Origin of the sequence: Marinomonas lutimaris, from assembly GCF_019426345.1 — a bacterium.
Classification (GTDB): Bacteria; Pseudomonadota; Gammaproteobacteria; order Pseudomonadales; family Marinomonadaceae; genus Marinomonas; species Marinomonas lutimaris.
Map to the genome: position 1 here is coordinate 519,043 of NZ_JAHLLW010000001.1, position 56,808 is coordinate 575,850.

Sequence of the window (56,808 nt, forward strand, 5' to 3'; positions counted from 1 at the left end):
ATCCGATTGTTGAAGTGTTAAGTGGGGATACCTCTGGTGAAGTTGAACCATTAATTATCAAGGCAGAAGGCAAATTGTGGCTGGGTGTGGGTTCTGATCATACTGATAGAAAGCTAGAAGCGCATTCTGTTGCTCATTCAAAGCAAGTATCGGTAAAACCAGTTTCTTCCACGCTATGGGATTTTGATGAAGTAGCGGATCATTTAGATGAGTTGCTAATCGAATCTTGGGTAGACGAAGGTGAAGGTTGGACTCAGTATCAAAAAGGTTCATTGGCGAACATTCGTCCTTTGACGGAATTGATTGAGAAGGGTAACTTGCCTGAAGGAAGTGCGATGTTATGTGGAACTTGCCCTGCGATTGGTGGTGTACGTCGTACAGAAAAATTTCGTATGAGTATTCATGACCCTGTATTAAATCGCACTATTTCATGTGAATACATCACCAAAGAATTGCCAATAGTGAGCTAATGTATGACGCAACCAAAATCATCGAATTTTGCTTGGCAGGATAGAGATCTTATTGCCAAGTGGAAGAGTGCTTTAGATATTATCGATTCAAAAGGTCAGTCAGTTTTTACTGAGTTATTTGATTATGTTGAGCCTCAGCCAGGGTCATTAAATGGGGCGATTATTTCTATTAAAGACCTGTTTCAAGTACAAGGATATAAGACACAAGCAGGTTCTGTATTTATTAACCAACAGCTTGCAAAGCAAGATGCCGCTGCCGTTGCTTTGTTAAGAGCCGCTGGTGCGAGTTTCTTGGGTCACACCAATATGACGGAGCTGGCGTATTCTGGGTTGGGCTTGAATCCCCATTATGGCACGCCGGACAATCCGATTAATGCTGGTCGCATTACCGGAGGATCGACCAGTGGTGGTGCCGCGTCTGTCGCTTTGGGTGTGGCGGATGCAACGCTTGGTACCGATACTGGCGGTTCATTGCGTATTCCAGCGGCGTTTTGTGGCTTGACTGGTTTTAAACCATCACAGCAAACTGTCTCAAGGGAAGGTTGTTTGCCATTGTCTGATGAGCTTGATTCAGTCGGTCCAATTGCTAAAACAGTAGAAGAATGTGAATTGCTTTGGCATGTATTGTCTGGGGCACCGTCAGTGGATTCAGCAAAAAGCACGGATTCTTCTCAGTTGAAGCTAGTCGTACCAAGTAACTTTGGTATGAATGATTTGGATGCGCTGGTTGAGGATGGTTTTGAGGAGAAGCTAGCTTGTCTTGAGGCCGCTGGTGTTGTAGTTGAACGACGTTTCATTGAAGCTCTAGAAGCCTATAAAACCTTGCCAGTTTGGCAATTCTCGTCGTTCGAAAGTCAGGCGTTTTATAGTCAGAACTATGACTTAGAGACTGCGGATATTGATCCACGAGTTGCTTCTCGTATCGCCCGTGCGAAAACCATTAATGCTGAGGACTTTCAGAGAACTCAAGCGGCTCGACAGGCTTTTATTAAGCGAATGGCAGAGGAAGAACCTAATACCGTTTTCTTGTTGCCGACCGTTGCTGTTGTCGCGCCTAAATTGACGGATTTAGCACAAGACTCCGAATACGATCGTTTAAACCTGTTGTGTCTGCGCAATACCTCGTTAGCCAATGTTTTAAATGGTTGTAGTATTTCTGTTCCTTTCCGTTTTCAACAAGAGCCTATGGGGCTGATGTTGACGGCTGGCAATGGTAAGGACCAAGTGTTGTTAAGCTTAGCGAAACAAATAGAAGCTATTTTACAAGGCTAGTTATTTTGTTTGCTCTAAAAAGCTTGGCGTATCGGTTAAAGAGCGGCAAGTTTTTTGTTTGTCTATTTAAGTGCTTTCTTAAGCTCTGTTATCTTCTCCGGTTTGCTTTTTGCTGTACTCTTGGGCAGCAAGTACGGCAGTATTTGTCGCCACTTCAGCAATCGGGTTAAATGGCTCATCTGAATAGGATGCGGTGAACGTAAGGTCGCTGGGTGTCCAAACGGCACGAATTTTTTGCAGGCTGCCCGCTTCCAGCTCCTTGGCGATCATAATGTTCGGCAAAGTAGAAATGCCGACCGCATCAATGGCTAAACTTCGGCAGGCGGCCAATGATGTAGAGGCGAAGAAGTGCGCGGGTGCGCCATCCAGCTCACGGAATTTTTGGTTAATTTCGACATAAGGTTTAGTGGCGCGAGCATAGGTAATGATTGGCCATTTGGCTAACTCTTCTAGATACAAAAGCCTATCGGGCAGATCTAGGTTCGGGCTGGCGACCCAAGAGAGAGAAAAAGTACAGAGCTCTCGGTTAACAATGTTCGGCTCAGAAATCGGTCCCATTAGCAGCCCTAAATCCAGTGTTCTGTCCTTGATACTTGTCGTTAGGTTTGCCGTGATATCGACCGTCATTTCCACATCTAGGTTTGGCATATCTTTGTGCAGACGAGAAAGAAAATCCGGCAGCCAAGTGTTTACTATTGTTTCAGATACACCTAAACGCAGTACGCCAGAATAAGCGGTGGAAAGACCGGCACGTTTTCGTAGTTGCTCGGTCTGGTAAAGAATTTTTTCTATATAAGGGAGTAATTCTTTGCCTTTGGAGGTCAACATAATCGGGCTGGAACCGCCTTCTCGTTCGAAAAGTTTAACGCCTAACTCAGCTTCTAATCCCGCAATCCGAGCTGAAATAGCTGGTTGCGTGGTATGAAGTCGCTCTGCGGCTTTACGGAAATTGCCTAACGAGGCAACCCATACGAAGGTTTCTAGGCGTTTGTAGTTCATATTGTTACTCCGTAAGAGGCCTTAACTTAGTAGTTATTGCGCAAAAGGGTATAAGGCTGACGATGTTTCGGCAATCTTTTCGTTAACTCTTGCCAGAGTCATAGGAGTGGCACAAAGCTTGCGGTATGCTGTGAACAATTTTATAGGATCATTATAAACATGAATAAATTGATTACGTTATTGCTTAAAGGGTTAGTGGCGGTTTTACCGATTGGCTTGACCGTGTATTTGATCTATTGGTTGCTGGCGACAGGTGAAGCTATTGCTCAGCCGCTTTTATTATTCCTTATTCCCGATGCGCTGTATTTTCCAGGATTAGGCTTAATTGCTACGTTGGGCGCTTTGGTATTGATTGGGTTCTTAGTCAACCTTTATGGTGTTCGTTATTTGGTGAAGTTGAGCCAAAACATTTTTGAGCGTATTCCGTTAGTGAAGTCCATTTATGGCGCCATTAAAGACATGATGATGGTGTTTAACTTGGCGGAAAAGAAGGAAATGAAGAGCGTAGTGTCAATTGAATGGAATGGCGCTCAAGTTATTGGTTTTATTACTGGTGAACAAACTGGGCAGCAGTTATTTGGAGAACAAAATTTAGTGGGTATTTATGTGCCACTTAGCTATCAAATTGGTGGTATGACGCTTTATATCTCCCGTGATCGCTTAACCGAGTTGGACATAGGTGTAGAAGAAGCTATGCGTCTTGCCTTGACGGCTGGGGTGCAGGGAAAACCTAAGCCTTAATACTTTAACGTGCGTTTTTTACTAGAAATCATTGGGGCTTGAGTCAAAACTCTTTATCATACACTTCTTTTTTAGTAACTCTTTAAAGTGATGTTGGCGAGTATGCAAGAAGTGGTACAAATGCAAAAAACAGTCATTGTTGTCGGTGCTGGCCCTGCGGGTCTGATGGCAGCAGAAGGTATTTGTGCCGCAGGTCATCAGGTTCATGTTTACGATGCTAAACCGAGCGCTTGCCGTAAGTTTTTATTGGCGGGTGTTGGCGGTATGAATATTACCCATTCCGAAGCCTATCCAGAGTTTATTCAACGCTATTACGACAAAGCTGAGTGGTTGGATACATCGATTAGTCAGTTTAATGCCGATGCCTTGTGTGATTGGATTCATAATTTAGGCATCGAGACATTCGTCGGCACATCCGGCCGAGTTTTTCCCAAAGACATGAAAGCTGCCCCCTTATTACGCAACTGGTTAAAACGTTTGCGTGATGCTGGTGTGCAGTTTCATATGCGTCACAAAATGATTGGCTTGTCAGCCAATGAAGTGGTGTTTGATCATACTGGAGAAAGTGTCACAGCACGGGCGGATGCGATTGTATTGGCAATGGGTGGTGCTAGCTGGCCGAAGTTGGGCTCAGATGGTACTTGGCTTCCAGTATTGACTGAAAAAGGCATTGATGTGGCACCATTGCAAAGTGCCAACTGTGGTTTTTACAGTGAATGGAGTGAGCATTTAAAAACTAAGTTCGCTGGTAGTCCACTCAAAGATGTGGCGTTTTCTTTTACCTTAGAGGACGGCCAAGTGGTGACGAAAAAGGGCGAATGCATTGTTACGCAAGATGGAATGGAAGGCAGTCTGATTTATGCTTTTTCTAAATACTTGCGCGATGGCATTAACGACTCAGGTCAGTCGTCTTTGTTGATGGATTTTCTGCCGCTGCAAAGTGAAGAGCAAGTCATCAAAAAACTGCGCAATACCAAGCCAAAAGAATCCTTTAGTAAATACTTAAAACGTACGCTGAGTATCACTGGCGTGAAAGCTGTGTTGTTGCACGAATCCTTTCCTAAAGAAGCCTTTCAGACGCCAGAAACCTTAGCTAGATGTTTAAAATCGGTGCCTGTTAGCTTTTACAAAACCAAGCCGATAGAAGAAGTCATTTCGAGTGCGGGTGGGGTATGTGAGAGCAGTGTTGATGACAAGCTGATGCTGAAAGCCATGCCAGGTGTTTTTTGTGCTGGTGAAATGCTGGATTGGGAAGCGCCAACAGGTGGGTATTTATTAACGGCTTGTTTTGCGACTGGGCATTTGGCTGCCAAAGGCGTGGATGAGTTCCTATCCTGAGTAGGTGATATAAAACTCTTAGATTTAGCATATAAAAAGCGCCCAATGTTGCCATTGGGCGCTTTTCTATTCATTTTCTATTTCAGCAACATATCCATGTTAGAGAATGATTTGATTGTCTTTTAAAGCTTAGTTATTAGAAGCTTGTTGGTTTGGCATACCGAAATTGTACTGTACACCAACAGACGTTACGTTATCTAAATGATCGTCTTCAATATCTTTCACTAGACGGAAGTCTGCGCGAAGATCCACATCACTGTTAATTGCATATTTTACACCACCACCAGCGTTTACCAGTAGGTTGTTAGAGTCGCCATCAACGTCTGTCATACCAACACCTGCTGCGACGTATGGCGTTAGATTTACAGTAGTGAACTCAGGCAGGCTGTATAGGCCATCTACTCGATATTGATTCAAGTCGTTATCACGTCCACCTTTGCTGGCATCAGAATGAAGATAAACTGCTTCTAGTGCTAATGGGCTGTTTGTTTGATAGCCGACGCCAATGGAGTAAGACATGTCATTGCCAGCTTGTCTATCGCTATCCGCATCGTAGTAACCTATGCTTGGTGTTACTGTGAAACCTTCTTTTGGTGTTGCAGCATATGCCATTGTAGCGAGTGATGAAGCTATTAGGACACCGCTAAAAAGAGTGTATTTTTTAAATGATGTAGACATATTAATTTCTCCTAATGAACATAATGTTTTGTTGTTCGCTATCTAGATTACGCGGATTTTTTGCCGTGAAAAGCCCCCTCAAAATGCGTAAAAAATGGGACATGAACCTCTGCTACCCAATCATGACGGAAGCTTTACTAAAGTGGTGGTATTCAAGCAGTTTAGTGGTCAAAAAGCGCCCAGAAGGGTGTAGGAAATGCGTCGCTTATTACAGTAAGTTTTCACTTAAAAATAGCCAAAAAGTAATTGTGGCGTGACTAAGCACCAGAAGGTCACAAAGTGCTAATTATGCACAAAGGTAAATAGAAGGCGCTTTGTCAAAAAGCGTGATTCGCACAGGAATCTTCAAATACTACAAATAAAAAAACGCCCGATATAAAAAATATCGGGCGTTGCCTTAGCCTTAGGCTACTTGGGAGAATGTAATATGTGGTGCTTATGCTTCGCTGGTTGAGATAATTGCGACAACGCGGCGGTTAGCTTCACGGTGTGCTTCTGTATCGTTCTCAACGAAAGGTCTTTCTTCGCCGTAACCAATTGCCTCAACGCGTGTTGCTGAGATCTCAAAGGTGTTAGTTAACACATCAGAAATGGCTTGAGCACGCTTTTCAGAGAGCTTCTGGTTATAGCTTGCGGCACCAGAGTCATCTGTATGGCCTTCGATTACGACAGTGCTTTCTGGGTTGTCTTTAAGGAAAATAGCGATTTTCTCTATTTCTGGGTAAAACTTCTGTTCAACATTGGTTTTGTTAAGGCCAAATTGAATATTGATTTTTCCCGGTGGCTCAGCCACTACTTCTGGTTGTGCCGGTGCTTCTTCCGCAATAGGTGAGGCTGCAACAGGTTCTTCTGTAACTGCTTCTGGCTGTTGTGTTTCTTGTGGTTGAGCTGCTGGCTCTGGTTCAACCTGTGTATAAGTCTGCTCTACAGGTGTGTAATCATCGTCATTAGATGTTGAGTTTGCTGACGATCCACCGAACGTCATTTGTACACCAAGAGAGGTGACATTATCGAGGTGATGATCTTCCACATCATCGACTAGACGGAAGTCAGCACGTAATGACACTGTGTCATTAATAGCATATTTCAAACCACCACCCGCGTTGACTTGTGTATTGTTATTACCACCGTTACTAAAGTCGGCAGTACCCACACCGGCGGCTAAATAAGGCGTAAGATTAAGTGGGCTGACATCTGGTAAATGATATAGACCATCAATTCGGTATTGATCTACATCGACGTCACCGCCGCCACCAGATTGTTTAGAATCTGCATTTAGGTAAACAAATTCGACCGCCCATGGGTTGTTGAATTGATAACCTAGGCCTAAAGAGTAAGCTTGATCATCCTTGGTATCTCTATCGCTATCCATATTGTAGTAGCCAATACTTGGCGTAACGGTGAATCCTTCCTGTTGTTGTGCAAGCGCCAATGTTGATACTGAAGACGCTGCAATAATACTGCTGAGAAGCGTGCGTTTTGCGATTTTAAAAGACATTTTTTATCTCCTGATAAATATCTATATTTTTCTGTGTTGGTTGTTCTTTTTCTCAGCATAGCGCGTTTGTTGATGTTAAAAAAACACCCCCGAAATTACCTATAACCCTTATGTAATCTGATATTGCGCAATCATGACGCGGTGTTTACTTAATAAGCGTTATTAACACGGATAGAGTAGAGGATAGGTATTTAAAAGCGCAGAAAAGGAGATATTCATTACACGAGATTTTCACTTTAGTGTCTAAATAAGAGAAGATAAAAATAGATTGGTGGAGCTGAGGTGGATATTTATAATCCACCCTTAAGATAAACCAAAGGTTTAATCGTGCATTAATGATTGATGAGCTCCGACACCAGCCATCACTCCAGAAGCCGATGCTAAGGTGGCATTTTGCATGGGGTTGGACACATCACCAGCAGCAAAAACACCCTCCACAGACGTTTGTTTTAAGGCATCGGTTTTAATAACAAGGCCAAGAGGCCCTTCTTCAAATTCACATCCAAGCCGCTCGGCAAACGGGCTTGCCATATGAGTCTTTGGTCCAACAAATATCGCTGCGATACGAATTGTACGGCCATCAGCAAGGTAAACAGAAGCAATTTCCGGCGCACGTCCCAGTACTTCTAATACTGGAGTGCTTTCAATGGTAACACCGCGTTTCAGTAAAAACGCGCGTTGCTCTTCATCTGGTTCGTATAGACCTTGGGTAAAGTAAGTGGTTGGGCCCCAATCAGGGATCATTCCAGCCTGATGGGTAGATAGCGGACTGGTTGCTATAACGCCGAGTGGCTGGTTACGTACTTCATAACCATGGCAATAGGGGCAATGAATCACCGTCGCCCCCCAGCGTTCTTTTAGACCAGGAATATTGGGCAACTCATCTCTTAAACCCGTTGCTAATACGAGTTTCTTACTATTAAGGCTAGTGTCGTCTTCAAGTGTGACGCTGAACCCAGAAGCATTTTTTTCGACTGCTACTGCTCTGTCTTTGACAATGTTCACTGTCGGGTATTTAAGTAGCTGACGATAGGCTTCTTGCTGAATAGCAAAGGGTGACACACCGTCCAATCCGAAAAATCCATGAGATTCATCAGAGAAGCGATTTCTTGGCTCTCCAGCGTCTATTACTGTGACTTGTCTTTGTCCTCTTGCTAGCTGCATGGCGGCAGACAGTCCGGCAAAACTTCCACCAATTACGATAACGTCAAGTTGCATTGAGTTGTTCCTTATTCCTGTTAAACATAGAGATATTAAATAACATCATAAGTTACATGAAATATTAAAGTCAACTCATGATACTTTCAATGTTTCATGATAATCTGAGTTAGAATATACACATTGTTATTCGCCATGAGATCCCTGATGAGAAAAGACAGCCGTTTATCCCGCATGTTGCACGTACTGATTCACATGAATCAGCTGGATGCGCCTGCTACCTCCGAAAAAATTGCCAGTATGCTTAATACCAACCCTGTTGTAGTGCGTCGCACCATGGCTGGCTTGCGAGACAAAGGTTACGTCACTTCGGTTAAAGGTCACGGTGGAGGTTGGTCATTGGTCATGGCTTTGTCTGATATCACCTTGTTAGATATCCATAATGCTCTGGGTGAAAGCTCAGTGTTTACCATTGGATTGTCTGATGAACATACGTCATGCCCAATTGAAATTGCCGTTAACCAAGCTATTAGTGATGTATTGATTGAAGCCGAAGCATTATTGCTAGAACGCTTTCGAGAAGTAACATTAGATGTGTTAGCAGCTGGCTTTGCGGATTATCCACTTAATCAACAAGCCTCTAGCGGAGAGTAACAAGGTGGTTCGTTCCCAGCGTTTGCTTGCTTTAATTGATTTACTACGTGGTTACCGATATCCAGTATCTGGGAAGGCGTTGGCGGAAAAACTCAATGTGAGTTTGCGGACTTTGTATCGAGACATTGTCACCCTGCAAGAGCAAGGTGCGAATATTGAAGGTGAAGCTGGCGTTGGCTACGTTCTCAAGCCGGGCTTTCTTATGCCTCCCTTAATGTTCACAGAAGAAGAAATAGAAGCCTTGGTGCTAGGCGCACGTTGGGTTGCACAACGTACCGATAGCCAATTAAGTAATGGGGCACAAAACGCTTTGAATAAAATTGCGTCGGTATTGCCTGCGGAATTAAAAGACATCCTCGATGATACGACCTTGCTGATCGGCCCGAGCAAAGAGTCGACCTCAGATACGGTTGATATGGCCGAAGTTCGTCAAGCCATTCGTGACGAGAAAATCCTCTCTATTGATTATCGAGATTTAAAAGGCAAACACTCCCAGCGACGAATTTGGCCATTTGCTTTAGGCTATTTCGATGAAGTGCGAGTGTTGGTTGCTTGGTGTGAGTTGAGACAGGAGATTCGAAACTTTCGTACGGATAGAATCCTATCTAGTGAGCTAATCAATACTCGCTATGCAACGCCTCGTCATGTATTGCTCAAACGATGGCGAGCTACGCTACATGAGTTAAAGCCTTCTCAATAAAACACTCTCTACTTTGCATCACTGCTGACAAGATCTGACACTCTGTCTGTTTATTCTCATTTTATCGGGCGAAAGCCCGATTTGAAGTACTAAACTTTTAACGTGAAATATAAACAGCAAATAGGAATATCAGTATGGATCTCTCAAATTTCACCATCTTATATGTAGATAATGTTCAGCGCAGTGTAGATTTTTATCGTCCTTTGTTTGGCCGGGAGCCTGTCGAGTCGACCGAAGGTTTTGCTTTGTTTGTCTCGGAAACGGGAACAAAATTTGGCTTATGGGCGCGAGAAAGCGTATTGCCAAAAGCCAACGATGTACCAGCAGGTAGCATGGAAGTAGCACTAGCTCTTGATAATCTGATTACTCTACAAATCCATTACACCAAATGGAGAGAGCTGGGCGTCGACATTATTCAAGAACCAACCGAAATGGACTTTGGCACGACGTTCACCGCGCTCGATCCTGATGGCCATCGTCTGCGTGTCTATACCTATGAAAAAGGCAAGCATGAGAAAGCCTAATGGCTAAGAAGATACCTTCATCGATCAAATGATGAAGATTTTCTTTTTTTAATCGAAAAGAAACTCAAGCAGTCTTTTTTATTAGATTGTTGATTAAAATGAAATGATGGGTTAACTGGATGCATATTGATCAAGTTGAGTCGCAAGCCTAGACTGATCACATCAAATAAAGCCAATTCAGCTTTTAGCGAGTTGGCTAATTATTCCAGTTTTAGAGGTGAATGATTATGTTACCCACTTATTTTATTTCTCATGGCGGCGGCCCTTGGCCTTACATGACAGACATGCGCGCCATGTTTTCTAATCTTGAAGCGTCTTTGGTTCGAATGACGGAAGAATTGCCTGAAAAACCAAAAGCCATTTTGATGATTTCTGGCCATTGGGAGCGCAAAACTTTTGGTGTTCAGTCTAGTCCAGCTCCGGGAATGGAATACGATTATTACGGTTTCCCAGCTCATACCTATGAAGTGAAATACCAGGCTCCGGGCGCGCCAGACGTCGCAGCTCGTGTCGCTGAACTCATAAAAGGTGCAGGGTTTCCAGTGGATTTGGATGATAAAAAAGGTTTCGACCACGGCGCATTTGCTCCCATGGCAGTGATGTATCCAGAGGCTGATATGCCACTGGTTCAATTGTCACTTAAATCGAACCTAAACCCAGAAGAACACATGGCATTAGGCCGAGCGTTGGCACCATTACGTGCAGAAGGCATATTGATCGTCGGCAGTGGCTTGAGTTTTCACAACCTTGGATTGAGAGGCCCACAAGCCATCAAGCCTTCGAATGGCTTTGATGCTTGGTTACAAGAAACATTACTGGAATCAGCACCAGCAGAGCGAAACAGTCGATTGGTTGAGTGGGACAAAGCGCCTTATGCTCGTATTGCTCACCCAAGAGAAGATCATTTGATTCCGCTAATGGTGGCTCTTGGAGCGGCACAAAATGGTAAAGCAACTTGTGTGTATCACGATGAAGGGCTTTTCGGTGGCTGGACAGCCTCTAGCTTTCGCTTTGATTAGCTTGATTTGATAGTTGGTTGCGATTGTTTAAATGATAAAAAATCTACCTCCCTTGTTTTTCTGTTTTATCATTTGATGAGAAAATAAAAAAGCTTAAACGCCAAAAAAAGCCAGTGTGAAAACTGGTTTTTTTGTTTTCTAATCAAACAGTTAAGTCTTTAAAAATCAGTAATCTAACGGCTGTTATTAAAGATGGCATATGCCTTGCTAACCTTGTCCATATAAATATAAAAACAATGAGAGGGCACTATTTTGGAAGATTTATACACATCCGTTCAAGGCAATACGATTCGCTATCGAGACACTGGCGGTGAAAAGCCAGTACTGTTACTGACTCATGGTATTGGCTCATCGCTAGAAACATGGGAAGCGCAAGCGGACTCACTAGCTGGGCATTTCAGAATTATTAGCTGGGATTTACCCGGTCATGGCCTGTCAGATATTCCCCATGATGCCTTTGGCATAGAAACATATGCAGGTTTTGCATGGCATTTTTTAGATGCGCTGAAGATTGATCAGGCTGCTGTAGGTGGAAACTCTATGGGGGCTGGGATCAGTGTTCATATGATGGGACTTCATCCAGAGCGAGTCACAAAAGCCGTTTTATTGAATTCGGCTGCACTTGGTAAAGATATCCCTCTTCCCTTTCGCTTGATGCTATTGCCGATTTTGGGGAAATTAATATCAAAGCCTGGACAGATGTCGATCGATAACCAGATTAAAGGCATTTTTTATGATCAGGATAAAGTCACTGAAAAAGTAAAAGCGACCATAGCTCGCAATGTTATGCGAGAAGGAGCTCAAGCAGCCTTTGTTGCCACTTTGAAAGAAATATCGACGGTATCGGGACAAAGAGAAAGTCTCTACAGCAAAACGCTCGCGATCCTATCTTCGACAAAGAAGCCAGTTTTATTTATTCATGGCCGCCACGATGTGGTGATACCACTAGCGCATTCGCAACATGCTCAAGCCATGACACCTAATTCTAAATTGATTATTTTAGAAGATTGCGGCCATACGCCACAAATTGAAGAGCCAGTGGAAGTGAATAAACTGCTAACGGAATTTCTCCTCGAACACGAGGCGTAATTTTTAACACGTAAGCCTCTATGATTGACTAACTGTTCTTGGGCTTACGTGTTGTAAATTTCTTGGTGGCTCTAGATCGAAAGCCAGATTTGGCGCCAACCTGTTTGATACGACCTTTCATCTCGAGCATGGCGATTTTGATCTTTTTGTTCGAAGCCGCCAGTGCCTTTAACTGCTCGATTTCTTTTAACGCCTCGGCAAACTGTTTTTTGACCAGCAATATTTCAACAATTTCCTGCATGTGACTGATGACATCGGTGTGATCTGTCGTGAAGTTAGAAGCACTGATTTCAAATGCCTTTCTAGCATGCTCTAACGCCTCATTGGACTGATCTAATGAATTGGGCTGCGTAAATGTTGCCATGAAAACCTTATAAATAGTGAAATGAGTAGGTGCTGTATTTTACTGGGAAATCATAGTGTTTGCCTTTTTTATTGACTGTTTAAGTAAGAAGGCAAATAAGGGTATTGGCCGATAGGTTATATTTTTCGCCTAAAATCGAGTCGTAATACTTGTCGAGGAAGATTTGAAACATTGGCCGAAAAAGTGTGAAGACAGCGCGGATCGAATACAATGATGTCGCCAGCGGTGCCGGTCAATGTGACAACTCTCTGTTCGATGCCATGCAGGGAACTGCCTTCTTCTATGAATCGTTGGATTCGTTGATCAGGAGAGCCTTCTTTAACCAGTTCTTGGAACCACGGATCTTCTTGAATAAGGGGATCTAACACCTGATCCATGGGCAGTAGCGTGACGTCTTCAGGGTTTTCAAACAGTCCGCTGTTCACCGATTCAAAGGCGTTTATTAACGCCGCGTTATTGGATGTTCCTAGTGCTGTTGCGAGACGTTCCGCTCGTCGATGAGAGCCAGATACGACCGTTGTTGACCCCATATCGGCAGTGACATTATCGAGAAATACAAAAACAAATAGGCTCCACGGCTCGGCGTCTTCCACCACAGTGGGTTCATCATTATGCCAAGATTTATGAGGCACATTCCAAACTGACTCTGAGCCAGGAAAACTCAACAAAGAATACCAAAGATCTAGCGGTTGCCATGAATGAGCACCAAATACCTTATCAATAGCCGATTGGATTGCACTCTCTACCTTATCCAATTTACCTGACGCTTTGAGCTCTCGCATAATCGATCCCATACCGTTTAGCCGTTTTGCACGAGCGTCTCCGACAGGGTTACTGGCATTGGTAAACCATGTACTAGGTTCGTCGATATTGATGCTAAAGTTGCGCTCCACTTCTTGCCAAAGATGAGTTTGCACATCGGCAAGCATTTCAACATCGATAACATTGGAGAGTTGAAGGACACCCTTTTTTCGGAAGTTTTCACGGTTAGAAAATGTCATCGAGTTGGTTTCCCGTTCAGCGTTAGAGTCTTAGTGATTTCAGGTGTTCGCCCTTGTAGCTATAAATAATGCTTTAAAATCAAAGTTTTTTGTTCTTATCTAACAAATACTTCAATTTTTTACATAACTTTTCTCATTTATGACAGAGTAATTTCTAAAAGTTGTCTATGGTTATGTAGTCACCATGCTATCTACGGAGAGAACCCGCATGAACAGAAAAGATGACCGCATACAACATTTGGTTAGCTTGCTCGAAAACTTAGAAAAAGTATCGCTTCAGGATATTGCTCAAATACCGCCTTCTCAGCAGCATATACTGGCTGAAAAGATTGAAAGCTTGCAGGACGAGCTAAAAGCTTTGATGGTGGACGATGAAACAATGACACATTGATACTTTTATTTATTTAGCCACGTAATATCAACTATTGCCAATGCAATTTAATCCTCGCCATTTTCCACTCGAAAAAAGACCGGCCTAAGCCGGTCAAATGTTCAGAGAGTGTAGAGTGATCTTATTCCCAAGAACGAAGCAAATCGTCATAGGAAACTGTAACACCCTGTGGTTTTTCATTCGCCAATTTTGGTTTTGGAGAGCCTGGTTGAGCCAACCAGTAAGCTTCGTCACGTGGTTTGTTCATTTTTGGTCCACATAGAGGCTGTACGTTAGCACGTTCTAAACGCTCCATTACTTTGTCTTGCGCTTCTGCTAGGCCGTTAAGCGCTTCCTGTGGTGTGGCTTCTCCACTTGCCGCTTGAGAAATGTACTGCCACCAAAGCTGAGCTAGCTTAGGATAATCAGGTACGTTAATCCCTGTTGGCGACCATTGTTTACGCGCCGGTCCTTTGTAGAATTCAACTAAGCCGCCTAATTTAGGCGCTGCAGCAGCCATTTCAGGAGAGTTGATATCTGATTCACGAATAGGTGTTAGACCTACTAGTGTTTTCTTCAATGAAACGGTTTTTGCTGTGGTGAACTGAGCGTACAACCACGCGGCTAGACGACGGTCTTCTGGTGTTGAGTTCATGAAAGTCCAAGCACCCACGTCTTGATAACCTTTTTTCATGCCTTCTTCCCAGTATGGCCCAACAGGAGACGGCGCCATGCGCCATTTTGGCGTACCATCTTCATTTACAACAGGAAGACCTTTGGTCGTCATGTCAGCCGTAAAGGCGGTGTACCAGAAAATTTGCTGAGCCACGCCACCTTGAGCTGGCACAGGGCCAGATTCAGAGAAGGTCATGCCTTGCGCTTCTGGTGGCGCGTATTTGCGCAGCCATTCTACGTATTTTGTTGTTGCATAAACCGCAGCAGGGCCGTTTGTTGCACCACCACGAGAGACGCTTGAACCAACAGGCGAACACGCATCTTTGATACGAATACCCCATTCGTCTACAGGCAAGCCGTTTGGAAGACCTTTATCGCCCGCACCTGCCATAGAGAACCAAGCATCGGTGAAACGCCAGCCTAGAGATGGGTCTTTTTTACCGTAATCCATGTGACCGTATATACGTTCACCATCGATGGTTTTCACTTTATCGGTGAAAAACTCAGCGATATCTTCATAAGCAGACCAGTTAACTGGCACGCCTAGCTCATAACCATAGATAGATTTGAATTTGGCTTTTAGATCAGGACGAGCAAACCAGTCAGCACGGAACCAATAAAGGTTAGCAAACTGCTGCGTTGGCAACTGGTAAAGTTTGCCATCTGGGCCTGTGGTGAAATCTAAGCCGATGAAATCGGCAAGATCCAAGGTTGGCGAGGTGAAATCTTTGCCATCGCCAGTCATCATGTCTGAGATTGGTACCACTTTGCCGTAGCGGAAATGGGTACCGATCAAGTCGGAATCGTTGACGTAAGCATCATAAATGTTACGACCAGATTGCATTTGTGTTTGCAGTTTTTCGACCACATCACCTTCTTGGATCAGGTCATGATTGACCTTGATGCCAGTAATTTCGGTGAAGGCTTTAGCCAACACTTGAGACTCGTATTTGTGAGTCGTTAAGGTTTCAGACGCTACATTTATCTCCATACCGCGGAATTTTTTAGCGGCTTCGGTGAACCAGTGCATTTCGTCAAGCTGTTGTTGCTTGGTTAGTGTAGAAACGGTGAATTCGGTATCTACCCATTTTTCTGCGGCGTCTGAGTATGCGTCAGCCCATAAGGTGGCTGAATGCATCATGACAGCAAAGGGTAAGGCGGCGAGTGCAATTTTTTTCTTATTGTAGTGCATAGTTTACCTCAACAAAGTTTGGTTTTTCTTTTTGGTTTTTTATGTTTGGCTTCCGTGCCTGTCGTACTAGAGAGTCCATCAGTTCATTACTGATAATGACGTTGACTAGCCCCAACGCATCAGGATGATCATCCAAAATGCGCATAGGACGGTTGCCACCGCAATGTTCACATCCGTTAACGCAACGAATGCAAGGTGGATAAAAGCACTGCTAAGCAGGCCAATGAATAAGCGATCACCACGCGTGGTTGCCAGTGGCAAAAAGCCACGACGTTCCACGCAAGGCGAGACCAGTTGCCATGTGGTCATGCCGACCAAGATCACAGCAATGCCGATAAAAAATAGGGCGGTAGGTAATGTCCAAGACATCCAAGCCATAATAATTCTCCTTACACTCGACCAAGGGCAAAGCCCTTCGCCACATGGTTACGAACGAAGTAAATGACCAACATACCCGGTAGGATAGTCAGCACACCTGCGGCTGCGAGTAGTCCCCAGTCCATCCCTGACGCCGAGACGGTTCGAGTCATAATGGCCGCGATAGGTTTTGCATCAACTGACGTTAACGTCCGTGCTAATAGCAACTCTACCCAAGAGAACATGAAGCAAAAGAAGGCTGTCACGCCGATACCTGAGCGAATCAAGGGGATGAAGATACGCACGAAGAATTTAGGGAACGAATAGCCGTCGATATACGCTGTTTCATCAATTTCACGAGGTACGCCACTCATAAAACCTTCCAGTATCCACACGGCTAAAGGCACTGTGAAAATACAATGAGCTAGCGCCACGGCAATATGGGTATCAAACAAACCAACAGAAGAATACAGCTGAAAGAATGGCAGTAAGAACACAGCTGGTGGCGCCATACGGTTAGAGAGTAACCAGAAGAACATGTGCTTATCACCAATGAACTTATAGCGGCTAAAGGCATAAGCAGCAGGTAAGGCAACCAGTAGACTGATAACCATATTCATGGACACGTAAAAAATTGAGTTTACGTAACCCATGTACCAGGTTGGGTCGCCAAATATCTTAGCGTAGTTTGCCAAAGTGAAATCTTCAGGGAAGAAAGATAAGCCGCTGAGAATTTCGGTATTGGTTTTAAATGACATGTTGATTAGCCAATAGATTGGCAGTAGTAACAGCACCAAATACAGCACCAAACCGAAGCGTCCACGAAGGTGGGCATTACGCGTCTTACGTTCAGCTTTGCTGTAAACCGGGGCTTGTTCTTTTTTACCTGTATTGCGTGTGCGTGTCATAGAGGTATTTGATTGCGTCATGATCCGCTCCTACTTGTCTTTTTGCATGTTCATGATGGTGGTGTAGAACACCCAACACACGAGCAAGATGATTAAGAAGTACACCAGCGAGAACGCTGCGGCAGGACCAAGGTCAAACTGACCGATGGCTTGCTGTACTAAGGCTTGGCTCAAGAAGGTTGTGGAACTACCTGGGCCGCCACCGGTAAGAACAAAAGGTTCGGTGTAAATCATGAAAGAATCCATAAAGCGCAATAACACACCAATAATCAGCACGTTAGTGAGTTTCGGTAGCTGGATGTAACGGAATACCGCCCAGCGTGATGCTTGGTCGATGCGTGCTGCTTGATAATACACTTCAGGAATCGCCCGCAGTCCGGAATAGCACAATAAGGCAACCAATGGAGTCCAATGCCACACGTCCATCAAGACAACTGTTAACCAAGCGTCGGTAGGATCAGAGGCATAGTTATAATCGACACCGATACTGCTCATAAAAGCACCAAATAAACCGATGTCTGCACGGCCAAAGATTTGCCAAATAGTGCCCACCACATTCCATGGAATCAGCAAAGGAATGGCAACCAGAATTAAGGCCAAAGACGCGCCTCGGCCTTTGGTTGGCATCATCAAGGCAACACAAATCCCCAGTGGCACTTCAATGATAATAATCGTGAAAGAATAGATAAACTGACGCAGCAAGGCTTCTTGTAAGCGGCTGTCTAGCATCACTTGCTTGAACCATTCTGTGCCGACAAAGTAGCGTGTATAAGGATCAAAAATATCCTGTACCGAATAGTTCACCACCGTCATAAGAGGAATGATGGCAGAGAAAGCCACGATGAGAAAAACAGGCAGAACAAGGAACCACGCCTTATTGTTTTCGACTTTAGTTTGCATGGCCAGTCTCCTTTTTTGGATCTTCTGAGTGGGCTTGATCACTTACATCAACCAGATACTCATCTACATAGACCTTAGTCCATTGCTCAGGGAAGCTTACGTAGATTTGCCCTGAAGGCACTTTCTGGTCTTCACTTAGGCGCGCTTTCATCACTTGCCCTTGGAATAAGAAAGATAGGATTTTGTATGTACCAAGGTCTTCCACGTAGTCCACTTCTACAGGGAAAGCATCGTTATTTTTGCCGTCCCAAACATGCACAAACTCCGGGCGAATTCCCAAAGTAACCTTATTGGCGCCCATGGCTTTTAAACGTGTCAGCATGGCATCGCTGATTGAGATTTCATAATCGCCGAACATTAGTACTTCTTTTTTATCGTCTTGGCTTTTTAGTTCGGCTTCAAAAAAGTTCATGCCCGGACTACCAATGAAGTAGCCAACAAAAGTGTGGGCTGGTTTTTCGAATAACTCTCGTGGGGTACCGAACTGGACGATTTTACCGTTGTACATCACGGCGATTTTATCGGCGAAAGTAGAGGCTTCTAACTGGTCGTGGGTGACATACACCATGGTGATGTTGAACTGCTCATGGATTTGCTTGAGCTTACGGCGCAGTTTCCATTTCAACTGAGGATCGATAACGGTGAGTGGTTCATCAAACAAAATCGCCGACACATCGTCGCGTACTAAACCGCGGCCCATGGAGACTTTTTGCTTTTGGTCTGCCGATAAACCTTTGGCTTTGCGTTTTAGCTGGTCAGACAGTTCAAGAATCTCAGCGACTTCGTATACTTTCGACTTCACCTTGTATTCCGGCACGCCAATATTGCGCAGTGGAAAGGCCAAGTTATCAAACACCGTCATAGTGTCGTACACCACTGGGAACTGGAAAACCTGAGCGATATTGCGTTCTTCTGGCTTTAATTCGTTCACGCGTTTGCCGTCGAATAAAACTTCCCCATGGGAAGGCTCCAGCAAACCTGAAATGATGTTCAGTAGGGTGGATTTTCCACAACCAGATGGGCCAAGTAGAGCGAAAGCACCGCCTTGCTCCCACACATGGGACATTTCGCGGATGGCGTAATCTTCTGGCTTGGTTGGGTTGTCTGTATAAGTATGCGCTAAGGCATTTAATGTAATAGAGGCCATGATTATTGATCCCTCATTCGTGCTGGGGAATGCACCATCTTGCCTTGAGCGTCAAAGGCGTAAAGTTTGTGCGTTGGGAAGTAGACCTTAATTTCTTGGTCTACTTGGTAGGCATGAACCCCAGATAAATGCAGCACCAAATCAAAATGCGGATTGTGAACATGCAAGAAGGTTTCGGAGCCACTGATTTCAGCCAAATCCACTCGCACTGGTAGTTCTAAGTCGTCGTCAGAATGTGGCACTAAACCAATGTGCGAGGCGCGCACACCGAACTGATATTCACCGGGAGTTAGGCGACGTAAATCGCTGTTTAAACGAAAATGTACTGTGTCGTCAAAAGTCACTTCTTCTTCGCTGACGCGACCGGGAACCACGTTGATTGGTGGTTCTGAGAACATCTCGGCGGTGATAATGTCTTTGGGTTGATGGTAAACCTCAGCGGTTGGTCCCATTTGCAACAAACGACCTTCGTTCAATACTGCAGTGTTACCACCCAAGGCTAAGGCTTCGTTGGGTTCGGTTGTCGCGTAAATGGCGATGCAGTTGCGAGCTTTGAACAAGGCGCGCAATTCTTGGCGCAGCTCTTCGCGTAATTTGTAATCGAGGTTAACCAAGGGTTCATCAAACAGGATGATTTGCGAGTCTTTCACCAAGGCTCTCGCCATGGCGGTACGTTGTTGTTGACCACCGGAAAGTTGCAGTGGCAGACGATCAAGATAAGGATCTATACGCAACATTTCAGCGGTTTCACGTACACGGCGGTCGACTTCTTTTTCATCCATCTTTGCTAAGCGAAGCGGCGATGCAATGTTTTCGTAAACCGTGAGATTGGGGTAATTGATGAACTGTTGGTACACCATGGAAATGTTGCGTTCGCGAACGGGCACACCCGTTACGTCCACCCCATTCATGAGGATTTTCCCTTTGGTTGGTCGATCAAGACCGGCCATGAGGCGCATTAGCGTGGTTTTACCAGACAGCGTGCGTCCAAGTAAAACGTTGAAAGAGCCGGGTTCGAGAGACAAATTTACATCGTCGATCCACGTCTCGCCTTCAACAACGCGCGATACATTCTGCAGCGTCAGAGACATTGTAAGTACCTTTTTTGTTGTTATTGTTTTCTAGTGCAAACGCTTTTTGGTCTTGTGCAAGGCTCAAAAATGAATGCACTGTAATCTTGTCTGTATTCGTTAAGTACTTACAAAAGCCATGCCAAAATTATTTTTATGTTTTTTATAAATGTTAAGATTTTGAAAAGTAAAGGTTTTATCGGTTTTTATTAGTGTTTTTTATGATTTTCACTTTCGAAAAAGGACTGTTCACGAGTGTTCAAAGTGTTTACAGTCTCCTGATTACAGTGAACATTTCATGCACACTTTAGGTGTTTTACCCAATGTGTTGGAGTTGGAAATGCAAGACGAAGAAGAACAAAAACAACAAAAAATCGCGACCTCAACAGCAGAAATAGATCCAGCTTCGGAAGCGAATCTGGCGCAGACTCACAAAGAGCGAATTCAAGCGTCTTGGTATCGTTGCGAGCAATTTGGCTTGGATCACAGCAGTAGCCCAGATTTCGCGACTTTGCCAAAAGGTACCTTGAGTGACTTGATAGATCAGCATCGTAGCTTGCTGGAAACCACTGAAAACGAAGTGCTGCCTTACTACGAAAATATTCTCAGCAATTCGGCTTGCATGATTGTTTTGGCGGACCGCCAAGGCCATGTGTTGAATACTTGGGGGCAACCGCGTTTTGGTAGTGCTGCACAGCATGGTTTAGTGGGTGGAAACCAATGGACAGAAATGGGCGTCGGTACCAATGCCATTGGTACTGCGCTGATTACCGGTGAAGCTATTCAAGTGGGCCGAGATGAGCATTTCTTGCGTGCCAATCGTTTTATGGTGGGTTCTGCTTCGCCTATCTATAACACCAAAAACGATTTGGTCGGTGTATTAGACATTTCTTCAGACGCGTATCTTCCACAGGATCATACTTTTGGTATGGTCAAATTGATGTCTTTGAGTGTGGAGAATCGACTGATATTTTCCGCTTTTCAACAAGAGCATTTCATTCTCAGTTTTAATACCAATGTGGTCAGTTTGGACAGTCATTGGTCAGGTATCTTGGTACTCGATGAAAACGGCACTATTGTGTCGGCGAATCGTCGTGCAGAAGTGGTATTGGCACAGGATTTAGCCTTACTCAATATCAATCAAATCTTTGATATTGAAATGCGTGAAATTAAGCATCATCCCTATAGTTTGCCGATGAAATTGATCGCTATGGGACGTTATCAGTTCTATGTCAAAGTGATTCCTCCCGTACAGCAGATTATGCGCATACCTGACTTTCGTCAGCGTGCTGATTACGTTGCTCCTCCACAGCCAGAAGCCTTTGTTATGAATGAACAAAATCCGCCTGTTGAAAAGGTGAAGAAACCGGAAATATCACCATCTAAAACGATTCCAGATAACGTCATTCCATTGGCTGAATTGCAACATGGCGACGACCGAGTAGAGCGTTTAGTACGTCAAGCTCATAAGATCATGGAAAAAGACATTCCTATTTTGATCCATGGCGAAACAGGAGCAGGCAAGGAGATTTTTGTGCGCAGTTTGCACTATCACAGCTCCCGAGCTAAAGAGATGTTAGTCGCAGTAAACTGTGCCGCAATTCCTGCAGAACTAGTTGAGTCTGAACTTTTTGGTTATGAAAAAGGTGCTTTTACTGGCGCACAAAATCGCGGCTCTATTGGCCTGATTCGTCGTGCCCATCGTGGTACATTATTTCTCGATGAGATCGGTGAAATGCCGATGGCTGTGCAGTCGCGTTTATTGCGTGTTTTACAAGAAAGAGTAGTCACACCGTTGGGTTCTACTGAGGCGTTTCCGGTGGATATTAAACTGATATCCGCCACCAATCGCATCCTAAAAGACGAAGTAAAAGAAGGACGTTTTCGCCAAGATTTGTACTACCGGATTTCTGGTTTGAACATAGAGTTACCCGCTTTGCGTGAACGAACTGACAAAGCGAAATTGATTCAATACCTCCATGAGCGTTTACGAAAAGAAGAGCCTGGTCCTGCTTTGTCGCAACCTATGCTGGACTTACTAGTGACTCATCCTTGGCCGGGAAATATGCGCCAACTGGTTCATGTACTTAAAGTTGGTATGGCCATGGCGGATGAAGAAGTATTGGAGGAATGGCATTTGCCTGATGATTTCTTTGATGATCTCGATGCCATGACACAAGCCGATGAAAGCTCACAGAGAGAGCAGGAAGAGCCACTAGAACAGTTGATTCCGCGATTACTGAATGAATTCAAAGGTAATGTTTCGCAAACCGCGAAAACCGCTGGTGTTAGTCGAAATACAGTTTATAAATACTCGAAGCCTAAAGAAAATGATGTCTAAGCTGATAATGTCGTTCCTGTTTTAACCTCTGTGGTTAAAACAGGAATCGGTATATTATCGAGCGATTTTTGCGACCGCTTCAATTTCAATTAACGTCTCTGGAGAGGCTAAAGAGGCGACACCAATTCCCGTTAATGCTGGGCGTGAAGTGCCTAATGTGCTGGCGATAATAGGGACGATGTCTTCCATATGGTCAGCAACCTCACCGCGAACGTAGACACGTAACTGCAAAATAGACTCGACTGAAGAATTTGCTGCTTCTAAAACCGTGATTAAGTGTTTTGCCGCATTGGCAGTTTGCGTTTTCATATCGTGATTGTTGGTTTGAAAATCGGTGTCCCAATCGACTTGGCCTGAAATAAAAACCAACCCTGTATCAGTATCGACAGTGGCTTGTGACATGCCAGTAGCTGTACCGTCATACAAAGATGGTGGGTTAATGCGTTTAATGGACATAATGACCTCTACATAGTGTTTAAAGTGACGCTAGAGTAGAGTTGAGTGGGTCGTTTGACTATAAAGCCTAGCTTGTTACCGATACAAGTTAAGGTCTCTTTAATTAGTAAACTTTTTCTGAATGTTGTCCAGTAACCAGCTAATTAATAGGTCATTTTTGGTATTTGGGTGATGGGCTGCTACGACTTGATAACCCGGTGGGTATTTTTCTAATGGAAGCTCAAATAGTCCTTCGTACGGTAGAAGTCTAGAAGGAATGAATCCCACCATATCTGAATGTTTTAAGATTTCTTTAGCCATATGAAAGGATGGGGCGGATACGGTAACTTGACGTGGAAAGCCTTGTTGTTCGAACCAAGTATCAGCAGAACCTATAAAACTGCCAATGCCTGGCGAAACGATGACGAAGTCGTGTTTTGTTAATTGTTCTAGTGATAGATCATGAGTACGTTTAATGGCTTTATTCGCTGTCACACATAAGTACTTCTCTGTAAATAATGGAGTGGAAATCAATCCTTCAGGAACATAGGCGCTGGTGGTAAAAACAAGATCTATTGTGCCTAGATGGATTTTTTTGGTTAGATTGGCGTGTTCTATATTGGTAATGATCACTTTGATTTTAGGTGCGTATTGTCTAAGTTCTCTAATTAGGTCAGTTACTATCACTTCTTGTGTGTAGTCTGTTGCACAGATAACCAAAGTCCTTTCTATTTCCTGTGGAGAAAGTATCTTTGCCGGAGGGATGCTATTTATCTGAATCAATATCTGTTGAATGTGCGACTCGATCTCTTTGGCATAGGGCGTTGGAATCATTCCGTGGCCAGTTCTAACAAAGAGCTGATCACCAAGAATTATTCTTAATTTTTTAAGTTGAAGACTGATAGCCTGTTGAGAAACGCTTAGATGTTCAGCAGCGACTGAAATATTGCTGAACTGATAGAGCGCATCTAATGTTCTAAGATGATTTATTTCAAGTTTATCTATCATGCGCGTCTCTCGTTGGCTATTAGCGGCCTAAATAAGTTAGTAGATAGTATTAATAGCCGTTAATTGGTGGTTTTCAATGATCTTTCTGTTTAAAACACTCAGGAGTGAATGGTATGTTGCGTCAATGTCTTTTAGGAATTGTCTGTGTTTTGTTATTGGCATCTTGTAGTAGTTATTCTGTTAAAAATAAACAGGTGCCACAGAGCACAATCAGTTTACCTTTGTTGCACGGTTGGCATGAAGGCAAAGAAGTACTTTATATAACGACAGATGTGTCTGATCAGGCTGTAGCAAAAGCAAAAAATGCCAATTATGCGCCTCGGCTGCGTGACGCTGTTCCTCATTATCCGAAACCACCGCAAGTCAAAACAGTGCTAGAGCGTGTGTATGCTTTTCCGAATCAAGAGCAAGCGTGGAGCGTATTTGCTTCCGTTCCAGAGCCATTAGGCTATAAAAGCCAAGATACTCATTACTCACCGCTTTGGTTGATGTACGTCGTAGCATGGAAAGACCCAAGCAAGGCAACAGAGCTGAGGTCTGAAGAAGCGATTCTAACAGCGGAAGATCAGGGTTTGGTTACCATCGAACGAACCGATATCGTGCTCAATTGTCCGGTTATTCCATTCTCTCTTGTTGATTAGTGTCCGATAAAATAGCGCTCTACCTGGGGCGCTCTTACCTCCTATTACCCATCCTATTTTTGAGTGAAACTATTCAATCAAGAGTCGTATCTATTCTTCATTATGAATAAAATTCAACAAATTAAAATTCAATTCATTTTTGTTCATGATTGTGATTGCGTATAACTGTACTCACTTAGTAACTAGGCTGATCGCCGCCAATCGAAAACTGGCAAGTGAAAACAAGGAATAGATCCTTATTTCACTTCAGAAAATAGGATACCAGATCACCATGAACAACAGCTTTACTTTTACCATTAAGAGCATTTGCTTCGATGAAAGCTACCGCCCTTCAGATAATACTCGCATTACAACCAATTTCGCGAATTTGGCCAGAGGAGAGCGACGACAAGAAAATTTACGTGATGCGCTAAGGATGATTAACAATCGTTTTAATGCTTTGGCGCATTGGGATAATTCAAAGGGCGATCGTTATTCTGTTGAGCTTGAAATCGTTTCGGTTGATGTGGATATCGAAGGGAAGGGCCAGACCTTCCCAACCATTGAAATTCTGAAAACGAATATTCTTGATCACCACACTGAGCAGCGTATCGAAGGTATTGTAGGAAACAATTTCTCGTCTTATGTCCGCGATTACGACTTCAGCGTCGTGCTGCCAAACCATAACAAAGGCCAAAAAGAATTTAGCATTCCTGATAACTTTGGCGATCTGCATGGAAAGCTCTTTAAAAGCTTTGTGAAGTCAGGCAGCTTTAAAGAAAAATTTACCAAGCCGCCAGTGATCTGTCTGAGTGTGTCAGAAAATAAAACCTATCAGCGAACAGGAAATCAGCACCCAGTATTGGGAATTGAATATCAACCAAATGGCACCTCTTTGACCGAGCAATATTTTCAGAAAATGGGCTTACAGGTTCGATACTTTATGCCTGCCAACAGTGCTGCACCATTAGCGTTTTATTTTGTAGGCGACTTGCTTAACGATTACAGCAATCTTGAGCTGATTGGCACCATCAGTACGATGGAAACCTTCCAGAAAATCTACCGTCCAGAAATTTACAACGCCAACGCGGTTGCTGGAAAGAGTTATCAGCCGAACTTGAAAAACTCGGATCATTCTCTAACACAAATTGTTTATGACCGTGAAGAACGCAGTCAATTGGCGAGTGAACAAGGCAAATTTGCTGAGCAGCATTTTATAAAGCCATACCAAAGGGTGCTTGAGCAGTGGTCTGCTAATTTCGCATAGGAGCAAGTATCCATGGTTATTTTCCAACATTACATTTAATAGACGACATTCTTTATTATGAAAACAGTTATTGAAAAAGCAGTTATTGAAAAAACAGGTACTAATAACACGCTACTACCAACATCAACGGCAGGCAGCTTGCCTAAACCCACATGGCTTGCCGAGCCAGAAACCCTTTGGTCACCATGGAAATTACAAGGCGATCAATTAGTTGACGGAAAACAGGATGCGCTGCGTGTTTCTCTACAAGAGCAACAGCAAGCGGGTATCGATATTGTTAGTGATGGGGAACAAACGCGCCAGCATTTCGTTACCACTTTTATTGAGCACCTCAGCGGCGTGGATTTTGAGAATCGTCAGACGGTGAGAATTCGTGACCGCTATGATGCCAGTGTGCCTACGGTTGTTGGTCCTGTTAGCCGCATCAAGCCAGTGTTTGTTGAGGATGCTAAGTTTTTACGTCAGCAAACCAAGCAACCGATTAAATGGGCGTTGCCAGGTCCAATGACCATGATTGATACGCTTTATGATGATCATTATAAAAGTCGCGAAAAGCTCGCGTGGGAATTTGCCAAGATTCTCAACCAAGAAGCCAAAGAGTTAGAAGCGGCTGGTGTGGATATCATTCAATTTGATGAGCCTGCATTTAACGTCTTTTTTGATGAGGTCAATGAATGGGGTATTGCTTGTCTAGAAAGAGCCATTGAAGGCCTGAAATGCGAAACCGCAGTACATATTTGTTATGGCTACGGCATTAAAGCCAACACGGATTGGAAAAAGACGCTTGGCTCTGAATGGCGACAATATGAAGAAGCCTTTCCTAAGCTGCAAAAATCCAATATCGATATCATTTCGCTAGAATGCCATAACTCGCATGTGCCAATGGAATTGCTCGAACTTATTCGCGGCAAAAAAGTCATGGTCGGCGCAATCGACGTGGCAAATCATGCCATAGAGACACCAGAAGAAGTGGCTAATACTTTGCGCAAAGCATTGCAGTTTGTCGATGCAGACAAGCTCTACCCTTGTACTAACTGCGGTATGGCTCCGCTGCCTCGCGCGGTGGCGAGAGGCAAGCTACATGCATTGAACGCTGGCGCAGACATCATTCGAAAAGAGCTGGCTTTGTCGTCGAATTAATGGGCCTCAAGCGTAAAACAATCCCGTTTCGAATTTATATATCGAAACGGGATTTTTGTGTGTTGCAAATAGTACCAATCAGTAAATGGTACGAAGTGAATTAAATGTTCGACACCACTTTTAGCATATCTAGAAACGCATCCACGGATTCCACTGCTGCCGATTCGTGCATGGTGTGATAGCCGATGGTGGGGATTTGAATAGTGGTGCCATCTACCAAGCCATTTGATGCGGCGATAATGCGACCAAGTTCAGTACTACCTAGCGAGCTTGGCGGCAACCCTTGCTCAGCACGTTTCGCGTTTTCGTTTTCCACGTAACGGTTTTTATACAAATAACTGATGTTGTTTTTTACGCACAGTTCTTCAAGAAGTTGTGTACTGTCTTTATTGAACGTGGCGTTGGCGTCTTTTTCCCTAAGTACCAGAAGCTGTTCATTGGCGGCATCGACATTTGGAAAAGGGCTGGTATCAACCACAAACAAGCGGTTAGTTGAGCCACCAAAGCGACGGAACCATTCAAGCAGATAGCGCCAGCTTTTTCCGGCCTCTTCTTGGGCAGTAAAAAAGGCCGTACCTTTAAAACCATGATCAAAAAGATGTACCAAAGCCGCCGCAGAAATGACGTTATCGAGTTGGCCTTCTAAGCGGTTGTCAACGATGTGTAATTGGTCTTTAAACGCAATGGGTGTACCGGCAACCACACCTTCTAAGCCTTCGGTTTCGAAAATTAAGTTGTTACGGAATTCACAAACGTAAGAGCTTTTTATTGTGCCTTTGCCCCGATACACCCCAGACCAAGGCTCGTAGGCGTAGATCTCTTCATGGTTGAAACGCTCTGTGACCTTGGTCATCAACTCTTCAGAAACCGAGTTGTTTAATAAATCGGTGCGGTTTGCTGATACAAACGCTGCGTATTGGAATTCATTCGGGCCCGTACACACCAAGCCGTGACGATCTATATGCGCCGAAAACATGGTGCTAAACGGATCACTGCCTTGGGCAACCAACAAACCTTCGTACCAAGTGACTTTTGCCCCTCGCTCTTCCAGTTCGCGTTGTAACACGCGGAAAAATGAATGCTCTGCGCCAACCACACTGGGCGCGCGAATAAGCAGTTTGAGCAGATCGATAAAGTCATCACTAGGCATGCAAATAGGTTCCAAAAAAGGGGTAAGTCGAAGCTTGTTTATAAACTGAATCTGCTGATTTACATAATGTTTTTGTGTAAATAGTGCTAAGTCGTTTTCTTAAAACAAAAATAATGTCGTGTTCGTGTAAAACATCCGCTACTCTTTAATAAAAATTGAATTGAGATACTTAAGGAAGAAGTAAATGCTATTTGGTAACAATAAATTATTGACCCGAATTACTGAATTGGAAAAAGAACTTGTTTCCTTTCAAGAGACTCAAGCCGATCTTAGACAGGAAATGCTGTATTTCGCTATGACATCAGACGGAAAAATAGTCGATGCAAACTCGCTTTTCATAAAGTCCTGTGGTTTCGAAAAAGCTGAATTAACAGGTAAAAATATTCAAGATTTCATTCTTGGCAAGTCTTTAGACAAAGATCATTGTCAAAAAATGTTGGCTGCTATTAGTGGGAAGAAGCACTGGCATGGCGCTTTACAGCTAGAGACCAAGAAAGGTCAAGAAGCATGGTATAGGTCGATTATTCAACCGAAAAAACAAGTTGAAGATGGGCGCGTGCTGTTGGAAGTTTACTCGGCTGAGCTTACGCGAACGATTTCTCAGTCTAAAGAAGTTGAAGACATGTTAGCGGCATTGAACCGCTCGTCTGCAGTGATCGAATTTAGTTTAGATGGCATCATCTTAAATGCTAACGACAACTTCCTTAAAAGCATGGGTTATTCAAAAAGCCAAATTATTGGTAAACACCACAAAATGTTTTGTGATTCGAAAGAAGTTGAGTCTTCAAAATATCAAGATTTTTGGCGTCAACTTAGATCGGGCAAATTTGTTTCTGAACGTTTCAAGCGTTTTGATAGCCATGGAAATGCGGTGTGGTTGGAAGCTTCTTATAACCCAATACACGATGAAAGTGGCGAGTTATATAAAGTTGTTAAATTCGCGACGGTCATTACCGAGCAAATGAATCGAGAGTTCGCTATTTCTGAAACCTCTGAGATCGCCTATGACATATCCAAAAAAAGTGATGCGGACGCTATTACAGGTAAAAAAGTCATCGAGTCGACGATTCAGACAATGGATGAACTTTCAGTGCAAATGGGCAATGCGAGTCAAGGAATAATCGAGCTCAATACTCAGTCATTGAAAGTAGCCGCTTTGGTAGAAAGTATCCGCGGTATTGCCGATCAAACAAACTTGCTTGCACTTAATGCCGCAATCGAAGCCGCGCGAGCTGGCGAACAAGGTCGAGGTTTCGCAGTGGTGGCTGATGAAGTTAGACAACTCGCGTCTAGGACGAGTACAGCCACCGAAGAAATTATCAAGGTTGTAGGTGAGAATAAACACCTGACAGAAAAAGCCGTATCTCTCATCGAACAAAGTATGGAAAAAGCCCATAAAGCGTTAGATCTTTCGACTGAAGCGGGTCATGTAATGAATGACATTCAAATTGGCGCAAGACAAGTCGTTGATGCGGTGAGTCAATTTAACAACAAACTATAGTTGTTCTTGAAACAAAGACTCGACATTAAAATCCTTCTAAGAGTTTGCTCTTAGGGGGATTTTTTACATCATGCCGATGGCTTAAATAACTAAAACAACGCCATCTGATCACCTTCTTTTGGTGGAACAGCAAAATGACGACAATCGAGATAGCTTAATCGGTTGTCATCCAATCCATATTTGCGTCGCGCTACGTGAAATCGTTGATTGATTAAATCCGCGAAGATGCCTTCGCCAGTCATGCGTTTGCCAAATTGGCTGTTGTAGAGCTTACCACCGCGCATATCCATAATACGCTGCAAAACATGCTCAGCACGTTCTGGGTAATGCTGGTGAAGCCAATCCGAAAACAAAGGCGCAACCTCGTGAGGCAAACGCAACATGATGTAATTAATGGACTGCGCGCCAACTTCCGCGCAAGCAGCGACGATTTCTTCTAGCTCGTTATCGTTGATAAAAGGAATCACCGGCGCGACAAGAACCGAAACCGGAATCCCAGCTTCGCGTAAGGTTTTAATCACTTGTAAACGCGTCTTCCCTGATGCCGTTCTGGGTTCCAAAATACGCTTTAAATCGTTATTGAGTGTTGTCACACTGATCGCCACATGAATGAGCTTTTTCTCTGCCATTTGTGTGAGCAAATCTAGGTCTCTAAGAATTAGAGTGCTTTTGGTTATCAGCGAGATTGGCTGATGATGCGCCAAGGCAATTGCCAATAATTGCCGAGTGATCTTCAGCTGTTTCTCAATCGGCTGATAAGCGTCGGTATTGATCCCTAATGCAATGGGTTCACAGCGGTAATTAGGATGCGCCAGTTCTTCTTCAAATAAAAACGGCGCATTGGTTTTAGCAACTAGCTTGGTTTCAAAATCCAACCCTGGTGATAAATCCAAATAGGCATGAGTGGGTCGAGCAAAACAATATACACAGCCATGTTCACAGCCTTTATAAGGGTTCACCGACATACGAAAAGGTATGTCAGGGGAGGAATTACGACTGATGATGCTTTTGGCACGTTCATGACGAACTTCCGTCTTGGGGGACGAAGTTTCCAGCAAAGCAATAGCTTCGTCGTTTTCATCTACTTCAACCAGCGTAATAGCAAAGCGCCCCGCCATATTATTGGCCGTGCCGCGCCCCTTTATAGGATGATTGAAAGGAGATTTTTCGCCTTTTTGATCGCTGTTATTGATAAAAGAAGTAGACATAAAAACACTCAAAATACTGTATGGATATACAGTATTTTGGTCGTTAGATTTAAATAAAGCAAGCTTGTTATTGTGGAGTTTTAAGTTTGCTCGCGTAGTGTGTTGAGATCTGCTTATTGATAGGTACACTCGATTGAATGATCGATGGATTTCTAGGAGAGCTGCGTGTTGTTTCAAAACAATCATTTACCAAATAGTGTTGTGGCTTACGCACAAGATTATGAACACGGTAAATTTGAGCCTTACCATGCTCATAACTGCGCACAGCTGATTCACACGTTAAGCGGTGTGATACGTGTGGAGACTCGTTTTGGTAGTTGGGTGATTCCTCCAAATCGGGGAATGTGGATTCCTGCAGGAATTGAACACAGCCTCCATATGACAGGATTGGTAAAAGTTAGAACGCTGTTTATTGATCCTCTTGCTCGGGCCGATTTGCCCCATGATTGCTCTGTCATTGACGTATCCATGTTGTTAAAGGCACTTATTATTGAAGCGTTAGAGCTTCCTAACGAAATTGTTTCAGGAGGTCGTGATGAGCGAATTATTGAATTGATTTTGGACGAATTACGTCGTTTATCGAGCGTGTCTTTCTATGTGCCATTGCCAACCTCCGACTCTTTGGTTTCTTTGTGTGAGCATGTCAGTCAGCGTATTGCTCATGATTGGACAAATGCCGATGGTGCTCATATTTTGGGCATAAGCGAGCGCTCTGTTACTCGAAAGTTCCAGCAAGAAATGTCGCTAACATTTGCAGAATGGCTGCGGCGGAAGCGTTTACTTTTGGCTCTGGAGTATCTTGCCAGCGGAAAAAGCGTCCTAGATACCGCGATTCTGATTGGTTACGATAGTCCTAGTGCTTTTAGTGCAATGTTTAAAAGTCGAGTCGGTGTATCACCGACTGACTATTTACTGCAATCTCAATAGACGTAATGAAAGTTACCGTCTCGCTAAGCTTCTTTGTATAAAGGATGGCAAGCGTTGATTAAGGCTTGTAGCGATGCCTTGGTCGAATCTTCATCAATGGCAACGCCAAAACTTGGTGTAACCTGATCGGACTCAATTTGAACATAGCTCACCGCTTTGCTTTTCGTCTGTTGTCCTAAGGTGTGTTCATGAAAGTCACTGATGTTTATCTGCCAGTTAAAACGCTTTCTTAACGCATCAAGCATGGCTGACAATAATCCTTTGCCTTCGCCAGTCAGTTGCCATGTTTTTTCCAGATAGCGTAATGTGGCGCGAATTTCCTGTAATCCGTTTGAGCTATGGCTGCGGTAATCTATTAATGTCATTTGGCCTTTGTCATCTGGGTTCAACCTGTAGGATTCTCGGAATAAACGCCAAACATCGGCTAGAGGCATCTCATGTCCTGTTTTATCGGTGTGATTTTTGACTCTCTTGCTAAAGTCTATTTGTAATTTACGCGGTAAAAACAGTCCGTGATTTTCCTGTAACAACCAAGCGGCTCCACTTTTTCCTGACTGGCTATTTACTCGAATGACTTCTTCATAAGTGCAGCCAATATCTTTCGGGTCTAATGGTAAATAAGGGATTTGCCAAACAGTCGATGAGGTTAATTTTTGTGCGGCAAAACCTTTTTTGATCGCATCTTGGTGTGAACCTGAAAACGCCGTAAAAGCCAATGAGCCAGCATAAGGATGCCGAGGATGAACGGGAAGTTCATTGCATTCTTCGACCAACTCTACCGTGCGGCGTATGTCTGAAAAATCCAAATTAGGATGAACGCCTTGGCTATAAAGATTCATCGCCAAGGTGACGAGGTCGACATTTCCGGTTCGTTCTCCATTACCAAATAAACAGCCTTCGACTCTCTGCGCGCCAGCGAGTATCGCCATTTCTGCTGTGGCAACGCCTGTTCCTCTGTCGTTGTGAGGGTGCACGCTGATGGTTATGTTCTCTAAGGAAGAAAAAGACGTTATAAAATGCTCAATCTGATCGGCAAATACATTGGGGGTGTTTACTTCCACTGTCGTTGGTAAATTTAAAATCATCGGGCGTTCTTGGTTTGGCTGCCATGTTTGTGCTGCTGCTTCACATACTTCTAAGGCAAAGTCTGCTTCGGTAAAACAAAAGGTTTCTGGCGAATATTGAAGCGTCCACTGAGTATCTGGATTTTGCTCGCACAATTGGCGAATGTGTTTAACGCCTTGCACGGCTAATTCAAGGGTTGCTGTTTTGTCTTGGCAAAAAACAATTTCGCGAAATTCCGGCGCTGTGGCGTTGTAAATATGCACTATGGCTTTTTTTGCACCAACGAGAGACTGTATTGTACGTTCAATTAAATCCACACGAGATTGCGTCATCACTTGAATCGTCACATCATCAGGGATGTAGTCGTCTTCGATAAGCAAGCGAACAAAATCAAAATCTGTTTGTGACGCAGCAGGAAAGGCAACTTCAATTTCTTTAAAGCCACACTCAATTAAATGCTTAAAGAAAGCCATTTTCTTCGTATGATCCATCGGATTAGCAAGCGCTTGATTGCCGTCGCGTAAGTCTGTTGAGCACCAACGAGGGGGAGTCTTCAACTGCTTTGAAGGCCAAGTGCGGGCAGGAAAATCGATAATTTGAGCAGGGTGATATTTTATAGAAGGCTGGGTTAGCATGATGTTCTCTCTTTAGCATAAGAAGTTGAATCCTTATGCTAAAGAGAAGTTTTTTGTCTGTCTGAGCTGTAATTGACAACTATCGTCGCTAAATGGACATCGCCATCTACAAAAAGCAGCTTACAACGAGACGTTACGTTTTTGGCGCATCAGGAAGACAAAGGCGATGCCGCCGACTAGGCCTGTAAGAATACCGATTGGCATGTCTTCCGGTGGCATGATGATTCTGGAAGCTATGTCTGCTGCTACTAGAAATAGGGCGCCGAACAGCGCCGATAAAGGCAAGACTTTGCGGTAATCGCCACCCACTAACAAACGCACAATATGTGGCACCATAAGTCCGACAAAGCCGATCACACCAGAAAAGGCGACGGCAGCGCCAGTCAGTAGCGCACAGACAACAATCACAATCAGGCGGAACCGTTCTACAGGAACGCCCAAGGTACTGGCGCTTTCATCACCAAGAGTCATGGCATTAAGATAACGGGCGTTGTAAATCAGATAGCTGGAACCTAGTAATAGTGTCACTAGTGGGAACCAAAGTTGTCCCCACTGAGCAAGCCCCAAGCCGCCGAGCATCCAGAATATCACCGTATGAGATGAGCGATGATCGCCCATAAATATGAATAGATTCCCTAAGGCTGTCAGCACAAACGCCACTGCCACGCCTGCGAGAATTAATCGTCCTGCACTGTGCGCTGAGGAAAAGTTCGCTACCGCCAAGACTAGAAACATGGCTAACAAAGCGCCAACAAAGGCAAACACGGGCACAGTCACCACACCTAGAATCATGCCAGTGTGGAGCAAGGCGATAATCGCCCCTAATGCCGCACCAGAGGACACACCGAGTAAATGTGGATCAGCCAAAGGGTTACGAGTCACGGATTGCAACGCCGCGCCCACAATTGCCAAGGCTGCCCCGACCATGGCAGCGAGCAACGTTCTTGGTAAACGCACCGCCCAGATAATGTTTTCGCGTCCCATCGACCAGTTAGGCAGGGTGTTGGTGATCGACAGTTTATGACCGATCACGCTCCACACGGTGGACTGGCTAATGGATACGGAACCCACGCCAATTGCCACGCCCATTAATAACAGCAGTAAGATGCTTAGCATGATTAACAAAGCAGGCAAGGGAACGCGTCCCATAATGGTGAGCTTTTTGTTGGCAGGCTTCATAACGCGGTTCTAAAAGCCTCGGCTAAGCGTTTGATCGCATTAATATTACGCGGGCCTGGTGTGGCTTCCACGTATTCTAAAACGACAAAATGGTTGTTTTTCACCGCTGGAATATTTTCGAAAGCGGGATTACTGCGTAAAAAATTAATCTTTTGCTCTGCGGTAACGTCGCCATAGTTAACGATGACAATTAGCTCTGGCGCTCGATCAATAACAGCTTCCCAGCCAATTTGAGTCCAGCTTTTTTGCACGTCATCGACGATGTTTTTGCCGCCAGCAGCTTCAATCAACGCTGTTGGCATGCCGAAGCGTCCAGAAGTGAAGGGTTGCTCTTCACCTGAATCGTAAACGAAGACTTTCGGTGCTGTTTTTAGAGGAGTGAGATTAGCTTGGAAATTAGCGAGATCTTCTTGATAGCCTTTTACCAAGCGTTGGGCTTGCTCTTCTTTGCCAAAAATACGGCCTAGGTTCAGTAAATCCACATAAAGGTCATCCATGGAGACTTTCGGTTTGTCCATGATGTGAATACAGCTTTCGGTTAGTTCGTAAACCTTGATGCCAAGCGGTGCCAAGGTGTCTGGCGTAACGCCACCACCAACGCGCATGCCGTAGTTCCAGCCAGCAAAATAAAAGTCCGCATCGGCACCTAAAAGCACTTCTTTGCTCGGATACTTTGGTGATAGTTCTTTTAACTCGCCGATACCATTGCGCAGCGTTGGATCAAGGGTTTTCCAGCCTGAAACACCAGTAAATCCCACCATGTGATCTTGAAGGCCAAGGGCCAACATCATCTCGGTTAAGTTCACATCGTTTGATACTGCGGCTCTGGGAGCTTTTTCAAAAGTAACCTGACGGTCGCAGCTTTGTACCGTCACAGGATAGCCAGAAGCGTTGGCTAAACCTGTGTGTAAAATGCCAAATAATGCGCCGCTGATAAGTAATGAAGTACGCTTGATCATTGTCTTGCTGTTCGCTGTCATGAGGCTGTCCTGTTAATCATTCCGTTAATCATTAATAAAAAAAGAAAATCTGGGTCTTTGTGTGATTGGATGCTCATCAATGATGGTGTCCACATCGAATACTTGTTTTATGCGCTGTTTGGTAAACACATGACTAGGTGGTGCACAGGCCTGCATTTCGCCTTCCTGCATGACTAACACTCGGTCGGCATACGCTGAAGCAAGCGCCAAGTCGTGCAAAGACACGATTAGCGTACAAGGCAATTTTGACAATAAAGCCAAAACATCGAGCTGGTGGCGAATGTCGAGGTGATTGGTTGGCTCATCGAGAATAAGTACATCAGGGCGCTGCGCCAACGCTCTGGCTATCATCACCCGTTGGCGTTCGCCGCCGGACAAAGAATCAAAAGATCGCTCGGCCAAATGCGCCACATCAAGTAATGCCAATGTGCTTTCAATAATGTGCGTGTCTTCTTCGGAGCGACCCCAAACAAGAGATTTTGGCGTCAGGCCGATTTCTACCATTTCAAAAACGCTCAGGCCAAATTCACCGCCGGTGTCTTGTAATACTGTCGCGATGCGTTGGGCGCATTGGCGTGGAGACAACGACCATAGATCTTTGCCATCGAGCAAGACAGTGCCGTTGGTTGGTTTATTAGTGCGATAAAGACAGCGTAATAGACTGGTTTTTCCTGAACCGTTTGGTCCGACAATCGCAAGAAACTCACCAGGATGAATGGTGACAGATATCGGCTTAAGCAGAGCCTGATCTCGATAGGGCGACCAAGCTACGTCCTTCAGCTGCATGCCCGCAGGCTGACAATCGGCAAAAAACGAGTAGGAAGCATCGTCTTGTTGGCTGTTATTGATTGGAGTATTAATGATTTGGTTGATCAAGGCGAATAGAGGTCCGTAATATTTAATTGTTATAATATAACAAAATAAGACATGGACACAATCTGCCCTTTAAAAAACCTGACTATACGGAAGGACGATTGGCTCAACAAGACCTGTTGGCTGGTGAATTTTCATCTTCACATGTGGGAATTGAATATTGTCTAGATTTTTATTAAAGGCTTGGCTCTTAAGTGTTTCATGGCTAAACTTTTTAATTACTTATAGGAAGGCGTTTTATTTATTAAGAGGTTAAATAAGGAGACGATAAAGATGACATATCGTGTTTATCTATTGTGCTTTTTATTGTATCCCTGTTTTGTACTCGCGGAAAATTACCAATGGGATTTACCTAGTTGGATGACGCCTCCACCGGTTCCTGCGGATAATCCAATGAATAGGGAGAAAGTCGAGTTAGGCCAACGCCTTTTTTATGACGCTAATTTGTCTGGTCCAGGCTACATGTCTTGTTCTACTTGTCACATGCCAGAGCACTCATTTTCAGAGCAGCGGCCCCTTTCAGTTGGTGTGACAGGGCAGTTCCATAGCCGTAATGCTATGGCGATTGTGAATGTGGCTTATATGAAAACACTGACTTGGGCGAATCCTAACGAGGTGCGTTTAGAAGACCAAGCAAAGGTGCCTATTTTTGGGGTTCATCCCATTGAAATGGATACCAAAGGGCAAGAAGACAAGGTGATTTTGTTTCTACAGCGAGACCCTATTTATCCAGACTTATTTCATAAAGCCTTTCCTGACCAAGACTATCCCGTTAGCTTTGACTCGATTACCAAAGCACTGGCTTCTTTTGAGCGTACTTTAATCAGTTATCAGTCTCCCTATGACGATTACAAATACAATCATAGTGACAGTGCCATCAGTGAGGATGCTAAGTTGGGTGAGGCGTTATTTTTTAGCGCGAAACTGGGTTGTTCTAGCTGTCATGCTGGTGTGCATTTTTCCGATGCGACGCAAGCGCCAGCTTTCCATAACACAGGGCTTTATAACTTGGATGGTAAAGGTGCTTATCCAGAAGGCAACCAAGGATTGTATGAACATACAGGGAAAAAGGCAGACAAAGGACGATTTAGAACACCAACTCTGCGCAATATCGCTCAAACTGCGCCTTATATGCATGATGGTTCTATCGCGACACTTGAAGCGGTGATAGAGCATTATGCGGCTGGTGGACGCGCTGCACAGCAGGGTAAAGTATCTCCTTTGCTTGATGATAAAGTGCGTCCTTTTGCGTTAACAATCGATGAAAAGCGTCAGCTCATTGCTTTTTTAAATAGCTTAACGGACACCAATTTTATTGAAAATTTGCACTTCACGACTCCTTTTAGATAGTGTGAAATAGCTAAACAACCGTCGAAAAGTGGTGGTTTCGAGGGTTGTTTAGCTTATAAAGGCGAGTGTTATCAAACAGTAAAGCGTTTTACCTGTCCAGCTAGTTCATCGGAATTACTTAAGGTCTGATTGACCGAATGGCTAATGCGTTTGGAGATTTCCATGACGTCTTTCGACATACTGGCTAGATTCGATAGATTTTCGTTTATCTCGTCAGTGACTTTGCTTTGCTCTTCGGTGGCGCTGGCGGTTTGCGCGGTAAAGTCATAGATTCGTCCAGCGGATGTTTTCACCACTGCAATGGATTCCATGGTTTTACGCGAAAGAGAGACGCTGGTGCCTGCCATATCGACGCTTTGAGTAATCGAGCTTACCGCATTGCTCACCCCAGACTGTAAGTCATTGATCATCTTCTGAATGTCTTCGGTAGAGGCTTGGGTTTTGCTGGCCAACTCACGCACTTCGTCAGCAACCACCGCAAAGCCTCGACCTTGTTCGCCCGCTCTGGCGGCTTCTATTGCTGCGTTTAAGGCGAGTAAATTGGTTTGCTCGGAAATACCAAGGATGACATCCAATACGGAAGCAATTTTATCGGATCGTTCAGATAGCTGATTGATGACGCCAGCCGCACTTTGGATTTGTGCTGCAAGATTGTCTAATTGAGATATTGCATCGTCCAATTGTGTTACGCCATCATCAGCAGAGCGATTTAAGGCTTCGACTTCTGCCACCGTGTCAGCAGCATTTTGCGCGACTTCTCGTGTTGCTCCACCCATTTCTTCAACGGCGGTGACCACAAAATCCAATGACTGGTTTTGGCGTTCACTAAGGTCGGCAGATTCAGAGGCTGATTTACCTAAGTTAAACATCTCTTGGCGAATATGTTCACAACCGTTACGAACCTGCCCAATCAAGCTGCCTAGACGAGCGACAAAGCTGTCTAATTCTCGACTCAATTCGCCTGTTTCATCTGGTTTGACGCTATTGATACGGCGAGTTAAATCACCATCGCCAGAGCTAATTTGTCGAACACCAAAGGTGACTTGTTTGATGGCTTTAGAGATGTTCCTAGGTGCAAACCACGCGAGTATCACACTTAAGCATAAGACGAAAATCGCGAATATGCCGACGATAAGTTTAAACACGTCAGTAAATTCGTTGATGGTTTGATTTTCAAGTTCAGAATATTTACTGATCAGTTCTTCTGAATGATCGTATAACGTGCGTAACTCAATGAAATCTGTTTGGTTTTCACCAATAAAAAGGATCATCGCGGCGTCAGGATTGTCTTTTACTAATCTGATGATATCGGCGTTATGTGAAGACCAGCTTTTGTAAAGGGTATCGAACTTTGCTAGTAGACCAGATATTTCATTTATATCGGCGGTCAGCCCTCGAAACTCCTGCATACGATCCAACGCCTGCTTGGCATTTAATAAGGTCGACTCCTCTAATTCTTTAGCATTTTTGGAGTTGTGCTCAAATACTAATGTTGCTAACGCGAGACGTGATTGATACAAATCTCTATCGGCATTCTGAATTAGTGAGGTGCCAGAAGCGTATTTGCCCATACTATTTTGCAAGTAATTGACTAATGTTTCGGTTGAGATAATGACCAATAAAAAAACCAACGCCAACCCGCCAAATATTAATGTATAGCGGCCTCGTATCGTTTGTAGCATCTTCATGAATTTATCCCTATATTTTAAACGCTGTTGAAACCAAAAAAATGGTTAACTTTCCTTGCTATACAGCTGTCTTTTTCGATGAGACTACACCAATCAAACAATAGCCTTCTATTAAAAATGGCACTTGCATTTGAAGTGTGCAAGCAGCGATAAGGTTGTTCCTTAAACAAATTGTAATTTTTTGCAAAGAACAATGTAGTGGCAAATAATTGCTGTGTGATTTGAGCCAGTAAAATAACCAAAAGGGGAAATGAAAAATGTCGGAGTATTTTGCAACGGTTGAGTGGAAGCGTGGTTCGCAGGTTTTTTCAGACAAAAAATACAGCCGCGGCCATGAATGGCAGTTCGAAGGCGGCGTAGTCGTGCCAGCCTCGTCTTCGCCTCATATTGTCCCTTTACCCATGTCTGTGGCGGAAAATGTTGATCCGGAAGAAGCCTTTGTCGCTTCGCTATCCAGTTGTCATATGTTGTTTTTCTTGGACTTTGCTTCACGCAAAAAGTTAATTGTCGATCAATACATAGATAACGCCATTGGCACCTTAGCTCTGGGGGCGAACGGTAAACAAATGATGACCGAAGTAATATTGCGTCCAACGGTGACATTTGTAGGAGATAGGCCTAGCTCAGAGGAAATCAAAGCACTCCATCATCAGTCCCATGAGGCGTGCTTTATTGCCAACTCAGTATTGACCAACGTCCGTGTCGACGAGGCTTTCTGTGTTTGATCAGTAACAGAAGCGACTCATTGATTGAGTCGCTTTTTAATTACTTATCAAGCTTGAGTAATGGGGATAAACCAATCCAAAGCTTCGATGTCTTTAATCCAGCGTTGGATATTTGGATATTCAGACAACTGATAAGAACCGCCTTCTTCGGCCACATGGGTATAGGGGAAGAGACAAATATCCGCTAGTGTCATGGTGTTTCCCGCCAAAAAGGCCTGTTTCGCTAATGCCTCATCCATGAGTTTTAACGCGGCGCGACCTTGTTCAATACGATCGGGCAGCATTTGCTTTTTCAACTCTGTCATGGCGTTATGAGTGAGCCAAAAACGTGGCGAAGCGATGTTGGGTTCGTGGCTGTATTGCTCCCAAAATAACCATTTATAGACTTTGGCCCTAAGAATGGCATCAGTCGGTAACAAGGCAGATTTGTGTTGTTCTGCAAGATAGAGAAGCACAGCATTACTTTCGCTCAAGCATTGTCCATCATCTAATTGCAATACCGGAATTTTACCATTTGGGTTCATCGCCAAGAAAGACTCGGTGTGTGTTTCACCCTTGGTGATGTCATATTGTTTCAACGTCACTTTTAAACCTAAACAAGCGCATAACAAACGGATTTTATAACCGTTTCCTGAGGGCAAGAAATCGTGCAGAATCATGAGTGTCTCCTTCTTAGTTGATGCTTTGATCATCTGACAAACAGCTCACGGAAAAAAGCGAATTAAATTGACGGCTGGCTTAACGCATTTTGATGAATCCCCAAAAGAGAAAATAGCATTGGATACGGAACTATTAAAAACCCTTGTGGCGATTGTTGATCATGGCAGCTTTCAACGCGCCGCTATGCAAACTTTTCGTACTCCCTCGGCCATCAGTATGCAAATGAAACGACTGGAAGAACAAGTCGGCACCGAGCTGTTTTGCAAGCAAGGTCGAGATCAAGTGCTCACCGAAGACGGCCAACAGCTGGTTCATTACGCAAGGCGAATCTTGCAACTGCAAGAAAGCGCCCTGCAATCCATCAAAGGCCCACAACAGGGTGTTTTGCTTAATTTAGGCTGTCCTAATGATTACGTGGCGAATTTATTGGTCGTCATTATGTCTGTCATGGAAACCATGCAGCCTAATATTCGTTTTCGAATTCGTACAGGTACATCCGCTGAACTAAGAGAGTGGATGGACAAAGGCGAAGTGGATTTAGCCTTGGTCACGCGTACTCCAGACAGTGATGAGGGATTAACCTTGTTTCATGACAAAGGCGTTTGGGTGGCGAAGAAAGGCTTTGATTGGACGACACTGAATCCTTTATCACTGGCCTTATATGAGTCTAGCTGTAAGTTTCATTCCAGTGCCGTTGATGGTTTGCAGAAAAAAGGTACGGATTATCAACTCTATTGCGTGACCGCGAATCTTACCCTGATTGAACGTCTTCTGATGGCCGAAAAAGCTATCTCCGCTATTGCCAGCATCAGCGTGAATGACTCACTAGGCATCATCGAAAGCGATTTATTGCCTGCCTTGCCTGCGGTACAAATAGCCTTCTCCCGCTCCGCCTCCGCACCAGATTGGTTAACCGTTTCATGGATTGAAGAAGTGATTGAGCGGGTGGTAAAAGAAACCAAAAGACCGGCCTAAGAGCTAAGACTCTGTAACCGTATAAAACCGCTCAACCTTTTTTGTCACTTCACCCCAATGAGAGGTTTTTACTCTGGCTTGGTGCCTTTCAAACGCCGCTTTGTCGGTGAATTCTTCGTACACATCAAAGCTTTGTGGATTGTCTGAATCTCGGGTCACAGTGAAGGTGATGCAACCTGCTTCTTGATGAGTCAGCGCGATGTGGTTGGGAAGCTCTGCCAATACCGCGTCTAGATCTTCTGTTGGTACTTCAATGTGGCCGCTTAGGGTGACTTTTGACATGGTCGTTCGTCCTATCGTTTCTGTGTCAGTGGAAGTGACCAATTAAATTTCACCGCGCTAACAGCCAGTAATATCAATATCACACCCAACATTTGCGTTAGGCTGATGTGGGTCGCAAAAGCCAAATGGTCGACAAACAAAGCGGTGATCGGATAGATAAACGACAGTAGAGCAATCAAGCTGGTGGGTAGTTTTTGAAAGCTGTCATACATAATGATGTACATAAATCCGGTTAGCACGGCACCGAGAATCAATAGATCGATCCATTGGTTGATTTGCGTTGGTAAATTATCAAAATCCGCGAAGGGCAAGAGCATAAAGATACCAACGATCACCTGTACCAAGGCCACAAACGTGGAGGGCACTTGGCTGACTTTTTTGGTGACAAGCGTGGTCACGGTATAAAGTAGCGCTGCGCCCAAGGCAAGTAGTAAGCCAAATAATGCAGAAGAACCGTCGCTGCTTGTGTCGCCAGAGAAGAGTGCGCTTATCTCGTTTAGGTCTAATTCCACGATCAAAAATAAACCGACGAACGCCAAGGCTAGCCATAATAACAAACTGCCTGACAGCTTCTCTTTGGTAATTAACGCGCCTGTTAGTACTAAAAATAACGGCTGCATGTGATAGGCCACGGTGGCGATAGAAAACGGAATATAGTTGAACGAAGCAAATAGAAATATCCAGTTCCCTACCAAGGTGATGCCACCCAAAATAATCATTAACAACACGCTGCGCTGGAAATATTCGCGACGAATAAGACCGGCATAATAAGCATAGCCTCCTAGAACAACCGCGCCGATGACGCAGCGGAAAAACACCACATTTAAAAACGCTTGACCTGAGTTGATAACAAAATAGCCGATAGTGCCAGACAGTATCATCGCTAGAATTAGTTCGATGCTGCCGATTGTGTTGCTGGAACGATTCATTGCTGACTCCTAATGGTGTCCTCTGATTTTAAGCGCTCCGATGAGTACCTTTTTTCGAGGAAGTGTTCTATGGTGAATAGAATAGATCCGAAAGCCTGACTTTGGCAGATATAAAAATAGGTAAATACCATAAAATACTATCTATATCGGAGGTAAAAATGCGAAATAACCTAAGAAAAGAAGAGTATTCCTTAGACGGTATTGATACCAAGCTCATCGAGCTGCTTTATGCGAATGCAAGAACTCCAATTACCGAGCTAGCACGTTCTGTAGGAATGACCGCACCAAGTGTTAATGAACGACTCAAACGATTAGAAGAAAGCGGCGTGATTTCTGGTTATCGAGTGGAAGTAAATCCCGTCGTACTGGGTTATAGCTTAATGGCGATTGTTCGTATGCGTCAGCTACCAGGTAAATTAAAAGCCTTAGAAGCGCTGATCAGCTCGATCCCAGAATTTGTCGAATGCGATAAAGTCACAGGGGAAGATTGCTACGTTGCTCGCCTGTATTTAAAAGACATCAGTGAACTAGACCCGATTCTAGACCGAGTCTCTGAGCTGGCGGATACCAATACCGCGATTGTTAAATCTACTCCAGTGACTCGACGGTTGCTGGTTTAAAGTGTGTTTTCCTCAATCTGTGTCAATCAATCGTCTCTGTATCAATAAGTCCGTTTTCCTGATGTCGAGTGTTAAGAGTCACGTGCACTTGTAGGCCTGGATGATTGTCTTGAAGTTCTAGCTTCCCTTGATGAAAGTGTGCGATGGCTTTGATTAATGGGAAGCCTAGCCCATATCCAGGGCTTGTGCGGCTTGATTCTAGGCGAAATAAACGTTGCAAGGCTTTGTCTTTAAATTCATCTGGTATGCCTGGGCCATTATCTTTGACAATGAAACCTGAGGTGGTGGTAATTAGTTCAATAGCGCCACCAGAACCTGTGTATTTGCAGGCATTTTCTAAGGTATTAAACATGGCGCGGAAAATAAGCGTTTTATCACCCTTAATGTGGGGCTGAGCAGTGGCAATAAATGACAGAGTTTGCTGCTTATCTTGAGTCAACGGTTGTATTAGGTCGATAACATCTTCTGCGATTTGATTAATATTCACGGTGTCAAAGTGAGAGTCGGTTTGCTTATGTTCTAGTCGACTCAGTTCTAGCATGGCACTAAACGTCGTTAGAATATGATCCAGCTCTTCAAGCATTTCTTGTAACTGGGATTCGTTAATAGGGGCTTCATATAAGGTGTTTAGGTGGCTTTCGAGGCGCAGGCGCAGTCTGCCAAGTGGCGTACGAAGATCGTGGGCGATGGCATCAGTGACGCCTGAGACAGCATGGAAAGAATCTTCCAGTTGATTGAGCATTCTGTTTATGTAGCTGGCAAGTAGATCGAATTCATCTTGGCGATGGCTAACGGTGACCCGTGCACCTAGGTCACCGGATTGTATGACCTTGGCGGTGTCATTGATGTTTTTGATGCGGCTGAGGAGTTGTGTCGATAAGTAGCGTCCAGATAGCAGACCTAACCCGAGGGTTAGTAGCAAAGCCAATATGCCGGCCCGAAGAAATTGAGTTTGCAAGAAATATAAGTTTTCATCATCAAAGGCAACCAATAAGCGTCCATGGGTGAGTGTTGTAATACAGCCTATGTAAAAGCGCAGATCGTTTGCACTGTCGACAAAAAAGGTCGTTTGCGCAGGGCAAGTTGCGAGGCTGGTTGGTAAGCGGGTAAGGTTTCCGTATGTTGCATGCGCATTTTCATAGGCAAGCACCAGATTATTAATTTGCTTGGCTTGATTCGTAAATTGAAGCAGGTATTCATCTTCGTTCATTTGTTGGTTGAAGAGGCGTTGTTGCTGCGTAATAAGCTGAATTTGCTGTTGATAGCTGCGGCTTATCTCGCCCACGCTGAGTTGATAAAGCACAAAAAAAGCCACCGCCATTAAGGTGATTAATAGGGTCGTGTAAAGCAGAGTAAAGCGCCAAGCAAAGCTAGCCCGTCGCTTTTTCAACCAATCGGTAACCAACGCCGCGTATTGTTTCAAGGATCGGGGGAAGGTCATCGGTTTCTACCTTTTTTCGTAAGCGTGCCACGTGAACATCAATGACATTGGTTTGTGGGTCGAAGTCATAATCCCATACTGCCTCAAATAATAAGGTGCGGGTAACGACTTGTTTAGGGTGTTCCATCAAATAGCGTAAGATTTGGAACTCTTTTGGTTGCAGGCTGATTTCTTTTCCAGCCCGCCAAACTTGTCTGGTAAGTAGATCCATTTTCAGGTCTGACACTTGTAACAAGGTACTTTGTTGCACAGCTGCCATGGGTTGTCTTCTGATGAGTATTTCAACGCGAGCTAGAAGTTCGGCAAAGGCGAAGGGTTTGACAAGGTAATCGTCTCCGCCTTCGCGTAGCCCTTTGACTCGCTCATCAACAGAATCTAATGCGCTGAGTATTAAAACGGGTAAGGTTTTTTGGGCGCTGCGCAAAGTATTGAGAACGGTTAAACCATCTAATTTTGGAAGCATGCGATCCAGAATGATCAGCTGATAATCCCCTTCTAATGCTTGGAATAGAGCATCTTGCCCATCGCTGGCGACGTCTACTTGATAGCCTTGTTCTGTCAGACCCTTTTTGATAAAGCCTTGTGTTACGAGATCGTCTTCAACTACCAAAATTCGCACGGTTTGTTCCTATTATTGTGAGCCTGGCGTTTTTTCTATTGCGGCGGCTGTTCTTATGTTAAGCAAGTTTGTTCAATGCTGGAATAGAGGGATGGCTCATTTTCAAAAAAGCGACGCATTTAGCGTCGCAGAGAAGGAATTACTTCACCTGATTTGGCGTCCATTAATATTTTTGTCGAACCAGATGGCCCTAGCAATTCGATTTCATAGAATGTTAATCCACGTTTGTGTTCTAGCTCGATGGATTCAATATAAGAACCTTCCTGCGGATTAGAAAGCGCTATTGCATTTTTAATGGAAACGCCTTGCTGTAGTGATTCCAGTGCGGTTTGATCATTGTCATCTAATTTATTAAAGCCCATGAAACGTAGAGATTTAGAGTGTCTATCTATTTCTTCACCGCTGTACAGTGCATATTTTGCTTTGTATCTTACACCTTCTTTTAGGTCGATCCCTTTGATTTCATACACCAGAATGTTGTCTTCGTCATCCAGTTCGATTTCCATCACTGTAGAAGGGAAATCAGCTTGGAACTTTTCTAGGAGGCTATCCAAAGAAACTTTGCTAGATTTTAGTGCCTGTAGCATAAGTTGGTCTTCTTGATAATCATCGCTGTCTTTTGCGTGCACTGTACTGCTCATCAATAGAGCGCTTGAGCATAAGGCGACAAGTGTACTTATCGAAAAAAAGGTAGTGAAGATAATGCTGAGCTTTGCTTTAAGAGTCATGATTATTAACCTATATAGTGTGGTTGTTTGAATGAATATGGCGACACTATAGCTGGCTGTTATTAACGACAAGATGGCCGCAACATTAAACTTTGTTCATCTTGAGCGAAGGCTTTTTATCTAGCGATATACGGTTACCTGTAAAACAGTGTAGAATTTCTAATTATTATCGCTATAACTATTCGCGCAACTATCAATGAGAACTTATGACTTCTGACAATTCGCTATTCCCCGACAACCCATTATTACTCGACAATCAGTTGTGTTTTGCCTTGTACTCGACTTCTCTTGCGATGACGCAGTTCTATAAAGAGCCGCTTTCTGCTATCGGCCTGACGTATCCGCAATATACGGTGATGTTGATTTTATGGGAGCAAGATGGGGTGAGTTTGAAACACATCAGTGATGCGCTTGGGCAAAAATCTGGCGCGCTAACACCTGTAATAAAACGCATGGAAGTTGATGGTTTAGTGCAGCGTTTACGTGGCGTGGATGATGATCGTAGTTTAAGTATTGCCTTGACTGAAAAAGGTAAAAAGCTGCGCGAACAAGGTTTAGAAGTGAACCGCTGTGTTGCTGAGGCCTGCGGAATCGATATGGATGAAGTCGTTGCTTTACGTGAGCAGCTAGTTGCCCTTAGACAAAAACTTGTAAAATAATGCTTGCGCAGTAATAGTTATTGCAATAACATAAATCCATCAGCTCAGGTAACTGAGCTTTTATTTAATTATATAGTTATCGCGATAATCATTATTCAGATAACATAATGCAACAATGACATTTTAGGAGCAATATTATGCAAGCAATTTATAGCGCAACAGCAACATCAACTGGTGGCCGTGATGGTCGTTCTATTACATCTGACAACAAATTGGATCTTGCTCTAAGCACGCCAAAAGAATTGGGCGGCGCTGGCGGTGAAGGTACTAACCCAGAGCAGCTTTTCGCAGCAGGTTATTCTGCTTGTTTCATCGGCGCATTGAAGTTGGTTGCATCTCAACAGAAAGTAAAAGTGCCTAATGACGTTAACGTCACAGCAACTATTGGTATCGGCGCTAACACCAAAGGTGAAGGTTTTACTATCTGCGCAGATTTAGAAGTGAATGTTCCTGGCGTAGAAAAAGACGTAGTAGAAAAATTAGTAGAAGCCGCTCACAAGGTTTGCCCATATTCAAACGCAACACGTGGCAACATTGATGTGAACTTCACTATCAAGTAATGGTTTTCCATTAAATCGTTAGTCTCAAGAATCCCTTTTGCATGAATTTGCAGAAGGGATTTTTTGTTGCGTTTTAATCATAGTCTTAACCGACTACACTGGTGATTGATACGCTACATTTTCTGATTTAAATAGAGGTGAAACAGCATGACACATCGAAAGCTCGAACAGCATGAGATAGAGCAAGCCCTTAACCAGTTAAACACAGAAGCGTCACAAGACTGGGCGATCGAAGACGAAAAGCTCAGTAAAACCTTTAAATTCAAAGACTTTCAACACGCTTTTGGTTTTATGACCATGTGTGCGATCTACGCTGAAAAGCAAGATCATCATCCTGAATGGTTTAATGTTTACAATAAAGTTAGCATTCAACTGACATCACACGATGTATCTGGCATTTCCAATAAAGACTTTGATCTTGCGAAGAAGATGGAAACCTTTGCATTGTCTGTGTAATAGATAATTCACCACAACACGCAGGCTTCCGAGTTCGATTATTCGCTAATTAGTTAGAATAGCTGCCAATAGTTGACTGGAAGTCGGCACTAATCCCACTTTAATCTCGAAAGGTTTGAACACCTTATTAATGATTTCTGCGGTGTAATTACCTTTGTCGTTTTCGATTTCTGACAAGGTCTTACGAGAGACGCCACACAGCTTGGTATAAGCATCTTGTCTAATACCCAGAACGCCAACGCGTAATTCTCGTAGTGCGGCGCCTTGTGTCATTTCATCCAACAATAAACTTTTGATGATCTGATTAATCGCAATTAATTGTTCTTCTTTTGTCATCGGCTCTAAGCTTTTAGACGCACGCTGACGAGTGCTGCTTGATGATTCTGGCGCGTCAGCCTCAATAGCAATAGGGCTTTCAGCAAGGTTTTTAATAGAGTCATCAATAGTGCTTTCTATCGCTTTTTGGGTTTTGCTTTTCTTTGGCGTTTGGGGATCTGTGGTAGACACTTTCACAACTTCAGTAGATACGATCACTTCAGGCTGAGAATCTTTTTTTTCTTTAGAATGTTTCTTGGTTTCTAGTTTGTCCTGCTTCTTCTTTTTTTGCTCATTTTTCTTTGATTTGGCTTTATGCTTCTTCAATGGTTGAGCGCTGTCTAACTGTCCTTTCATCTTCATTTTGTCGTCTCCGTAGGCCTTATAAAAAAGCGAGGTTGAGTACCGTGAATGAAATGAGAGTACAGAGCTAATATGACAGATAAGTAACAATAATAAATAAAGGTTAAACAACTCAAACTATTTTTTTAAGTTATAGATATTCATAGTATTTTCACCAAATACTTTTTCCTTAGATAAGCTATTTTGTGTCAAATATAGCTCAACTATGTCGAACCATTTTGCGTAAGACGATGCCAAAAGGCTGACTGGCCAGTCGCTGCCCCAGAGGACTCTTTGTTCCCCGAAGACGTCAAAAATAGTATCGATATAAGGAAATAAATCCTTCGCTTGCCAATCACTGCTTGCTTCAGTAACGAGACCAGAAAGCTTACAACTTACGTTTGGTAAATCTCGAAACGCACTGAGATCTGTACGCCACTGGTGCAATTCACGCTCTTTAATGTTTGGTTTCGCACCATGATTGATAACAACTTTTAGGTCTGGATGTTGTTCTATCAGTTGTTTTAAATTTTTTAGATGCTGTGGTTTAACAAGAGCATCGAATACAAGTTGGTGTTGTCTTAGACTGCGTAATGTTTTAGCAACAGCGGGACTTAGCATCCAGTCAATGTCTTTAATGTCTTGGATCATTGGACGTATGCCAACTAATTTAGGGTGCTTTGCCAATTCAGCGATATGTTTTGGTGCGTTGCTATGATCAAAATCGCCCCAGCCTACGACGCCTTTGATGTATTCGTATTGCTCGCTAAGCCGTAACAAAAATTGGGTTTCTGCTTCCGTCGGAGCAGCCTGAACCAACACGGTGCCGTCAATATGGTGATTGTTCAGTAAGGGAAGTAGGTCATCCGGCTTGAAGTCTTTATACAACGCAGTCAGTTCTGGCGTTAACCAGCTGTAATCATTGCGTTCTAGTCGCCAAAAGTGTTGATGAGCATCAATCCGCATGATTTATCACTCCCTTTTTGACCATAATATTTGCGTAAGGGCGAATGTCTGAAGTTTGGATAATCACAAAGGCTTGTTTTGCTCTTTGATAAAATCCAAATCGTTCAAGCCCAATTGGACGAGCGGTGAAGTTGGTTTTCTTTTGAATTATTTGTGTGAAATCCTCCACTGTTGGAGGAACGATCTCAGGGTGATCGACTGTTTCCATGGTAATAAAAGGGTTTTCAACAAAGGTATCGATAGGGAGAAGCGTGAGGATAGCGGATAAGGCTTCAGAGCTGTTTACACCGCTTAGCCTAATGCACTCTCGACCATGGCTGGTGGCTGGAAAATTGGCATCGGTGATGAGTAATTCATCACCGTGCCCCATTGCTCTCATTGCATAAAGCAGTTCAGGCGTAATGATACTTGGTATGTGATAAAGCATGATGTTCCTCTTATTTTTATTATGGAAAGAGTTTTTTTAGAAGACAGAACTTCTCATTATTTTGCGAATTACATTTTAAAATACTCAGCGTGAGATTCTTCCAATGGCAAAATTCTAGGGATCAGTTGGCCAATGTGATATTTCATTGCTTCCCGAGCGGCATCGACATCTTGTTCTTTGATCGCAGCAAGAATCGCCTGATGTTCTTTTACGGCTTCCGCAGGTCTACCTTCTTCCGGCAAAATCAGCATACGCGCTCTCACCAAGTGTAGAGAGACGCTGTCTAACACTTGTGAAACACCGTTGAAGCCAGTGAAATTCATCAGCAGAGTGTGAAATTCTTCATCTGCTTGGTAAAAACCCACGAAGTCTTTGTCTTCCACCAATAACGCTTGCATTCGTACGTTGCGAGTCAAGGCGGCTAATTGTTCCTCGCTGCGTTCTAGCGTTACTTTTTCAACGGCGGCGACTTCTAATGCTTGCCTTAAAAAGCTTGCCTCACGTATTTCATCCATGGAAAAACAGGATACTTTAGTCGCCGATTGTGGGATGACATCGACTAAACCTTCCGCAGACAGTCGAGCTAATGCTTCAGCAACAGGAGAGCGGGAAACGCCCAGCTGCTCACAAATTGCGCCTTTTCGAATCACTGTGCCGGGCGGGTATTGCATGGAAAGTATGGCCTCTCGCAATGATTGATATACCCGCTGAGACAGTGAACCGCTCAAGTTCTGGATTTTATTAAGCGATGACTCTGCCATAAATTTATTTCCTTAATACTAACATGTTAGTTGACGATTGAAATTGTTGGTGCTAGTTTGAATATACAACAACAATAATTAAATGTGAATTTAGAACAGGGGATTGCCCATGATCATTGGGTCCAAACAAACTATTCGTTTACACGCTAATGATAACGTCGTTATCGCCTTAAGTGATCTTGCTGAAGGCAGTAAATTAAACGAATTTGACGTTACGCTACTTAGCTATGTCCCAAGAGGTCATAAGGTCGCTGTTAAGAATATAGCGAAAGGCGATAATGTTATTCGCTATGGCCAAATCATTGGACAAGCGACACAAGCTATAGCGCTCGGAGAACATGTACACGTTCAAAACATGGGCATGGGCGAGCATCTTCAAGACTATGCATTTTCTCAAAACAGCAATTCATTACCTCCAATTTTAACCCCTCGTACTTTTAACGGTTATCACCGTGAAAATGGCAAAGTCGGTACTCGTAACTATCTTGGTATTTTAACTTCGGTTAATTGTGCTGGTTCCGTTGCGCGTTTTATCGAAGAGGCGGCTACTAAAACTGATTTCCTAAAAGATTATCCGAATATTGATGGCATCGTGCCGATTGTTCATAGCACTGGCTGTGGCATGTCGGGTCAAGGTGAAGGCTATCAAACTCTTCACCGTACGCTGACGGGTTATGCCAATAATCCAAATTTCGGCGGCATTTTGTTGGTCGGTCTTGGCTGTGAAGTACTGCAAGTGTCTAGCCTTGTGGACAGTCAAGAACCGAGCGCTGCCTTTCGTTATATGACGATTCAGTCTGAAGGCGGTACGCGAAAAACAATCGAAAAAGGCTTACAGGAACTGCATTTATTAGCTCAAGAAGCAAATAAAGCAACACGAGAACCTGCTCCTGTCTCCGAAATTATGGTCGGTATGCAATGTGGTGGCTCCGATGGCTATTCCGGTATTACTGCTAATCCAGCTTTAGGTTATGCCTCTGATTTATTAGTTCGTCACGGTGGCACTACTATCCTCTCAGAAACATCTGAAGTGTATGGCGCGGAACATTTATTGACTCGCCGCTCGGTATCAGAAGAGGTAGGGCAGAAGCTAATTGATCGAATCCATTGGTGGGAAGATTACTGTGCCCGTAATGGCGGTGAAATGGACAATAATCCAAGTCCCGGTAATAAAAACGGTGGTTTAACTACCATTCTTGAAAAGTCTTTGGGAGCAGTTGCCAAAAGCGGCAGCGCGCCATTAACCGATGTTTACCTGTTTGGCGAAGCGATTGATAAAAAAGGCTTTGTATTTATGGATAGCCCAGGCTTTGACCCATGTTCAGTAACCGGGCAAGTCGCATCTGGGGCGAACATGATTATTTTTACCACAGGACGTGGTTCAGTTTCAGGTTATAAGCCTACGCCATGTATTAAGTTGGCAACTAATACAGAAATGTATCGTCGGCTTCAAGAAGACATGGATCTGAACTGTGGAGATATCGTCACTAGTGGTGTGTCAATTGAAGAAAAAGGCACGGAGCTATTCGAGCTAATTATTCGAATTGCGTCAGGTGAAGAAACAAAAAGTGAAGCGTTAGGTTTTGGTGGGGCAGAATTTGTGCCTTGGCAAATTGGCGCAGTGATGTAGGTCTTTTTTCAATTTAATAAAAACAAATAAAAGGTAGCTGTTGGCAGCGGTGGTGACAGCTACTTAAACGGGGAAAAACTTATGAGACTCAAGGGAAAAACAATATTAATAACAGCTGCTGGTCAAGGAATTGGTAGAGCAAGTGCCGAAGCCTGTTTAAAAGAAGGGGCGAATGTCATTGCTACAGATATCAATGCTGAGGCGCTTAAATCTTTGCAGCAAGATTGCCCAACTATACAAACACATATACTCGATGTTATGGACGCCAATTCTATTAAATCATTCGCTGAGCAGATGCCCAATCTAGATGGTTTGTTTAATTGTGCAGGTTTTGTTCATAACGGCACTGTTTTAGATATTAGTGATGAAGATTGGGAGTTCAGTGTGAACTTGAATGTCACTTCTATGATGCGTATGTGTCGAGCTTTTCTACCCGGTATGTTGAAGCAAGCCGAAATTACTGGCTCTTCTTCTGTCGTCAATATGGCTTCTATGGCCTCTTCAATCAAAGGCTTCCCAATGCGGACAGCCTATGGCGCGACCAAAGCAGGTGTCATTGGATTATCAAAAGGCATTGCAGCGGATTTTGTCAAACAAGGTATTCGTTGTAACTCAGTCTGCCCCGGAACTGTTAATACACCTTCTTTGCAAGGCCGTATTGCTTCGGCTGCGGATCCTGTTCAAGCGCAAAAAGATTTTATCGCTCGCCAACCTATGGGGCGCCTAGCTGAGGTAAGTGATATTACGCCAATCATTGTGTACTTGTTATCTGATGAGAGTGCGTTTATGACGGGGCAGTCTTTGCTCGTAGATGGTGGTGTGACGATTTAATTACGTCACGTAGATGATATTCGAATCAGCCTACTATTTGTTACGGAGTAAAAACGATGCCGTTATTGGTTGAAATGAGTGGAATTGAAAAACGATTTCCCGGTGTATATTCGCTTCGAGGTGTTAATTTCGACCTTGAAAAAGGTGAAGTACATGCTTTGATGGGCGAGAACGGTGCTGGCAAGTCGACGTTGATGAAAATACTGTCTGGTGTGTATCAAAAAGACAGTGGCACCGTAAAAGTTGACGACCAACTTGCTGTCTTTGATGGTCCAAAAGCTGCGCAAAATGCGGGTATTGGCATCATTCATCAGGAACTGAGTTTGATGAATGATCTGACCGTTGCTCAAAATGTGTTTATTGGTCGAGAGCCTCGTTCTGCTTGGGGGGTGATTGACGAAAAACGTTTAAATGCTCAGGCAAGTGACATCTTTGAGAAGATGAATTTCGATATTGATCCGATGACTGAAATTGGCAGTTTAACGGTCGCTAAGCAACAGATGGTCGAAATAGCCAAGGCTTTATCTTTTCAATCACGTGTTCTCATTATGGATGAGCCAACAGCGGCTTTGAATGATGCGGAGATTGCAGAGTTGTTTGTCATTATCCGTCGCCTGAAAGCGGAAGGCGTTGGCATCATCTATATCAGTCACAAGATGGATGAAATCAAGCAAATCGCAGATCGCGTTACTGTGCTACGCGATGGCGAATACATCGGCACAGTCGAGGCTAAAGAGACGCCATTATCTGAAATCATTTCGATGATGGTCGGTCGCGAAGTAAAAGATGAAACGGTTGATATCCCCGATTTGTCTGATCAACCAGAGTTACTTGCTGTGAAAGGCCTGAACCGTGGAAAAGAGATTAAGGATGTCAGTTTTTCTCTCAAGAAAGGCGAAATTTTAGGTTTTGCGGGTTTAATGGGAGCAGGGCGAACCGAAGTGGCTCGGGCTATTTTTGGCGCTGACCCAATTGATTCTGGAGAGGTTTGGGTGAAGGGCAAGCAGTGCCACATTCAATCTCCATGTGATGCTGTTGCTGCTGGTATTGGTTATTTGTCTGAAGACCGTAAGCACTTTGGTTTGGCCTTGGGGATGGACGTTCGCGCCAATATTGCCATGGCGACGTTAAACCGTTTTACCAGCTCGTTCGGCGCATTGAATGAATCTAAGATGAGCAGCGTCGCCAATGATTATATTAAGCAGCTGGGCATCCGAACTCCTTCTGATACACAGGAGGTGGGCTTTTTGTCTGGTGGTAATCAGCAAAAAGTAGTCATTGCAAAATGGTTATTAAGAGACTGTGACATTTTGATTTTTGATGAACCAACGCGAGGGATTGATGTGGGTGCCAAGTCGGAGATTTATAAATTATTAGAATCTCTCGCCAAGCAAGGTAAAGCGATTATTGTCATTTCTTCGGAGCTACCTGAAGTAATGCGCCTAAGCCATCGAATTGCCGTTATGTGCCAAGGGAAACTTACTGGAATATTGCCCGGTGGAAAAGCAACAAATCAAGAACAAATTATGGCATTAGCCACTCAGTAAAGGCTAACAGGAGAGAAAAATAATGATAACCGAAAGCCAAAAGGCATCACCAAGTCTTATCAGTAAGTTGATAAAAATGTCAGCACATCAGCGAGTGCTCGCCTTTGCGAGTTTGATCGTATTATTGATCGTGTTTTCTATCGCATCCCCGAATTTTATGCAGACGTCGAATATGCTGGCGATTCTGCAAGCGACATCTGTTAATGGTGTTCTAGCAGTGGCAGCCACGTTAGTAATTATCTCCGGTGGTATTGATTTGTCCGTCGGAACCTTGATGACATTCACCGCTGTAGTTGCTGGTGTACTGTTAACCAATATGAATTTGCCACTGCCAATAGGTGTGCTTGGTGCCATTCTAGCAGGTGCATTTTGTGGTTTCTGCTCTGGCTCTTTTGTCGCTAAGATGAAAATCCCACCTTTCATTGCCACTTTAGGCATGATGTTGATCCTAAAAGGTTTGTCGTTGGTAGTCAGCGGTGCGCGCCCTATTTACTTCAATAACACGCCAGGTTTTGACGAGATTTCGCGTGGCTCACTAATTGGTGAAGTCTTACCTTTTCTACCTATTCCAAATGGTGTGTTGATTCTTTTCATTGTTGCTGGTGTGGCGAGTTATGTATTGAGTAAAACCATTCTAGGTCGTTATTGCTTCGGTATTGGTTCTAATGAAGAGGCTGTACGTTTATCTGGTGTGAATACGGACTTTTGGAAAATTGCGATTTACGCGGTAGCGGGTGGTATTTGTGGTATTGCTGGGATTTTGATTTCGTCACGTTTGAACTCGGCTCAACCTGCCCTTGGTCTTGGTTATGAATTGGAAGCGATTGCCGCTGTGGTAATCGGCGGAACTTCTTTATCAGGTGGACGCGGCACGATTATCGGTACCTTAATTGGCGCATTAATCATGGCGGTATTAACGAATGGCTTACGAGTATTATCTGTTGCACAAGAATGGCAGACCGTAGTGACTGGCATCATCATTATCTTGGCGGTTTATGCCGACATGATGCGCCGTCAAAAATCAAAATAGGATAATAAAAAGTAATAATTGTTAGAAGCAAGTTATTGATTTTAAAGTGTAAATCGGTGGTATAACGCCACCACAACAAAAGTAAACCTCGAAAATAACAACATAACGGAGGAACGGACATGTTGTCACGTCGTACGCTAATAGGTCTAATCAGTGCTGTATCAATTATGGCAACATCATCACTTGTGAGAGCTGATGATCAACTGTACATCCCACTGATTTCAAAAGGTTTTCAACATCAATTTTGGCAGGCGGTTAAGCAAGGTGCTGACCAAGCAGCAAAAGAGTTTAACGTCCGAGTCACATTCGAAGGGCCTGATACAGAAGCGCAGGTGGATCGACAGATCGATATGTTAGCGGCTGCATTAGCCAATAAACCCGATGCTATTGGTTTTGCTGCTCTAGACAGCCAAGCTGCCATTCCTTTGTTACGCAAAGCACAAAAAGCCGGTATTCCCGTTGTAGCGTTTGACAGTGGTGTGGAAAGTGATATTCCAGTGACAACAGCAACGACAGATAACTTAGCTGCGTCTGCATTGGCGGCAGATAAAATGGCAGAGTTGATTGGTAATAAAGGACAAGTCGCTGTGGTGGCTCACAGTCAAACAGGGACAACAGGCATTGATCGTCGTGATGGTTTTCTAAAACGCATGAAAGAAGCTCATCCAAATATTGAAGTGGTTACCGTTCAATACGGTGATGGCGATCAACTGAAATCAACGGAAGTTGCTCGTGCAATTCTGACCTCTTATCCAAAGCTAGCCGGTATGTTTGGTACCAATGAAGGTTCTGCCGTAGGTGTTGTAAATGCGGC

General features: G+C 43.9%; 59 protein-coding genes (2 of these 59 cut by a window edge). 28 read left to right on the plus strand and 31 right to left on the minus strand.

Going from position 1 to position 56,808, the window contains the following annotated elements; genetic code table 11:
* Together KPL72_RS02270 and KPL72_RS02275 are read left to right on the plus strand one after the other, a co-directional pair.
* On the plus strand, positions 1-470 hold the 3' portion of the coding sequence (locus KPL72_RS02270; RefSeq protein ID WP_212917361.1) for a DUF2848 domain-containing protein. 184 nt of this gene lie to the left of the window's left edge; 470 of the gene's 654 nt are visible here — the last part of the coding sequence; its start codon lies beyond the left edge, outside the window; the stop codon is at positions 468-470.
* 3 nt (positions 471-473) lie between these two features.
* Positions 474-1,742, plus strand: coding sequence for an amidase family protein (locus tag KPL72_RS02275; RefSeq protein ID WP_219701675.1), 1,269 nt, complete (start codon positions 474-476; stop codon positions 1,740-1,742).
* A gap of 78 nt (positions 1,743-1,820) precedes the next feature.
* Here KPL72_RS02275 and KPL72_RS02280 read toward each other — a convergent pair whose 3' ends face one another.
* Entirely contained in the window at positions 1,821-2,741 is a 921-nt protein-coding gene (locus KPL72_RS02280; protein WP_219701676.1) for a LysR family transcriptional regulator, read from the minus strand.
* Between the two features lie 159 nt (positions 2,742-2,900).
* Here KPL72_RS02280 and KPL72_RS02285 point away from each other — a divergent pair, with 159 nt between their 5' ends.
* Both KPL72_RS02285 and KPL72_RS02290 read left to right on the plus strand, forming a co-directional pair.
* On the plus strand, positions 2,901-3,482 hold the full coding sequence (locus tag KPL72_RS02285; RefSeq protein ID WP_219701678.1) for a DUF502 domain-containing protein: 582 nt from the start codon (positions 2,901-2,903) through the stop codon (positions 3,480-3,482).
* A 120-nt stretch (positions 3,483-3,602) separates the two neighbouring features.
* Positions 3,603-4,820, plus strand: coding sequence for a TIGR03862 family flavoprotein (locus tag KPL72_RS02290; protein ID WP_249422047.1), 1,218 nt, complete (start codon positions 3,603-3,605; stop codon positions 4,818-4,820).
* 129 nt (positions 4,821-4,949) lie between these two features.
* On the opposite strand, the gene KPL72_RS02295 is transcribed toward KPL72_RS02290, so the two are convergent.
* The 3 genes from KPL72_RS02295 to KPL72_RS02305 all read right to left on the minus strand — a co-directional run bounded on the left by KPL72_RS02295 (position 4,950) and on the right by KPL72_RS02305 (position 8,214).
* Complete coding sequence (locus tag KPL72_RS02295; protein WP_212917366.1) at positions 4,950-5,498, minus strand: porin family protein; 549 nt, start codon at positions 5,496-5,498, stop codon at positions 4,950-4,952.
* A gap of 436 nt (positions 5,499-5,934) precedes the next feature.
* Positions 5,935-6,996 carry an OmpA family protein gene (locus KPL72_RS02300; protein WP_212917367.1) on the minus strand — a complete coding sequence of 354 codons (1,062 nt, stop codon included), beginning with the start codon at positions 6,994-6,996 and terminating at the stop codon, positions 5,935-5,937.
* Positions 6,997-7,317: 321 nt separating this feature from the next.
* The gene (locus tag KPL72_RS02305; protein ID WP_219701683.1) at positions 7,318-8,214 is read right to left on the minus strand and encodes an NAD(P)/FAD-dependent oxidoreductase; all 897 of its coding nucleotides are present in this window, start codon (positions 8,212-8,214) and stop codon (positions 7,318-7,320) included.
* Positions 8,215-8,361: 147 nt separating this feature from the next.
* Between KPL72_RS02305 and KPL72_RS02310 the strand changes: the two genes are divergently transcribed.
* From KPL72_RS02310 to KPL72_RS02330, 5 genes are all read left to right on the plus strand, one after another.
* The gene (locus KPL72_RS02310; protein ID WP_249422048.1) at positions 8,362-8,808 is read left to right on the plus strand and encodes an Rrf2 family transcriptional regulator; all 447 of its coding nucleotides are present in this window, start codon (positions 8,362-8,364) and stop codon (positions 8,806-8,808) included.
* A 4-nt stretch (positions 8,809-8,812) separates the two neighbouring features.
* On the plus strand, positions 8,813-9,508 hold the full coding sequence (locus KPL72_RS02315) for a helix-turn-helix transcriptional regulator (protein WP_212918819.1): 696 nt from the start codon (positions 8,813-8,815) through the stop codon (positions 9,506-9,508).
* A 134-nt stretch (positions 9,509-9,642) separates the two neighbouring features.
* The gene (locus KPL72_RS02320; RefSeq protein ID WP_100186151.1) at positions 9,643-10,032 is read left to right on the plus strand and encodes a VOC family protein; all 390 of its coding nucleotides are present in this window, start codon (positions 9,643-9,645) and stop codon (positions 10,030-10,032) included.
* Between the two features lie 227 nt (positions 10,033-10,259).
* A complete protein-coding gene (locus KPL72_RS02325) occupies positions 10,260-11,051 on the plus strand; it encodes a DODA-type extradiol aromatic ring-opening family dioxygenase (protein WP_212917368.1) in 792 nt (263 codons plus the stop codon).
* 252 nt (positions 11,052-11,303) lie between these two features.
* Entirely contained in the window at positions 11,304-12,140 is an 837-nt protein-coding gene (locus tag KPL72_RS02330; protein WP_219701686.1) for an alpha/beta fold hydrolase, read from the plus strand.
* A gap of 28 nt (positions 12,141-12,168) precedes the next feature.
* Here the strand turns inward: KPL72_RS02330 and KPL72_RS02335 are convergent, their stop codons facing one another.
* A complete protein-coding gene (locus tag KPL72_RS02335; RefSeq protein ID WP_219701687.1) occupies positions 12,169-12,504 on the minus strand; it encodes a hypothetical protein in 336 nt (111 codons plus the stop codon).
* 116 nt (positions 12,505-12,620) lie between these two features.
* The gene (locus KPL72_RS02340; RefSeq protein WP_212917371.1) at positions 12,621-13,505 is read right to left on the minus strand and encodes a phytanoyl-CoA dioxygenase family protein; all 885 of its coding nucleotides are present in this window, start codon (positions 13,503-13,505) and stop codon (positions 12,621-12,623) included.
* A 208-nt stretch (positions 13,506-13,713) separates the two neighbouring features.
* Here KPL72_RS02340 and KPL72_RS02345 point away from each other — a divergent pair, with 208 nt between their 5' ends.
* On the plus strand, positions 13,714-13,896 hold the full coding sequence (locus KPL72_RS02345) for a hypothetical protein (RefSeq protein ID WP_212917372.1): 183 nt from the start codon (positions 13,714-13,716) through the stop codon (positions 13,894-13,896).
* Between the two features lie 121 nt (positions 13,897-14,017).
* Here KPL72_RS02345 and KPL72_RS02350 read toward each other — a convergent pair whose 3' ends face one another.
* From KPL72_RS02350 to KPL72_RS02375, 6 genes are all read right to left on the minus strand, one after another.
* Entirely contained in the window at positions 14,018-15,742 is a 1,725-nt protein-coding gene (locus KPL72_RS02350; protein ID WP_219701688.1) for an ABC transporter substrate-binding protein, read from the minus strand.
* A 105-nt stretch (positions 15,743-15,847) separates the two neighbouring features.
* Positions 15,848-16,120 carry a DUF2160 domain-containing protein gene (locus tag KPL72_RS02355; protein ID WP_212917374.1) on the minus strand — a complete coding sequence of 91 codons (273 nt, stop codon included), beginning with the start codon at positions 16,118-16,120 and terminating at the stop codon, positions 15,848-15,850.
* An 11-nt stretch (positions 16,121-16,131) separates the two neighbouring features.
* On the minus strand, positions 16,132-17,007 hold the full coding sequence (locus tag KPL72_RS02360) for a carbohydrate ABC transporter permease (RefSeq protein WP_212918820.1): 876 nt from the start codon (positions 17,005-17,007) through the stop codon (positions 16,132-16,134).
* A gap of 30 nt (positions 17,008-17,037) precedes the next feature.
* Positions 17,038-17,907 (minus strand): carbohydrate ABC transporter permease, encoded by an 870-nt coding sequence (locus tag KPL72_RS02365; RefSeq protein ID WP_212917375.1) that lies wholly within the window; start codon positions 17,905-17,907, stop codon positions 17,038-17,040.
* Entirely contained in the window at positions 17,897-19,054 is a 1,158-nt protein-coding gene (locus tag KPL72_RS02370) for an ABC transporter ATP-binding protein (RefSeq protein ID WP_212917376.1), read from the minus strand. Before KPL72_RS02370 ends, KPL72_RS02365 begins: the two co-directional genes overlap by 11 nt.
* A gap of 2 nt (positions 19,055-19,056) precedes the next feature.
* Complete coding sequence (locus KPL72_RS02375) at positions 19,057-20,145, minus strand: ABC transporter ATP-binding protein (protein ID WP_110574671.1); 1,089 nt, start codon at positions 20,143-20,145, stop codon at positions 19,057-19,059.
* Between the two features lie 277 nt (positions 20,146-20,422).
* On the opposite strand from KPL72_RS02375, the gene KPL72_RS02380 reads away from it, so the two are divergent.
* On the plus strand, positions 20,423-22,465 hold the full coding sequence (locus KPL72_RS02380; RefSeq protein WP_346729488.1) for a sigma-54-dependent Fis family transcriptional regulator: 2,043 nt from the start codon (positions 20,423-20,425) through the stop codon (positions 22,463-22,465).
* Positions 22,466-22,519: 54 nt separating this feature from the next.
* Here KPL72_RS02380 and KPL72_RS02385 read toward each other — a convergent pair whose 3' ends face one another.
* The gene (locus KPL72_RS02385) at positions 22,520-22,921 is read right to left on the minus strand and encodes a RidA family protein (protein WP_219701689.1); all 402 of its coding nucleotides are present in this window, start codon (positions 22,919-22,921) and stop codon (positions 22,520-22,522) included.
* Between the two features lie 99 nt (positions 22,922-23,020).
* Entirely contained in the window at positions 23,021-23,908 is an 888-nt protein-coding gene (locus KPL72_RS02390; RefSeq protein WP_212917378.1) for a LysR family transcriptional regulator, read from the minus strand.
* A 113-nt stretch (positions 23,909-24,021) separates the two neighbouring features.
* Between KPL72_RS02390 and KPL72_RS02395 the strand changes: the two genes are divergently transcribed.
* The 3 genes from KPL72_RS02395 (at position 24,022) to KPL72_RS02405 (ending at position 26,935) form a co-directional block, all read left to right on the plus strand.
* A complete protein-coding gene (locus KPL72_RS02395) occupies positions 24,022-24,549 on the plus strand; it encodes a DUF7482 domain-containing protein (RefSeq protein WP_100636578.1) in 528 nt (175 codons plus the stop codon).
* A 271-nt stretch (positions 24,550-24,820) separates the two neighbouring features.
* Positions 24,821-25,795, plus strand: coding sequence for a DUF1852 domain-containing protein (locus KPL72_RS02400; protein ID WP_219701690.1), 975 nt, complete (start codon positions 24,821-24,823; stop codon positions 25,793-25,795).
* A gap of 57 nt (positions 25,796-25,852) precedes the next feature.
* Positions 25,853-26,935, plus strand: a complete 1,083-nt coding sequence (locus KPL72_RS02405) for a methionine synthase (RefSeq protein WP_219701692.1) — start codon at positions 25,853-25,855, stop codon at positions 26,933-26,935.
* Positions 26,936-27,035: 100 nt separating this feature from the next.
* Here the strand turns inward: KPL72_RS02405 and KPL72_RS02410 are convergent, their stop codons facing one another.
* Positions 27,036-28,085 (minus strand): peptidase M42, encoded by a 1,050-nt coding sequence (locus tag KPL72_RS02410; protein WP_100186137.1) that lies wholly within the window; start codon positions 28,083-28,085, stop codon positions 27,036-27,038.
* A 184-nt stretch (positions 28,086-28,269) separates the two neighbouring features.
* On the opposite strand from KPL72_RS02410, the gene KPL72_RS02415 reads away from it, so the two are divergent.
* Entirely contained in the window at positions 28,270-29,586 is a 1,317-nt protein-coding gene (locus tag KPL72_RS02415; protein ID WP_219701693.1) for a methyl-accepting chemotaxis protein, read from the plus strand.
* 89 nt (positions 29,587-29,675) lie between these two features.
* On the opposite strand, the gene KPL72_RS02420 is transcribed toward KPL72_RS02415, so the two are convergent.
* Positions 29,676-30,794, minus strand: coding sequence for a PA0069 family radical SAM protein (locus KPL72_RS02420; protein WP_219701694.1), 1,119 nt, complete (start codon positions 30,792-30,794; stop codon positions 29,676-29,678).
* A 165-nt stretch (positions 30,795-30,959) separates the two neighbouring features.
* On the opposite strand from KPL72_RS02420, the gene KPL72_RS02425 reads away from it, so the two are divergent.
* Entirely contained in the window at positions 30,960-31,721 is a 762-nt protein-coding gene (locus KPL72_RS02425) for an AraC family transcriptional regulator (RefSeq protein WP_219701695.1), read from the plus strand.
* A 23-nt stretch (positions 31,722-31,744) separates the two neighbouring features.
* Here KPL72_RS02425 and leuA read toward each other — a convergent pair whose 3' ends face one another.
* The 4 genes from leuA to KPL72_RS02445 form a co-directional block, all read right to left on the minus strand.
* The gene (gene leuA / locus KPL72_RS02430; protein ID WP_219701696.1) at positions 31,745-33,421 is read right to left on the minus strand and encodes a 2-isopropylmalate synthase; all 1,677 of its coding nucleotides are present in this window, start codon (positions 33,419-33,421) and stop codon (positions 31,745-31,747) included.
* Between the two features lie 120 nt (positions 33,422-33,541).
* The gene (locus KPL72_RS02435) at positions 33,542-34,600 is read right to left on the minus strand and encodes a FecCD family ABC transporter permease (protein ID WP_219701697.1); all 1,059 of its coding nucleotides are present in this window, start codon (positions 34,598-34,600) and stop codon (positions 33,542-33,544) included.
* Positions 34,597-35,580 (minus strand): ABC transporter substrate-binding protein, encoded by a 984-nt coding sequence (locus KPL72_RS02440; protein ID WP_212917390.1) that lies wholly within the window; start codon positions 35,578-35,580, stop codon positions 34,597-34,599. The genes KPL72_RS02435 and KPL72_RS02440 overlap by 4 nt, the downstream gene beginning before the upstream one ends.
* A gap of 24 nt (positions 35,581-35,604) precedes the next feature.
* The gene (locus KPL72_RS02445; RefSeq protein WP_212917391.1) at positions 35,605-36,456 is read right to left on the minus strand and encodes an ABC transporter ATP-binding protein; all 852 of its coding nucleotides are present in this window, start codon (positions 36,454-36,456) and stop codon (positions 35,605-35,607) included.
* A gap of 270 nt (positions 36,457-36,726) precedes the next feature.
* On the opposite strand from KPL72_RS02445, the gene KPL72_RS02450 reads away from it, so the two are divergent.
* Positions 36,727-37,803 (plus strand): MbnH family di-heme enzyme, encoded by a 1,077-nt coding sequence (locus KPL72_RS02450; protein ID WP_219701698.1) that lies wholly within the window; start codon positions 36,727-36,729, stop codon positions 37,801-37,803.
* A gap of 71 nt (positions 37,804-37,874) precedes the next feature.
* Here KPL72_RS02450 and KPL72_RS02455 read toward each other — a convergent pair whose 3' ends face one another.
* On the minus strand, positions 37,875-39,491 hold the full coding sequence (locus KPL72_RS02455) for a methyl-accepting chemotaxis protein (protein ID WP_219701700.1): 1,617 nt from the start codon (positions 39,489-39,491) through the stop codon (positions 37,875-37,877).
* Between the two features lie 257 nt (positions 39,492-39,748).
* Between KPL72_RS02455 and KPL72_RS02460 the strand changes: the two genes are divergently transcribed.
* Entirely contained in the window at positions 39,749-40,216 is a 468-nt protein-coding gene (locus KPL72_RS02460) for an OsmC family protein (RefSeq protein WP_219701702.1), read from the plus strand.
* A gap of 47 nt (positions 40,217-40,263) precedes the next feature.
* Here KPL72_RS02460 and KPL72_RS02465 read toward each other — a convergent pair whose 3' ends face one another.
* Positions 40,264-40,875 carry a glutathione S-transferase family protein gene (locus tag KPL72_RS02465; RefSeq protein ID WP_219701704.1) on the minus strand — a complete coding sequence of 204 codons (612 nt, stop codon included), beginning with the start codon at positions 40,873-40,875 and terminating at the stop codon, positions 40,264-40,266.
* Between the two features lie 67 nt (positions 40,876-40,942).
* Here KPL72_RS02465 and KPL72_RS02470 point away from each other — a divergent pair, with 67 nt between their 5' ends.
* The gene (locus KPL72_RS02470; RefSeq protein WP_219701706.1) at positions 40,943-41,851 is read left to right on the plus strand and encodes a LysR family transcriptional regulator; all 909 of its coding nucleotides are present in this window, start codon (positions 40,943-40,945) and stop codon (positions 41,849-41,851) included.
* A gap of 3 nt (positions 41,852-41,854) precedes the next feature.
* Here the strand turns inward: KPL72_RS02470 and KPL72_RS02475 are convergent, their stop codons facing one another.
* Together KPL72_RS02475 and KPL72_RS02480 are read right to left on the minus strand one after the other, a co-directional pair.
* A complete protein-coding gene (locus tag KPL72_RS02475) occupies positions 41,855-42,133 on the minus strand; it encodes a putative quinol monooxygenase (protein WP_219701707.1) in 279 nt (92 codons plus the stop codon).
* Between the two features lie 11 nt (positions 42,134-42,144).
* Positions 42,145-43,062, minus strand: a complete 918-nt coding sequence (locus KPL72_RS02480) for a DMT family transporter (RefSeq protein ID WP_219701709.1) — start codon at positions 43,060-43,062, stop codon at positions 42,145-42,147.
* Between the two features lie 158 nt (positions 43,063-43,220).
* Here KPL72_RS02480 and KPL72_RS02485 point away from each other — a divergent pair, with 158 nt between their 5' ends.
* Positions 43,221-43,682, plus strand: coding sequence for an Lrp/AsnC family transcriptional regulator (locus KPL72_RS02485; RefSeq protein WP_219701710.1), 462 nt, complete (start codon positions 43,221-43,223; stop codon positions 43,680-43,682).
* Between the two features lie 22 nt (positions 43,683-43,704).
* Here KPL72_RS02485 and KPL72_RS02490 read toward each other — a convergent pair whose 3' ends face one another.
* The 3 genes from KPL72_RS02490 to KPL72_RS02500 all read right to left on the minus strand — a co-directional run bounded on the left by KPL72_RS02490 (position 43,705) and on the right by KPL72_RS02500 (position 46,470).
* Entirely contained in the window at positions 43,705-45,123 is a 1,419-nt protein-coding gene (locus KPL72_RS02490; protein ID WP_219701713.1) for a sensor histidine kinase, read from the minus strand.
* A complete protein-coding gene (locus KPL72_RS02495) occupies positions 45,053-45,742 on the minus strand; it encodes a response regulator transcription factor (RefSeq protein WP_212917401.1) in 690 nt (229 codons plus the stop codon). Before KPL72_RS02495 ends, KPL72_RS02490 begins: the two co-directional genes overlap by 71 nt.
* Positions 45,743-45,861: 119 nt before the next feature.
* Positions 45,862-46,470 (minus strand): PepSY domain-containing protein, encoded by a 609-nt coding sequence (locus KPL72_RS02500; RefSeq protein WP_219701716.1) that lies wholly within the window; start codon positions 46,468-46,470, stop codon positions 45,862-45,864.
* A 206-nt stretch (positions 46,471-46,676) separates the two neighbouring features.
* Here KPL72_RS02500 and KPL72_RS02505 point away from each other — a divergent pair, with 206 nt between their 5' ends.
* From KPL72_RS02505 to KPL72_RS02515, 3 genes are all read left to right on the plus strand, one after another.
* Positions 46,677-47,129: a MarR family winged helix-turn-helix transcriptional regulator gene (locus KPL72_RS02505; protein WP_212917403.1), complete on the plus strand. Its 453-nt coding sequence runs from the start codon at positions 46,677-46,679 to the stop codon at positions 47,127-47,129.
* Positions 47,130-47,266: 137 nt separating this feature from the next.
* Positions 47,267-47,689: an organic hydroperoxide resistance protein gene (locus tag KPL72_RS02510; RefSeq protein ID WP_072838756.1), complete on the plus strand. Its 423-nt coding sequence runs from the start codon at positions 47,267-47,269 to the stop codon at positions 47,687-47,689.
* A gap of 147 nt (positions 47,690-47,836) precedes the next feature.
* Positions 47,837-48,145 carry a 4a-hydroxytetrahydrobiopterin dehydratase gene (locus tag KPL72_RS02515; protein ID WP_072838757.1) on the plus strand — a complete coding sequence of 103 codons (309 nt, stop codon included), beginning with the start codon at positions 47,837-47,839 and terminating at the stop codon, positions 48,143-48,145.
* Positions 48,146-48,190: 45 nt separating this feature from the next.
* Here KPL72_RS02515 and KPL72_RS02520 read toward each other — a convergent pair whose 3' ends face one another.
* The 4 genes from KPL72_RS02520 to KPL72_RS02535 all read right to left on the minus strand — a co-directional run bounded on the left by KPL72_RS02520 (position 48,191) and on the right by KPL72_RS02535 (position 50,956).
* A complete protein-coding gene (locus tag KPL72_RS02520) occupies positions 48,191-48,823 on the minus strand; it encodes a helix-turn-helix transcriptional regulator (RefSeq protein WP_084122209.1) in 633 nt (210 codons plus the stop codon).
* Between the two features lie 117 nt (positions 48,824-48,940).
* Positions 48,941-49,768 (minus strand): amidohydrolase family protein, encoded by an 828-nt coding sequence (locus KPL72_RS02525; RefSeq protein WP_219701718.1) that lies wholly within the window; start codon positions 49,766-49,768, stop codon positions 48,941-48,943.
* Positions 49,758-50,195 (minus strand): RbsD/FucU family protein, encoded by a 438-nt coding sequence (locus tag KPL72_RS02530; protein WP_219701719.1) that lies wholly within the window; start codon positions 50,193-50,195, stop codon positions 49,758-49,760. The genes KPL72_RS02525 and KPL72_RS02530 overlap by 11 nt, the downstream gene beginning before the upstream one ends.
* Positions 50,196-50,263: 68 nt before the next feature.
* Positions 50,264-50,956 (minus strand): GntR family transcriptional regulator, encoded by a 693-nt coding sequence (locus tag KPL72_RS02535; RefSeq protein WP_219701721.1) that lies wholly within the window; start codon positions 50,954-50,956, stop codon positions 50,264-50,266.
* A 109-nt stretch (positions 50,957-51,065) separates the two neighbouring features.
* Here KPL72_RS02535 and KPL72_RS02540 point away from each other — a divergent pair, with 109 nt between their 5' ends.
* The 5 genes from KPL72_RS02540 to KPL72_RS02560 all read left to right on the plus strand — a co-directional run.
* Positions 51,066-52,586, plus strand: coding sequence for a UxaA family hydrolase (locus KPL72_RS02540; RefSeq protein WP_219701724.1), 1,521 nt, complete (start codon positions 51,066-51,068; stop codon positions 52,584-52,586).
* Between the two features lie 81 nt (positions 52,587-52,667).
* Positions 52,668-53,417 carry an SDR family oxidoreductase gene (locus KPL72_RS02545; RefSeq protein ID WP_219701726.1) on the plus strand — a complete coding sequence of 250 codons (750 nt, stop codon included), beginning with the start codon at positions 52,668-52,670 and terminating at the stop codon, positions 53,415-53,417.
* A 56-nt stretch (positions 53,418-53,473) separates the two neighbouring features.
* Positions 53,474-54,964: a sugar ABC transporter ATP-binding protein gene (locus KPL72_RS02550; protein ID WP_249422049.1), complete on the plus strand. Its 1,491-nt coding sequence runs from the start codon at positions 53,474-53,476 to the stop codon at positions 54,962-54,964.
* Positions 54,965-54,986: 22 nt separating this feature from the next.
* Entirely contained in the window at positions 54,987-55,994 is a 1,008-nt protein-coding gene (locus KPL72_RS02555) for an ABC transporter permease (RefSeq protein WP_219701727.1), read from the plus strand.
* 119 nt (positions 55,995-56,113) lie between these two features.
* Positions 56,114-56,808, plus strand: the 5' portion of a protein-coding gene (locus tag KPL72_RS02560; protein WP_219701729.1) for an ABC transporter substrate-binding protein. It continues 253 nt past the right edge of the window; the window shows 695 of its 948 coding nt (coding positions 1-695); it begins with the start codon at positions 56,114-56,116; the stop codon falls past the right edge of the window.

Bases quoted from the DNA above. Each gene is read 5' to 3' on its own strand.
- KPL72_RS02465 (WP_219701704.1), bottom strand. From the start codon at position 40,875: ATGATTCTGCACGATTTCTTGCCCTCAGGAAACGGTTATAAAATCCGT.
- KPL72_RS02485 (WP_219701710.1), top strand. From the start codon at position 43,221: ATGCGAAATAACCTAAGAAAAGAAGAGTATTCCTTAGACGGTATTGAT.
- KPL72_RS02325 (WP_212917368.1), top strand. From the start codon at position 10,260: ATGTTACCCACTTATTTTATTTCTCATGGCGGCGGCCCTTGGCCTTAC.
- KPL72_RS02360 (WP_212918820.1), bottom strand. From the start codon at position 17,007: ATGACACGCACACGCAATACAGGTAAAAAAGAACAAGCCCCGGTTTAC.
- KPL72_RS02300 (WP_212917367.1), bottom strand. From the start codon at position 6,996: ATGTCTTTTAAAATCGCAAAACGCACGCTTCTCAGCAGTATTATTGCA.
- KPL72_RS02375 (WP_110574671.1), bottom strand. From the start codon at position 20,145: ATGTCTCTGACGCTGCAGAATGTATCGCGCGTTGTTGAAGGCGAGACG.
- KPL72_RS02480 (WP_219701709.1), bottom strand. From the start codon at position 43,062: ATGAATCGTTCCAGCAACACAATCGGCAGCATCGAACTAATTCTAGCG.
- KPL72_RS02535 (WP_219701721.1), bottom strand. From the start codon at position 50,956: ATGGCAGAGTCATCGCTTAATAAAATCCAGAACTTGAGCGGTTCACTG.
- leuA (WP_219701696.1), bottom strand. From the start codon at position 33,421: ATGCTAACCCAGCCTTCTATAAAATATCACCCTGCTCAAATTATCGAT.
- KPL72_RS02275 (WP_219701675.1), top strand. From the start codon at position 474: ATGACGCAACCAAAATCATCGAATTTTGCTTGGCAGGATAGAGATCTT.
- KPL72_RS02405 (WP_219701692.1), top strand. From the start codon at position 25,853: ATGAAAACAGTTATTGAAAAAGCAGTTATTGAAAAAACAGGTACTAAT.
- KPL72_RS02525 (WP_219701718.1), bottom strand. From the start codon at position 49,768: ATGCGGATTGATGCTCATCAACACTTTTGGCGACTAGAACGCAATGAT.
- KPL72_RS02520 (WP_084122209.1), bottom strand. From the start codon at position 48,823: ATGAAGATGAAAGGACAGTTAGACAGCGCTCAACCATTGAAGAAGCAT.
- KPL72_RS02340 (WP_212917371.1), bottom strand. From the start codon at position 13,505: ATGACATTTTCTAACCGTGAAAACTTCCGAAAAAAGGGTGTCCTTCAA.
- KPL72_RS02530 (WP_219701719.1), bottom strand. From the start codon at position 50,195: ATGCTTTATCACATACCAAGTATCATTACGCCTGAACTGCTTTATGCA.
- KPL72_RS02510 (WP_072838756.1), top strand. From the start codon at position 47,267: ATGCAAGCAATTTATAGCGCAACAGCAACATCAACTGGTGGCCGTGAT.
- KPL72_RS02550 (WP_249422049.1), top strand. From the start codon at position 53,474: ATGCCGTTATTGGTTGAAATGAGTGGAATTGAAAAACGATTTCCCGGT.
- KPL72_RS02400 (WP_219701690.1), top strand. From the start codon at position 24,821: ATGAACAACAGCTTTACTTTTACCATTAAGAGCATTTGCTTCGATGAA.
- KPL72_RS02365 (WP_212917375.1), bottom strand. From the start codon at position 17,907: ATGCAAACTAAAGTCGAAAACAATAAGGCGTGGTTCCTTGTTCTGCCT.
- KPL72_RS02355 (WP_212917374.1), bottom strand. From the start codon at position 16,120: ATGGCTTGGATGTCTTGGACATTACCTACCGCCCTATTTTTTATCGGC.
- KPL72_RS02350 (WP_219701688.1), bottom strand. From the start codon at position 15,742: ATGCACTACAATAAGAAAAAAATTGCACTCGCCGCCTTACCCTTTGCT.
- KPL72_RS02540 (WP_219701724.1), top strand. From the start codon at position 51,066: ATGATCATTGGGTCCAAACAAACTATTCGTTTACACGCTAATGATAAC.
- KPL72_RS02460 (WP_219701702.1), top strand. From the start codon at position 39,749: ATGTCGGAGTATTTTGCAACGGTTGAGTGGAAGCGTGGTTCGCAGGTT.
- KPL72_RS02285 (WP_219701678.1), top strand. From the start codon at position 2,901: ATGAATAAATTGATTACGTTATTGCTTAAAGGGTTAGTGGCGGTTTTA.
- KPL72_RS02305 (WP_219701683.1), bottom strand. From the start codon at position 8,214: ATGCAACTTGACGTTATCGTAATTGGTGGAAGTTTTGCCGGACTGTCT.
- KPL72_RS02555 (WP_219701727.1), top strand. From the start codon at position 54,987: ATGATAACCGAAAGCCAAAAGGCATCACCAAGTCTTATCAGTAAGTTG.
- KPL72_RS02415 (WP_219701693.1), top strand. From the start codon at position 28,270: ATGCTATTTGGTAACAATAAATTATTGACCCGAATTACTGAATTGGAA.
- KPL72_RS02335 (WP_219701687.1), bottom strand. From the start codon at position 12,504: ATGGCAACATTTACGCAGCCCAATTCATTAGATCAGTCCAATGAGGCG.
- KPL72_RS02435 (WP_219701697.1), bottom strand. From the start codon at position 34,600: ATGAAGCCTGCCAACAAAAAGCTCACCATTATGGGACGCGTTCCCTTG.
- KPL72_RS02385 (WP_219701689.1), bottom strand. From the start codon at position 22,921: ATGTCCATTAAACGCATTAACCCACCATCTTTGTATGACGGTACAGCT.
- KPL72_RS02370 (WP_212917376.1), bottom strand. From the start codon at position 19,054: ATGGCCTCTATTACATTAAATGCCTTAGCGCATACTTATACAGACAAC.
- KPL72_RS02515 (WP_072838757.1), top strand. From the start codon at position 47,837: ATGACACATCGAAAGCTCGAACAGCATGAGATAGAGCAAGCCCTTAAC.
- KPL72_RS02320 (WP_100186151.1), top strand. From the start codon at position 9,643: ATGGATCTCTCAAATTTCACCATCTTATATGTAGATAATGTTCAGCGC.
- KPL72_RS02450 (WP_219701698.1), top strand. From the start codon at position 36,727: ATGACATATCGTGTTTATCTATTGTGCTTTTTATTGTATCCCTGTTTT.
- KPL72_RS02500 (WP_219701716.1), bottom strand. From the start codon at position 46,470: ATGACTCTTAAAGCAAAGCTCAGCATTATCTTCACTACCTTTTTTTCG.
- KPL72_RS02410 (WP_100186137.1), bottom strand. From the start codon at position 28,085: ATGCCTAGTGATGACTTTATCGATCTGCTCAAACTGCTTATTCGCGCG.
- KPL72_RS02380 (WP_346729488.1), top strand. From the start codon at position 20,423: ATGCACACTTTAGGTGTTTTACCCAATGTGTTGGAGTTGGAAATGCAA.
- KPL72_RS02280 (WP_219701676.1), bottom strand. From the start codon at position 2,741: ATGAACTACAAACGCCTAGAAACCTTCGTATGGGTTGCCTCGTTAGGC.
- KPL72_RS02490 (WP_219701713.1), bottom strand. From the start codon at position 45,123: ATGACCTTCCCCCGATCCTTGAAACAATACGCGGCGTTGGTTACCGAT.
- KPL72_RS02455 (WP_219701700.1), bottom strand. From the start codon at position 39,491: ATGAAGATGCTACAAACGATACGAGGCCGCTATACATTAATATTTGGC.
- KPL72_RS02545 (WP_219701726.1), top strand. From the start codon at position 52,668: ATGAGACTCAAGGGAAAAACAATATTAATAACAGCTGCTGGTCAAGGA.
- KPL72_RS02505 (WP_212917403.1), top strand. From the start codon at position 46,677: ATGACTTCTGACAATTCGCTATTCCCCGACAACCCATTATTACTCGAC.
- KPL72_RS02395 (WP_100636578.1), top strand. From the start codon at position 24,022: ATGTTGCGTCAATGTCTTTTAGGAATTGTCTGTGTTTTGTTATTGGCA.
- KPL72_RS02310 (WP_249422048.1), top strand. From the start codon at position 8,362: ATGAGAAAAGACAGCCGTTTATCCCGCATGTTGCACGTACTGATTCAC.
- KPL72_RS02440 (WP_212917390.1), bottom strand. From the start codon at position 35,580: ATGACAGCGAACAGCAAGACAATGATCAAGCGTACTTCATTACTTATC.
- KPL72_RS02390 (WP_212917378.1), bottom strand. From the start codon at position 23,908: ATGATAGATAAACTTGAAATAAATCATCTTAGAACATTAGATGCGCTC.
- KPL72_RS02420 (WP_219701694.1), bottom strand. From the start codon at position 30,794: ATGTCTACTTCTTTTATCAATAACAGCGATCAAAAAGGCGAAAAATCT.
- KPL72_RS02295 (WP_212917366.1), bottom strand. From the start codon at position 5,498: ATGTCTACATCATTTAAAAAATACACTCTTTTTAGCGGTGTCCTAATA.
- KPL72_RS02475 (WP_219701707.1), bottom strand. From the start codon at position 42,133: ATGTCAAAAGTCACCCTAAGCGGCCACATTGAAGTACCAACAGAAGAT.
- KPL72_RS02345 (WP_212917372.1), top strand. From the start codon at position 13,714: ATGAACAGAAAAGATGACCGCATACAACATTTGGTTAGCTTGCTCGAA.
- KPL72_RS02290 (WP_249422047.1), top strand. From the start codon at position 3,603: ATGCAAAAAACAGTCATTGTTGTCGGTGCTGGCCCTGCGGGTCTGATG.